Raw genomic sequence first — 57356 nt, 5'->3', positions numbered from 1 at the left:
GGCGGGGAACTTTGAAAAAGAAATCGGTCATTTTTGCGGCTATAACCATAGTCCTGATCCTGGCCGCCAATCTGCCCCTTGCCTGGGGATATTTCTCCACCTATACCGAGGCTCGGGGCGGGGTTCGCATACAACCCAAAAAGATTGAAACGGAGATAGAGGAGCCGGACATATCAGACTGGACCAAGCACGTGGTAATTACTAATTCCGAGGACGGCACTTCGGTCTATATCCGCGCTAAGGCTTTCTGCGGCAGCGAGTACAACCTGACATATGAGGGGGATCACTGGAAACCAGGGGCTGACGGCTTCTATTACTATGACGGTATTTTGGAACCTGGCATGGAGACTCCAGAGTTGTTGGTCAAAATAAACAACCACCCCGAGGAGGAAGACGGCCAAGAATTCAACGTAGTGGTTATTTATGAGAGCACGCCGGTCCGTTATGACGAAAACGGAAATCCCTATGCTAACTGGAGTCAGACGCTCCGGGCCAGAGAAAGGGGCGCTGAGTAATGGATAAAAAACGCAGGATAAAAGGGAGGACTATAGGAAACCTCTGCCTATTCGTTGCGGCAGCGCTGCTGCTGGTTGGCGGCAGTATTGGCAGCGCCAGGGCCGCGCTGACTTATTTTTCCCAGACATATACCTCCCGTATACAGACTCAGAAGATCGGCGTTACACTTCTGGAAAACGGCAATTCCATAGCCTGGAGGAACTTTGACAAGAAGTCTGCAGACGATATCTGGGACATAAACGATGTACCCATAGACGAGCGGCTTTTTAGGGGGATGCTGGGAGAGGACGAGAGCTTTGTGATGGGCAAGGCCTATAAAGAGGAGTTGGCTGTGCGCAACAGCGGTACCATCGACCAGTATGTGCGGGTGAATGTCTACCGCTATTGGGTGAAGGTGGATGAAAACGGCAGCGAGACCAAACTGCAAGACCGGTCGCCGGACCTTATAGATTTGAACCTGGTGAATCAAGAGCATTGGATCAGGGATGGAAAGGCGGACACATCGGAAAGGCACACTCTCTATTATGACAGCATTCTGACCGCAGGGGAGACGACTCCGATTTTCAGCGATACTCTCACGGTGGATGGACTGGCCGCGGACCATGTAACCCATGACATAACCAAACGTGACGGTTATACAGTAATAACCACCACATACGATTATGACGGTGTGGAATTCCGGCTGGAGATAGAAGTCAACGCTGTGCAGACTCATAATGCTGAAGGGGCAATATGGAGCAGCTGGGGCCGAAAGGTAAAGGTATCCTCCGACCAGAAGCTGAGCCTTGTAGACGACGGTTAAGGGGAGGCGCCTATGAGACAAAGAATTAAGAGAATTTTTGCATACCTTCTTGCGTCGGTCCTAGCACTATGCGGCCCGGCTGCATTGGCGGTTACCTATGAAGGTGGCTCTGACTGGCAGGTAACCTTTACTGACACGCTTGAGTCAAATTTTGAGCCTGCGGATATGGCCACAAATATGAGTGATGTGATAGGAAAGCTTCAGGCAGGAGACAGCGCCATATTTACCATAAAGCTTGTGAACACGAACTCCAAGTCTACGGATTGGTATATGCGCAATGAGGTCATAGCGTCTATGGAGGACAATAACTCTGTGGCGGAAGGCGGGGCATATTCCTATAAGCTTACCTATAAGGATAAGAACGGCAAGGAGAAGGTCTTTTTCGACAGTGACGCGGTAGGCGGCGAGAATACTGGCGAGGCCGGAGAGGGGCTCCACGGAGCCACAGGCGCGCTGAAGGACTATTTCTATCTTGACACTCTGGCAACAAACCAGTCGGGTGTGGTTACTCTTAGGGTTGCCCTTGATGAGGAGTCCATCAACAACGTGTACCAGGACTCTCTGGCTGATTTGCAGATGCAGTTTGCGGTGGAGCTTTCCACAGACAATACCCGGAACAACAACCGCACCCAAGTGGTGCGCACAGGGGACGACACAGACCTGCTGCCGCTATATGCGGCCATGGCTGTCAGCGGCATTGTGTTGTTGGTGCTGGGAGTATACAGTATGAAAAAGGACAAGAAGAGAGGGGGATGAAAAATGGAACTGCTTAGACGGCTTATGAGCCTGATGTCCGCGCTTGCTGTTCTTCTTGTACTTGCTGTTCCCCAGGCGGCTGGAGAAGGGTATACCTATACTGTGCGCATTTACGCCGGGCAGCAGGGGACCATGGTAGGTTCCGGCGGCAACGGCGGAAGTATATCCGATAATGGGAATATGCTGATATGTGAAAATGTTCCATATGGGAAACAGATCATATTCCATAATAATATGGTTTCACTGAACAATGGAAGTAAGTATTACGTAAAGGGTATCCGTGAGAGCGGGAAGGGTACGGACGAGGTGTCCGAAACCGGCGGCAGCGAGCGCGTGGCGGCCTTTACGGTGGACAGGGACCAGGACTATGTGGTGGCCTATGGCGTGCTTACAAACCCGGTGGAGTATACCGTCAGATATCAGACTGCCGACGGCCGTGAGCTGGCCCCCAGCGAGACCTATTACGGCAATATAGGCGATCGGCCGGTCATTGCCTATCAATATATTGAGGGATACCAGCCGCAGGCGTATAATCTTACTAAGACCCTTTCTAAGGATCAGGCGGAGAATGTGTTTACCTTTATCTATTCGCCGCTGCCGGAGAACACGGTGTATACAAATACGACCACTACCGTGGTTTCCGGGACTACGCCAACTACTCCTCCTGATAATACCAGCAGCACGAGCGAAGAAAGCTCGGCTGCGGAGGAGGATAATACTGAAAGCTCCGCCGTGTCCGCAGTGCCTGAACCGACCTCACCTCCTGAGGAGAATATACTTGATAACGATGTACCTCAAGCCGGACCGCCTAAGGACAAAATTGACCTGGATGACAATCTTGTACCCATGGCCAATTTTGAGGAAGGCGTGGAAAAGCTTAACTCTGATGGAAAGATGCTCTGGAACCACCTCCCACTTGCGGCGAAGATAGCAGGAGGCGTAGCCATGCTGGGCGGTTTCTCAGTTGCCCTTTGGTTTCTTATCTTTCGCAGGAGAAGGAAGGAGGAGCAATGAGAAGACTTGCTGCTGCCCTGTGTAATATCTTCGGCATATTGATATTGGCGGCAGTTATATGCTCCAGTCTACTGCTTACATTGCCAAAGATATTCGGGTATGAGATATATAATGTTGTCAGCGGGAGTATGGAGCCGGAAATATCTGTTGGAAGCCTGATACTTGTGGCTCCGGTCCAGCCGGAGTCAATTATTGAGGGTGATATTATTGCCTTTGAAAGTTCGGATTCAGTAGTGACACATCGCGTTGTTGAGAACAAAAAGCTGGAGGGTGAGCTTGTAACGAAAGGTGACGCAAATGAAAAAGAGGATATAAAACCTGTACCATATGCTGGGGTGATTGGCAGGGTGGAGCGGCATGTGCCTTATATGGGGGAATATATGGTCATTTACACTACTAATATAGGTAAAGTATATATGATATGCTTCGCAGCCTGTGGGGCTATGCTGAACCTCCTTGCAGGACGTATCAGGGACAGAGGAAAAAAAGATGGAAAGGGTTGTGAATGGGAAAAAGAGTCAGAGCAATTATAATGATATTGGCGCTGCTGGTCTTCCTTGGTTCCGGCGTTGCGGTGTTTGCTATTCGCAGGACATATAAGGCCAGCAGGCAGAGCTATGCTGACGCCGCTTCGGCATATACTCAGAAGACCGATATAGATGATAATATCACAACTTCAAATATGGATGAGGCCGAGGATAATTCGGCAGCTTCTGACATTGATGATGCCGGGCCACCTATCATAGTGGACTTTGAGCGTCTGCAAGGGGATAACCCGCAGGTAGTAGCGTGGCTGTATTGTCCTGGCACGACTATTGATTACCCTGTTATCCAGGGCGTCGACAATGAATTTTACCTGCATCATTCTTATACAGGTGCTGAAGATCAGAGTGGCGCTATATTCGTAGACTCACAGTGCAGTCCCGGGTTCACCGACTCTAATTCCATAATCTACGGACATAGTATGAAGGACGGCTCTATGTTTGGCGGGTTGGAGGCATGGGAGGATCAAGATTATTTTGACTCCCATCCTGTGATATGGCTGCTGACGCCGCAGGAAAATTATAAGGTGAGGCTGTTCAGCGGCTACACCACTTCAGCTTACTCAAATACATATACTATCTTTCGTGGGCCTGGCAGCGATTTTTCTGCCTATCTCGCCGAGTGTCTGGCCCAGTCTGATTTTATCACTGAAGACAGGCCAAGTGATGACAGCCGGTGCGTGGTGCTTTCTACCTGCGCTTATGATTTTGATGAGGCAAGATATGTGCTGCACGGTAGACTGGAACAGGTAGGTACGCAGTAGTGGGAGGCGTTTCATGGTACGAATGAAAAAGCTTTTGTACGCCATGCTCGCGTTGCTGTGCCTAGGGGGGTGCATGGTGGCCCATACGGATATGCCTTTGGAGGATACTCCCTCCTCGTCTGTCACTGAAACCGAACAGAGTGTGCCGGATAAGCAGCAAGCTCCTGATTCGCAGGAATTTACTCCATACCAGGCCCCGGAGTTTGCCAGGGCTGATTTTGACCATGCTTCTGCACAAGGGGAAAACGGGGTACTGATAGATCTAACGGGGATCAGCATGGGGTATGTTGCTGTGTCGGCTGAAAGCGACGTTCGTATGAAATTCCGTGTAGAGATGGGTGAACAGATTTACGACTATGACCTGCCTTCAGACGGTACGCCTGCGGTCTATCCATTACAGTGCGGGAATGGCAGCTATATTTTCCGTGCGCTTGCAAATACCGTGGGCACAAAATATGCCGAAGCATATTGCGTGGAGACTCAGGTAAGGTTGAAGGATGATTTTCAGCCGTTTCTTCGTCCAAGCCAGTATGCAGACTATGATGAGGATTCCATATGCGTGGAGGTTGCCGCCGAGCTAGCGTCACAGCAGCCGGATGCTCTGGGTGTTGTGGAGGCTGTATTCGAATATATTTGTGAACATGTTACCTATGACAAGGAAAAGGCCACCCATGTAAAAAGGGGATACCTGCCGTCTCCTGACGAGACCTTGTCCACCGGCAAGGGAATATGCTTTGACTATGCCAGTCTGGTAGCCGCAATGCTTCGCAGCCAGGGTATACCCACTAAGATAGTCTTTGGCTATGTTCAACCCAATGATCTCTATCATGCATGGAATATGTTTTATACTGAGGAGAGCGGGTGGGTGACGGTTGGCTATGAGGTCGAGTCAAATAGCTGGAGCCGTCTGGACATGACCTTCTCAGCTAATGGCGCAGGTTCAGAATTTATCGGAGATGGGACCAACTATACTGACGTGTATTTTTATTGAAAGCTGGTGGCGTTATGGGAAAAAAGAGGGGGAAACTGCTGGATGCTCTGGGGGTCAGCGCTTTCTGCGAGAGCATGGCCCTGATGACCCAATCGGGCATACAGCCGGACGAGGCGGTGGAGCTGCTGCGGCAGAGCGACGGCAAGGGCGGCGTTTTAGACTATGCTCTATCCGCTATGCAGGCAGAGCTGAATCTGGGGCATAAGCTGGCTGATGCAATGGAGACTTGTGGCGCGTTCCCTTCCTATGCCGTGAAGATGATCGCAGTCGGCGAGGAGTCCGGCCGCTTGGAGGCGGTGTTGTTCCGCTTAAGCAGATATTATCTGAATGAGGAAACCATGGAGGATAAGCTGCGCAGCGCCGTTACATATCCGGCGGTGATGTTGGTTATGATAATCGCGGTGCTGGCCCTTATGCTGACCATGGTCCTTCCAGCATTTACACGGGTCTATGAACGTACGACGGGCAGCCTTGCGGTTTCCTCCTACAGCTATATCAGCTGGGCATACGGTTTCTGCTGGGTGGCTTTGGGTGTAATGCTTCTGCTGGCCATGTCACTGCTGATAGGAAGGCTGGTTTGGAGAAGCAAGCGCCGTCCCGCGCTTGAGGGGCTACTCGAAAAGGTACCGCTATGTGGAGAAATACTGCGTGAGTTGGGATTATACAGGTTTATGGGTGCGTACACTACATATTTGTCCAGCGGAACTTTACAAGATGTGGCAATGGAAGAGAGCATTAAGATGACAAGATGTAGGTCGGTTGAAAAAAAATTGCTGCGCTGTATGTCACATCTAGAAGCCGGACACAGTTTTGCCCACGCAGCATATGACGAGGGACTATTCGAGCCGGTTTATGGCCGTATGCTGCTTGCCGGAGAGCGCAGCGGAAGATCTGAGCTGGTGCTGTGGCGGCTGACAGACCTCTTAGAGGAGCATTGTACCACCCTGACGGACCGGCTTGTCGGCATTGTGGATCCTTTGCTTTCAGGGGTTTTGCTGTTGACAGTGGGGGCGTCCCTGCTCAGCGTTATGCTCCCTTTGCTGGGCATAATGAATTCCATAGGTTAGAGGGTGCGGCCGTTGTATACTGATAAAAAGCGAAAACTATGGCCTTGGGTTATCGCGGCCATATTGACCGCCGTCCTCTTGGTCTATGGTTTTTGGCTGTTTGCCGGGGGCTCTCGGCGCAATGCAAAAGAGGAGGGAGCAACTGCACTTAAAGCCGTGATACAGAACTGTGCTCAACAGTGCTATGTGGTGGAGGGTGTTTACCCGCCGGAACTCTCATATATGGAGGATAACTACGGTTTGCGGGTCAATCGAGAGGATTATTATGTAACATATGAGGTGTTTGCTTCTAATCTGCCGCCTAAAGTGACGGTGGTCAGTAAACCCTAAGGTGTGGGGGCGGTCGTATTGAGAAAGAATAGTTTACCTGTGATGTTTTCCACGCTGGCGGTGGAGGGCATGTTTCTTTTGGGCTTTTTGTTCCTGGCCATGTTTGGAGCGGGAATCTACCGCGGAACAGTTGAGGTTCAGGAGGATAATGGGCGCAGCCGTCTGCTGTTGAGCTACTTTTCCACCTGTGCGAAGAACGCTGATACAGAAGACGCAGTTACTCTGTACGAAGATACTGCCGGACAGGTATTAAGCTTTGCGGACATAGAGAGCGGCTATGCTGTGAGGGTTTATCAGCAGGGCGGAAAACTGTTGGAGGACTATGCCCTTTCCGGTTCGCCGCTGGCCCCTGGAAGCGCTACAGTCATTGGTAAGACGGATATTTTTCGGGTTGATAAGGTGGGTAAGCGTACCTTTCGGGTTATAACAGACGAGGGTAACGTGGCTTTCACCCTGAGAGCGGGGGCAGAGTATGAGGGATAAGCATAGAATTACGGTGTTTTATATAGAAATGCTTCTGCTGGTGGCTGTATTTACCGGCGTTATCCTTGTCCTTTCCAATGTGTTCGCCACAGCTAAGGAGCAGAGCTCTAATGCCAAGTCACTTAACGGCGCGGTTCAGCTTGCTGAAAATGCGGCGGAAATAGTCGGAGGGACTGACGACCACAGCGAAATGGTGGATTTGTTGGGGGGAGACAACAATGCGGCATGTCACCTGGAGTCCCAAAAGCTGCTTGCAAGGTATAACGGCGATATGGAACCGGACCCAGACGGAGGATTTTTAGTTGTGATAACCTGGGAGGACATAGAAGGACTGACAAACTATGATATCACTGTGACTTGGCGGGAGGATCCGATTTACGAGCTGGAAACCTCAGTATTCTATGAATGAAAGAGAGAGCCTTATGAAACAGATACATGTGCGGCTTGGTCCATTAGCTTTATTATTGACGGTAATAGTGATCTGCATGACCGTACTGGGGCTGCTGGCTTTGACTACCGCAAGAGGGGACCTGAGTATGGCTCGGAGATATGCGGAAGCGGTGGATACCAGGTATTCACTGGAGGCAAAGGGGCAAGCTTTTTTGTGGGAGACGGCTAAGGATCCCGGAGCGTTGAACCAGTTGGAAAGGGACAAAAACGGCACGTTCTGGAGAATACTGTCTGAAAACGGTATGAGCCTGCGGATAGGCTTGGCCGGGAAAGGAAGAGGTTTCCGTGTGGTAAGCTGGCAATTCACACAGGAAAGTTGGGAGCCAAAAGAGGATATAGGCGGTCTCTGGAACGGAGGCTGAGCTTGCGGATAGTTTTACTCTATATGTGAAAGGACAGGTCATCAAGATGGATATCCAGAATGTTTTGCGCCAGGCGGCAGAGTGGAATGCCTCGGATGTTTTCCTAGTGGCCGGACTGCCGGTAACACTAAAGTGCAAGGGGCACCAGCAAAGGCTGACGGAGGGCATACTTATGCCGGAGCATACCCAGGCGCTGATAGACCAGATTTACCGTTTCATTGGGCGCGACCAGACGAGAATCGCCCAGGGAAAAGATGACGATTTCTCCTTTGCTGTGCGCGGCATGGGTCGGTTTAGGGTAAACGTATTCAGACAGCGCGGCTCTATGGCGGCGGTGATAAGGCTTATACAATTCGGCCTGCCTGACCCCGCCTTGCTGGGCATACCTGAGGAGGTGCTGTCCCTTACGGAAAATCAGAAGGGTTTGGTGCTGGTCACAGGGGCTGTGGGCACAGGGAAATCCACTACGCTTGCCTGTATGATACAGCGGATAAATCAGAGCAGGGACTGCCATATTATCACGATGGAGGATCCTATAGAGTATGTCTACCGTCATGAGCGGTCTATCGTTACCCAGCGGGAAATATCCATCGACGCGATCAGTTACCCTGCGGCGCTGCGCTCCGCACTGCGGGAAAGCCCGGACGTTATACTGCTGGGAGAGATGCGGGACTATGACACTATATCCGCGGCTATAACGGCCACAGAAACCGGGCTGCTGCTGTTCAGCACCCTTCATACCAGCAGCGCGGCCAACACTATCACCAGGATAATCGACGTGTTTCCGGCCGGCCAGCAGCAACAGGTAAAAATACAGCTGGCACAGCTTCTCAAGGGAGTGGTATGCCAGCAGCTAATACCTGACATAGAGGGCAGGCTTATCCCGGTGTTTGAAATTATGAAGACAAATAACGCGATTCAGAATATGATACGAGAGGATAAGCTTCACCAGCTGGATTCAGTGATGATGTCTGGCGCCAGCGAGGGTATGTGCACTATGGACGGCAGCCTTTTGAAGCTCTACCAGCAGGGACGGATTACCAGAGAAACAGCCATGGTATACTGTATGAATTATGAAGTTATGGCAAAGCGTCTGGGAGTCTAGCGCAATCCCTCTCAATCATATAAAACTGTCCCCGCCGAAGCGCCCGAAAGCTTTGGCGGGGACAGTTTTGTTTTCCAAGATAATTTATTTTAGGAAAAATGCAATACATATAAGTACATGGCTGTTGTTTTTATAAAAAAACCATATTTTTGATAAAATATTCTTGACTTCCCTTGCGCTATATGATATACTTACAATAACAACAAAGAACGGCCGATTTTATTACCTGTTTTTTTACAACAGATACAAATCTGGTGTTTTTTGCCACAGTACAACCAGTGGCCACTGTGGAGTACATATTGTCCGCTCCGGCGCGTTTCTATGTGTCGGATATAAACACAAGGCAAGCTACAAGCTTGCGCAATGCAACATTGAAAGGATGTAATAAAAATGACAAAGAAAGTAATTTCCCTACTCATGGCCCTTATGCTCGCTTTCAGCGTGATTTCAATCTCGGCTTATGCCGAGGGGGACGAGGGCATCGAACCCTATGGCGTGGTAACCAAATGCTTCAATTGTGGTGCTGCGGTTTCCAATCCTACTTATGGCTCCTGGAACGAAAATGGAACCGTCTATACAGGCTGTGGTAAGACGAGCGAGTTGCATGCGCACTTTAAATCATGGCGGGTCACAGGATGGCAGTGCCACAGCTGCGGAGCATGGACAGAAACAAAAAGAGTGACAGTAACGGATAACTGCTCTATCATGAAATCGTAATTCTTTCCTGTATTTATCCGCTAATAAGTAGCGGATTGCATAACAATAGACTTGGGAAACTAAGTCTATTGTTATCGTTTATTTCAAGCGTGATAAAATAATATGGAGAATTGTTTATGAAAAGAATTTATGTGTTATTTGCTGTCTTTTGCTTATTAACTTTATTGGTTCCAATGACAGGTTGTAAAAAAAATAAAAATCTTGAATCGGAGGGCGTTTCATCTTATGTCTCCGAAGAAAGTGCCGCCAATGAGGAAGATACCTCCCCGCTGCGTGTTCTTATTGATTTAGAATATGGAAGCGATGTATATGTAAGGCTCCAGGACGAGCTTGAGAACTATGACAAGGAATATGTCCGCGGAAAATGGGAGGGTATCAGCCTTCAGGCCAAGATAGAGGACATGGGTGGGCCGTCCTCTGTTGAGATTGAGATAGCCCCTATTAGGGAGAACGAGCGGGACGTATATTTGACCAGCCTGCGCACGGAAATGATGTCCGGCGGCGGCCCGGATGTCTTTGTGTGCAGGGGCGGCACAGGATTTCACGAAAAGGAAACAAACGGCAAAATAAGCTTTGGCGAATGGATAGAGTCCGAGCCGCTGTTCAAATTTCCCCAGCAGGCCATGAAAAGAAATATGTTCCTTGCGCTGGAGGATTACATCAAAAAGGCCCAGTTCATGGAGTGGGAGAAGCTGACTCCGGTGGTGATGGACGCGGGGAAAACGGAGAAAGGACAGTTTTTGCTGCCAATGACGTACACAGTCGCAACCACAGCCTTTCGGGAGTCCGATGTTGAGCATACGCCGTCGAGGGATATGAAATGGGAGGATATGCTCTCCGATGGGCCGCATATGCCCCTCGCGGCAATCGCGGAAGTAGAACTCATAGGGAATGGGCTGGCGCCATTTGCCGACTACGAGCACGACAAGCTGGCCGTATCGGAGGAGGAGATGCTCCGATACTATGGTGTGAAGCTTGATAATCGTAAGAAATATAATGAGGAAAGCGGTGTTCCCTACATCGGGTTTGATTTGAAGGTCATGCATGAATATGATTTGAGTATTTATGACGAAAGCTTCAACAAAGATGACCCCATTACATTGGTTCCGCTTTATTCTCGTAATGGCGGATATATGGCAACCGTTACAAGCTTTGCGGGGATAAACGCAAACACAAAACACCCGGACGAGGCTTTTTGGGTCGTGGACTATCTGCTGGGGGAGGAATGTCAGAGGTCTATCCTGTATACGTTCATGACCACAAATCAAGCCGTGCCTACTCTGGAGGGGCTTATGACAAGTGGAAAGGCTGTTTCCACTGGGTTCGAAGATGATAACGGAAAGCCGAAAGGAAAAATGCCTGATAACCTCTATGAGCAGTTCTGTGCTGTTAGGGACAATATAAGCTTTGCTGATTTTGCCACGCCTTTGGATCGTGAATTTCAGAAGCTCTACTTTGATTTACTTGAGCCGTCCACAAAATCCCGGGAGGATGTTATCCATGACGCTTATATGAGAATGAGTATGGAACTTGCTGAAAGCTGACATTTTGAATTTTTACGCCCCCTGGTTTACCAGGGGGCTATTTTAATGGGAAGTCCGCATATTTCACAGCCGGCCGCATACATATTTGGTAAGAAAGTTAAAGGAGAGGATGCTGTATGCAGGCCCATATCAAGACCGCGCCCTATGAATATTTCGACCCCATATTTGACGGCCGTTACGAAACGCCGCTGGACACCGAATACAACCTGCCAGACTACTGCACTGATATCCAGAAGATATTGAAGTGCCGGGCCGTTCCCGAGGTTTCGTCGTACATGATCGCGGGGGACACTCTGACCTGCGACGGAGTGTGCGATATCCGTGTGCTATACCTGGATGGCAAAGGGGACTCTGTCCGCTGCTGTGAGTTCACCAAGGATTTCACCGCCAGCATAAAACTAAAGGCTGCAGAGGAGAAGGCTGTTGCCTGTGTAGAGGCCTCTATGGCCCATCTTACTTGCCGGGCGGTCAGCGCGCGGAGGATAGACCTGCACGCTGCGGTCACTCTGAACGTGCTGGCGGTGGTGCAAAAAAAGGAACTTATCACCTGCAGTCTGGACGACGAAACCATTGAAAAGCGCGGGGAGACCTTTTCCGCACATCAGGCAGTTAACGCGGTATGCCATCAATTCACCCTTGAGGACACTCTGCCGGTAAAAAACGGCAAGCCTCCTATAGAGACTATTCTGCACCGGGAAGTATCCTGCCGCATCATTGAAAACAGACTTTCTGACGAGCGGCTGACGGTAAACGGAAGCGCGGATATTTCCCTTTTATATACCTCGGCCGTTGACAGCGGTACAGAGAAGCTTTCCGCTTCTGTGGATTTCAGTCAGATAATCGAATGTGCCGGGGCCGACGAGGAGTGTATCTGCGACCTGCGAATCATCGCCGGAGAGAGCGGCATACAACCCAGAGAAGATGATGTAGGGGAGTATACCAGCATAAGCGTAATGATAAAGGTATTCCTTATGGCTTTCCTGTATAAGCCCTGCGAAGTAGGTATTATTAACGACGCCTATTCCGTTAAGGCTCCGCTGGAGCTGCGTTACGCCCAGAACGCCTTTACAAAGATACATGGGACATCCTCGGAGGTACTTAAAAAGAAATGCAGCCTTACTGTCACTGATGACGAGATACAGAAGGTACTGGATATTTGGTGCGAGCATGACACGGTTCAAACGGTTTGTGAGAAGGGGAAACTCAATTATCGGGTGAAATACAATATATGTATGCTGTATGTGAACGCCCAGGGACGCATCCTATATATCGAGAAGCAGTTTGATCAAAGCTTCACCACCGACCTTGATAACCAGCTTGCAAAAAGGGCTGACACTACCTGGCACACAGGCTTATGGGAGTATCGCATTGCCGACAAGAGCACTGTAGAGGTCTCTGTCGAAACCACCGTTAGCTCGGTGCTGTTAAGCCTGGACAACGTAAAATACCTGACTTCGGCAACAGTTGATGAGGGCGCCCCGGGCTTTGATATACGGCCAAGGTTTCTTATCTACTATGCTGCCAGCGGAGAGAAGCTTTGGGACATTGCCAAAAACCATCGGGCCTTGCTCAGCGATGTCAGGGCACAGAACGAGCTGTTTGAGGACACAGTGCCAGAGTCCCGCCCCATCATAATCTGCAACAGATAAGAGGAGACCATAGATATGGAAGATTTCAACGTATATAAGGATATCCAGGACCGCACAAACGGCGAAATTTACATCGGCGTTGTGGGCCCTGTGCGCACAGGCAAATCCACCTTTATCAAGAAATTTATGGACACGGTAGTAATTCCCAATATCCCTGACGGACTTCAGCGGGAACGGGCGGTGGATGAGCTGCCTCAGTCCTCTGCCGGCCGCACCATCATGACTACCGAGCCAAAGTTTATCCCTGAACAGGCGGTCTCGGTGCAGATAGACGATGACGCCATGTTTAATGTGCGTATGATTGACTGTGTAGGCTATATTGTCCCCAGCGCTATCGGCTACATAGAGGAGGACCAGCCGCGTATGGTGCGCACGCCATGGTTTGATGAGCCCATCCCCTTCAATATGGCGGCGGAGATCGGCACCAAGAAGGTCATAACGGAGCACTCTACCATTGGGCTCGTGATAACCACAGACGGCAGTATAAGCGATATCCCCAGGGAGGAATATGAGGAGGCGGAGGAACGGGTTATAGACGAGCTGAACCAGACCAACAGGCCCTTTGTCATGCTGCTCAACTGTGTTGACCCGGGCGACCCTAACAGCCGCGCTTTGGCCGCCCGCCTTTCCGGTAAATATTCTGTGCCGGTATTGCCGGTCAACTGTATCGATATCACTGAACAAGGTATAAAGGAGATAATCGCTAATCTATTATACCAGTTCCCTGTACGTGAAGTGGAGCTTTCCGTGCCCGGATGGGTAGCCTCTTTGGGTTCTGAGCACTGGCTGTATTCATCTGTTTTCGGAACCATCAAAAACTGCTGCGGCATTACCCGGATGCGGGAAGTGCGAGGTATGATGGAGAGTGTTGGAACCTGTGATTCAATCCAGGGAGTCAATGTACGGAGGATAGACCTGGGAAGCGGCTGTGCCAGCGCGGAGCTTATCTTTGACCAATCCCTGTTTTACAAGATACTCAGTGAAAAGACCGAGCTGGAGATCAAGGATGAATCTGAGCTGTTGGCACAACTAATCGAGATGACAGAAATCAAAAAGACCTTTCAAAAGCTTCGCCAGGCCTATGACGATGTGCTTGAGACCGGCTATGGCATCGTCATGCCAGAGGTAGAAGAGCTGACTCTGGAGGAGCCCCAGATTCTCAAGCAAAACGGCAAATACGGTATCCGTCTGAAAGCCACCGCACCGTCTATCCATATGCTGAGAACCCAGATAAATACGGAAATCACTCCCATCGTCGGCTCTGAGCAGCAGTCCGAGGAGTTGGTAATGTACCTTTTAAAGGAGTTCGAGGAGAACCCGGTAAAAATATGGGAATCCAATATCTTTGGCAAGTCCTTGCACTCCCTTGTAAACGAAGGTATGCATAATAAGCTGTACCGTATGCCCTCCGACGCCAGGGAAAAGGTACGCGAGACTATTGAACGCATCATAAACGATGGCTGCAGCGGCCTGATATGCATAATACTATAATGCAGGAGCAGGAGAAGCTTCGCGAGATTGAAAGCTTGGGAGAAGAAGCGGAAGACTTCCAAGAGGACGCGATGTGGGAGGAAAGCCGGAGGGAGGCAGGCAGTTGGGGCGGAATTTTACTGGTGCAAGCGGTTATTTGCGCTCTTATTGTGTTGGCGCTGATATTTTTCAAGGTATCTGATGACGGGAAATACCAGGAGATAACCCATTGGTACCGGCATGAAATGACAAACGAAATCGAACTTCCCACATTCAACCGGGCTTCGCCGGAGCCAGTCGAGTCTTCTGAACCCACTGCCACGCCGCCACCGGCTGACAGCGCCCCACCGCAGATGCTTTGATGCTGTCGTTTAGTATAGGTCCGTGCAGAATCCAGGCAGAGTTTACCTTTTTCGCGCTGATCGCCTTTTGCTGTATTTTTACTGGGGCAAAGGGCGGTCTTGCGTGCTTTGCGGCGGTGTGTATTCATGAAACAGCCCATCTTGCCGTGATGGGCGCCATGGGGGTATGGCCGGCAAAGGTGGTACTGTCTGCCCTCGGCTGCCGGATAGAGAGAAACGGCCAAAATGACTTAACGGACAGACAAAATATATGGATATCTCTGGCAGGCCCCGGAGCAAACTGGCTTTCATTTATAATAGCCTATGTGCTGGGATTTGACGGCAGCGCTTTTTGGGGAGCAAGCTTCGCCCTTGCCCTTACCCATAGCTTGCCGATAGAGCCTTTGGATGGTGGGCTTGCCTTGCGATATTTTCTTAGCGGCAAATATGCATATGAAAAGGCAGAGCAAATTTCCCGTGTGATTTCTACTATATTGCTGGTTCCACTGGCCATATTGGGTTTTTCCATATTGCTTCGTACACGGTATAACTACTCTCTTTTGGCTCTGAGTATATATTTGATGTTATATCTGGTGATGAAATGGGATTATACCCAGCCATAGTACTTGCAAAAAAATGTAAAAGAGGTTATAATAGTCAAAAAACAAGGAAAAGGGATGGCAATGTATCCAAAAGAAGTAGAAAAAGTTCTCTTAAAGGTTCAAAAACCCGGTCGTTATGTGGGCGGTGAACCGCATTCAGTGGTGAAAAAAAGGGAAGAGGTAGACGTAAGGTTTGCGTTTTGCTTTCCTGATGTCTATGAGGTGGGTATGTCCCACCTGGGAATAAAAATATTATATGGGGCCATAAACCAGGTCCCATATTTCTGGTGTGAGCGGGTGTTTGCTCCATGGATAGACATGGAACACCAGATGGTAGAAAAGAACCTCCCTCTCTATGCCCTGGAGAGTGGCGATCCTGTAAAGGGTTTTGACTTTATAGGGTTTACCCTGCAATATGAGTTGAGCTACACCAATATACTCAATATGCTAAAGCTGGGTGGCCTACCCCTGCGCAGCGATGACAGGCCGGACCTGTTTAATATCGTTGTGGCTGGCGGTCCATGCGCCTGTAACCCGGAACCGCTGGCGGACTTTTTTGACATCTTCTTTCTGGGCGACGGAGAGGAGGTTGACCTTGAGGTTATGGAGCTTTACCGTCAGTGCAAAAGAGAGGGCACAAGCAAGCAGGAGTTTCTTCGTCGGGCCGCACAAATTGAAGGGGTTTATGTTCCTTCGCTATATGATGTGGAATACAATTATGACGGAACAATTAAGAAGTATACCCCAAAAGAAGGGGCCCCCGCCACGGTATGTAAACGCGTGGTAAACGATATGGATAAAGCCTACTTCCCGGAGTCTTTCCCGGTACCGCTTGTTGAAGTTATACACGACCGAATTTCGGTGGAGGTCCTGCGAGGATGTATAAGAGGGTGCAGATTCTGTCAGGCTGGGTTCCTTTACAGACCCTTTCGTGAGAAAAGTATGGAGACCATTGACCGTCAGTGTCGCGCTCTATGCGAGTCTACCGGCTATGACGAGATTTCCCTTTCTTCACTGAGCACCAGCGATTACAGCGACCTTAACGGCCTGCTGGACTATCTGCACCGCTGGACGGAGAAAGAGAAGGTGAGTCTGTCCTTGCCATCGCTTCGTGTAGATAATTTTTCCCCGGAGCTAATGGAGCGAGTAAATTCTGTGCGAAAGAGTGGCCTGACCTTCGCGCCGGAGGCGGGCTCCCAGCGTATGCGGGACGTGATAAACAAGAATGTGACCGAGGAGGAGCTGCTTCATACAGTTAATGTGGCGTTCACCGAGGGGTGGACAAGGATAAAGCTGTACTTTATGATCGGCCTTCCAACCGAGACTTTGGAGGATGTTTTGGCTATTCTGGAGCTGGGCAAAAAGGTCGTAGACGCTTTTTATGCCAATAAGGAGAAGCCGAAGGGCAAAGCCGTTGAGGTCTCCCTCAGTGCCGCCGCCTTTGTACCAAAACCCTTCACCCCTTTCCAGTGGTTCGGCCAGGATACCATGGAGCTGCTGCGTGAAAAGCAGCGTGAATTAAAAGCCGGAAACCGCTCCAGGCGGGTAAGCGTCAGCTATCATGGGGCGGAAACCAGCTTTTTAGAGGCGGTTTTTGCCCGCGGCGACCGCAGGCTCTGTACGGTGCTGGAAAAGGCCGTTGAGCAGGGCTTCCATTTTGACAGTTGGGACGAGTGCTTTGACTTTGACCGCTGGAGGGCGCTTTTTGAGCTCTGCGGCCTGGACCCGGCTTTTTATGCTAACCGTACACGGAGCTTTAACGAGGTGCTCCCTTGGGATCACCTGGACTATGGTATCCGCAAGGAATTTTTGATCGAGGAATGTAAGCTGGCTTATGAAGGCAGGACCACGCCTAACTGTCGGGAAAAGTGCTCGGGCTGCGGGGCGGCATGTTTCAAAGGAGGGCTATGCGTTGAAAAGCGTTAGGGTATGGTTCAGCAAAACAGGACCGGCAAGGTATATCTCTCATCTGGACCTGACAAGGTGCATGGGAAGGGCCCTGAAGCTCTCGCGCCTGCCTGTCTGGTATACCGAGGGATTCAACCCCCACATATATATGACCTTCGCCATGCCCCTGTCCTTGGGTGTGAGCGGGCTGCGCGAATGTATGGATATCAGGCTGACAGAGGATACTGACCTGGCCCAGGCGGCCCAGATACTTGACGCACAGCTGCCAGAGGATATTTCAGTATTGGAAATATTCGAGCCGGAGCTGGGCTTTGACGCTGTGGCTTATGCTGAATATGAAATATCCCTGGACTCGGAGGAGCCGGAAGCTCTGGCAGATATACTGGAGGAGCTGATGGCACAAGACACGGTTATTGTGATGAAGCACGGGAAAAAAGGCGATAAGGAGTTTGATATCAAGCCCCACTTTACTTTATTGGACAAGCAGGCTGGGCATGGGTTGTTGAAAATAAAGCTTCGTGCTTCATGCAGCCAAGCAGGCAGCGTTAATCCATCTCTGCTGCTTGAGGCCTTAAAATCTTATAAAAATTTGGAGCCTTATGCGGAGATTACTCGTTCCAGACTGCTGACAAAAGATTTTTTCGATATGAAGTAAAAAACTCTTGCCTTTCACTACAAGTTGTGGTATAATGTTTTAGCATTTGAGGTTCCGCGGGTTTTCTCTTTGTAGCTTGCCCGTGGGGGTCATAGCGCGGGTTCCGCGCAGGAAGCGGGCAGTCCGCTGCCGGTGTACCGGCATGAATGCCTGAATTATATTTTTGGAGGAATATCAAATGGACGCAATCAAATTAGTTTCCCAGGATTCTCTCAAAGCAGAGGTCCCTCAGTTCAACATCGGCGACACCGTCAGGGTTGACGTGAATATCCGCGAGGGTGAGCGTGAAAGGATCCAGCAGTTCGAGGGCACTGTCATTGCCCGCAAGGGCAGCGGGGTCAGTGAGACCTTTACCGTCCGCCGCGTGTCCTACGGCGTAGGTGTAGAAAGGGTTTTTCCCTTACATTCTCCCAACGTAAAGGCTGTCCGAGTGGTGCGCTTGGGCCGCGTGCGCAGGGCTAAGCTGTACTATCTCCGCGACCGGGTGGGCAAGGCTGCCAAGGTCAAGGAACAGCTCAAGTAAAATCAATATACTATTGAGATAAGGGACATTTTGTCCCTTTTTCTATTCCTGCTTAAAGCTTTACAATAAATTTAGCGTTAGGAGGATTTGCAATGGATAATAAGGAACCGGCAGCAGAAGCAGTCCAGAAACCAAAGCAGCCTTTTCATGCATGGCTGCTGGATTGGATTGAGACCATTGTGATGGCGTTCGTTATTGTGACGGTGGTGTTCACTTTTGCGGCGCGGGTGGTCACGGTAGACGGCGCATCAATGGAGCCAAACTATTATAACGGTGACCGGGTGCTGGTAACATCTTTGGCCGGAGAAGCAGAGGCCGGCGACGTGGTTATAATAGTGCATACCTTGGAGGAGACTCTGATTAAGCGAGTCGTGGCTACGGAGGGCCAGGTGGTGGACTTTGATAATGAACTGGGCGAGCTTATAGTGGATGGACAGGTGGTAAGCGGAGAAGTATACGGCACCAGGAACGGCATTACCTTTGCGCCGGAAAATATGGACGACACCATGGATTTCCCTCAAACTGTACCGAAGGGTTGTGTCTTTGTGCTGGGAGATCATAGGGATGATTCCACTGACAGCAGGAAACTCTCAGTGGGCATGGTGGATAGGCGGAATATTCTGGGGCGTGTAGTCTTCAACCTATATCCAATGTCGAAGATTGGCCCGGTGGGGTGAGTAAATTGGAGCAAGAGAACACAAACGCGGCCCGGCAAATTCAATGGTTCCCCGGCCATATGGCGAAAACCAGGAGAAAGATAACAGAGGACTTAAAGCTGGTGGATATCGTACTGGAGTTGCTGGATGCCCGCATCCCAGCAAGCAGTTCTAATCCTGTACTACGGGAAATAATACAAAATAAGCCTAGAGTCGTAGTGCTGAATAAAAGCGATTTGGCTGACCCCAAGCAGACCATGCGCTGGATTGCAAAATACAGAGAACTAGGTCTGAGCGCAGTCCAGGTGGAGAGCAAAACGGGCAAAGGATTACCTGCGCTATACCGAGCTGTACGCGAGGAATTGAAGGAACAAATTGCAGGTTGGGAGCGCAAGGGGATGTCTGGCCGGCCGATCCGCGTGATGGTATTGGGAATACCCAACGTGGGAAAGTCGTCTATTATCAACCGTATGCTGATTGGCGGCGGCGCGGGCAGAGCAGAGGTGCGGGACAAGCCCGGTGTAACAAGGCAGAACCGATGGTTCACTATAGGCAAAGGCTTCGAGCTGCTGGACACGCCTGGGGTGCTCTGGCCAAAATTTGAAAACCCGATAGTTGGGGAACGTCTCGCCTTTACAGGCGCCGTAAAGGACGAGATACTGGACACAGAAGGATTAGCGGGAAGGCTACTGGAGGTCCTGTCGGGGCTCTATCCTCAGTCCCTGGAAAACAGGTATAAACTTAAACTTTCCAATGAACATTTGGCCGGCCATGAGCTTTTAGAATTAGTTGGCCGAAAGCGTGGTATGTTGATTTCAGGCGGAGAGATAGACACGGACCGGGCAGCAATCACGGTGCTCGACGAGTTTCGCGGCGGTAAGCTGGGAGCTATATCCTTGGAGTGGCCATGATTGACTGGTATGAGTATCAGCGGAAAGCTGAAGAAAAAGGATTTTTCGCAGTATGCGGGATCGATGAAGCCGGGCGAGGACCTTTGGCCGGACCCGTATGCGCGGCAACTGTTATCATGCCATTAGGCCTTGAGATAGATGGATTGAACGACTCAAAAAAGCTCAGTGAAGTAAAGCGGGAAGCTCTGTTTGATGTGGTAAAGGAAATGGCCCTGTCCTATGGCATTGGCTGGGCCAGCGAACAGGAGATAGACGAATATAATATATTGCAGGCCACTTTCCTTGCTATGCGCAGGGCCGTGGAGGCTATGCCTGTCTGTGCGGATTACGCTCTTGTGGACGGCAATCGTATGCCGCCGCTGGCTATTCCCGGAGAAACTATAGTTAAGGGCGATAGTAAATGTGCTTGCATTGCGGCGGCGTCTATCCTGGCAAAGGTAAGCCGGGATCGGCTGCTTAGGGAGTGGGATACACAATACCCAAAATACGGCTTCGCTAAACATAAAGGCTATGGCACCAAGGCCCACTACGAGGCTATAAATAAGTATGGCATTTTGCCTGTTCACAGAAGGAGTTTCCTCAAAAACTTAGGTGAAAAATAGATGGAAAGGTCCATATAATGGCTCAAAACACAGGCTCCGCGGGAGAAGATTACGTTGCTCGCTGGCTGGAAAAGCAGGGATTCGGTATTGAGGTGAGAAACTATCACTCTCGGTTTGGTGAAATTGACATTATTGCAAGGAACTCTCAGTATATTGTATTTGTAGAAGTTAAGACCCGGGAGAGCGGTTCTATGGTATCTGCTGTGGAAGCCGTTACCATGAATAAGCAGAGGAAAATTCTGTTAACTGCACAGTTATACCTACAGAAAAGCCCATGCGCTTTACAGCCGCGGTTTGATGTGGCGGCTGTTACTACACTGCATGGAAATCCTATGGGGTTACAATACTTTGCCAATGCATTTTGAGACTGAGAGGGAAATTTTATGCGCTATTTTGATTTGCACTGTGATACTATGACTGAATGCTGTGTCAAAGACAAACATATTGACAAGAATGATCTCCACATAGATTGCCAGCGTGCTGCTGAGTTTGACACTTATATACAGTGTTATGCAGTATGGATACCAGATAATTTACGTGGAGGCGCGGCGTTTCATCGTTTTCAGCAGGTGGCGGAACGCTTTTCTGAGGAAATTCTGCATCATGAACAGACCATGTATCAATACAGAACTTTGGAAGACTTAGCGCACAGTGATAGCAGGCACTGCGCGGTCCTCACAGTGGAAAATGCCGCAGCATTGGGCGGCAGACTGGAAAATATTGCTGAATTTGCCCGGTTTGGTGTGAAGCTGTGCAGCTTGACATGGAATGGAGAAAATGAACTGGGCCGGGGTGTACGTGCGCCGGGGAATGGCGGGATCACTCCCTTTGGACGGCAAGTGGTTAGGGAACTGGAGAAGAACCGAATCGTTGTCGACCTGTCCCATGCCAGCCCGGAACTGTTTTATGATGTGGCTTCTATATCTGAAAGACCTATTGTCGCCACCCATTCCAACGCAAAAAAAGTCTGCAGACATACAAGGAACCTTACAGACGAGCAGTTTGATATTATACGCTTGTCCGGCGGTTTGGTTGGACTTAACCTTTATAAAGGCTTTTTAAACGACGAGCCGGATAGGGCCGCTGTGACCGATGTACTGCGCCATGCAGAACACTTTTTATCCCTTGGCGGTGAAAATACGCTTGCTATCGGCGCGGATTTGGATGGCGGTGAAAAAAATGATTTTGTGGTATCAGGTTTGGAGGAGGTTCCAGAATTGATGGAGATGTTCCTTAGGCATAACTATTCGGAAATGCTTGTCGACAAGATTTTTTTTAAAAATGCAGATGACTTTTTTAAAAAGAAAGATTTATTTTGACATTGAGAGAAATATGCGCTATTATTTAGTAGTAAAATAAAGCGATAGGGTGATAAAGATGCAATATAAGAGTACCAGGAATTCTAAACTCCGATTGGACGCTTCGCAGGTGATAGCCCAGGGAATCTCTACAGAAGGCGGGCTGTTCGTGCCGGAAAGCCTGCCCAATGTCAAAATCGACCTGCCAAGACTGTCGAACCTGGACTATCAGGGTCTTGCAAAAGAGATATTTAAACTTTTTTTGACGGATTTCACAGAAGAGCAGATTAACCATTGTGTAAAAAATGCCTATGAGCCGGAAAAGTTTGGCGGCGAACCCGTAAAGCTGGTCAGCTTGAAAGGGGACTTAGGGAGCAGGCACATCTTAGAACTGTGGCACGGCCCTACATGTGCCTTTAAGGACATGGCCCTACAGGTTTTGCCACACTTCTTAACGGTTTCATTGTCAAAATCAGCAGAGAAAAAAGAAGCGGTCATTCTAGTTGCCACCTCCGGCGATACGGGCAAGGCGGCCCTGGAGGGATTCCGTGACGTGTCGGGAACCAGGGTTTTGGTATTCTATCCCCAGGCTGGGGTAAGCCCCATGCAGAAACGGCAGATGGCAACCCAGGAGGGTGGCAACGTGGGAGTCTGCGCTATAGAAGGCAACTTTGACGATGCCCAGGCCGCAGTTAAGAAGATATTTACCGACAGCAGCATTAAAGAGGTTTTGGATAAGCACGGTTTCATGTTTTCCAGCGCCAACTCAATAAATTGGGGGCGGCTGCTCCCACAGATCGTCTATTACTTTTATGCCTATTTCCAAATCTGTAAAGCTGATAAGCTTACTGTTGGCAATCCCATAAATGTGGCTGTACCTACCGGCAATTTTGGAAACATATTGGCGGCCTACTACGCCCGGGAAATGGGCCTGCCTATTAAGAAGCTGATATGTGCGTCTAATGCGAACAAGGTGCTAACGGACTTTATCAATACAGGAATATATGACCGCCGCAGGGAGTTTTATGCGACCTCCTCGCCGTCTATGGACATTCTGATCTCCAGCAATCTTGAACGCCTGTTATATGGCCTCCTCGGTGAGAACAGTGAAGTCCTTTCCAACTGGATGGAGCAGCTGTCAAGGGAGGGCCATTACAAAGTAGGGGACGATGTTCGTGAAAAGGTGCGGGAGCTTTTCTTCGGCGGCTTCTGTAATGACTCAGCTACAGCTCAAACTATCCGAAATACCTGGCGGGAGGACAACTATCTTGCCGATACACATACTGCGGTGGCTCTTGATGTATACCGGCAGTATGTCGAGTCCAGCGGAGACAGCTCTACCCCCACTGTAGTCGTTTCCACGGCCAGCCCATATAAGTTTGTAGGCAGCGTGCTAAGCGCATTAGAAACTTTGGAGAGTGGGGAGGAATTTGAGAACATTCTCCAGCTCGAATCCATAACGAATACCACGGCCCCCGCACAGTTGAAAGCTTTACAGCATAAACCTATACGTTTTGACGCAGTTATTAAAGCTTCCCAGGCTGCCGGCTATGTGTTGGAAGCCCTAGGGATAGGTGAATAAATATGTCACTTTTTGTCATCGCGGATCTACACCTGTCTCTGGGAACGGACAAGCCCATGGATGTTTTTAGAGGCTGGCAGGACTATGTACAAAGGTTGGAGGAAAACTGGAGGGCTTCTGTGGCCCCGGAGGATACTATAGTAATTGCCGGCGATATTTCCTGGGCCATGAGGCTTGAGGACTGTCAAAGGGATTTTGCTTTTATCCATTCGCTGCCAGGACAAAAACTGCTTATGAAGGGAAACCACGATTATTGGTGGAATACACGCAGTAAAATTGACAGGTTCTTGTCAGCTAACGGATTTGACACCCTTCATATCATGCACAACTGCGGATACAGAGTAGGGGACCGGGCCATCTGTGGGACCCGTGGATGGTTATACAACTCAGAGACAGAAGAAGACAGGAAAATAGTCAGCCGGGAGGCCGGACGGCTGCTGGCGTCTATGGCTGAGGCAAAGGCCTTGGGTGGACAGCTTACGGCATTTTTGCATTACCCGCCGCTGTATGGCGGCATGGAGTGTCGGGAGATTTTAGATATCTTAGTGGAAAATAAAGTGTCTGATTGCTATTTCGGGCATATCCACGGACAATACGCAGCTCAAAAAGCGCTGACCGGCAGCTATAAGGGCGTTAAAATGCACTTGATTTCCTGCGATTATGTAAATTTCAAACCGGTAAAGGTAGGGGATATCGCCGGTTAAGGGATATTCTGGGGCTGACGTCCGTAATTTCCTTAGAATATTTACGAAAAAAGTATAGATTATTGCGCGGCGTTGTGATATAATAGGCGGGATAATGAAAATCACGGCGGTAAGCGCCGGGGTATATAAAGTTTAACATGAGAGGGAAAAGAAAAATGAATTTGAAATCTTCTAACAATGTAGAGACAAACAAGCATGAGCTGCTGCTAGAAGTCACTCCCGAGGAATTGAACCAGGCCATCAACGAGGTTTATAGGCGCGAGAGCAAACGAATGAATGTGCCTGGATTCCGCAAGGGCAAGGCTCCCAGGGCATTTATTGAGAAATATTATGGTGAGGACGTTTTCTTTCAGGCAGCCGTAGATCATCTCTATAATCCTATGATGAACGCGGCTATTGAGCAGTCCGAGCTGGAGGTGGTTGGGGTAAACAGCTACAGCATTGAGAAGATCAGTAAGGAGGAGGGCATTGAGGCAAAGCTCACCGTCACCGTACAGCCTGAAGTTAAAATAGACGGCTATAAGGGTATTGAGGTCGTGAAGGAGTCTGTCGAGCCCACTGCGGAAGAGATAGATAGCGAGATCGAACGAGTCCGCCAGCGCAACTCAAGGGTAGTTACCGTTGAAGACCGCGCCGCTGAAGACGGCGATATTGTTGTAATTGATTTTGACGGATATACAGACGGCAAGCAGTTCGATGGCGGCAAAGCTGAAAATTTTGACCTGACTCTGGGCTCGGGCCAGTTTATACCCGGTTTTGAGGAGCAGGTGGTGGGCCATAATGTGGACGACGAGTTTGATGTGAAGGTGAAGTTCCCGGAGGATTACCATGCCGAGGAGCTCAAGGGTAAGGACGCTACCTTTAAAATTAAGCTTCACGAAATCAAGCACAGAGAACTGCCTGATGTGGACGATGAGTTTGTAAAAGACGTGAGCGAGTTCGATACCCTTGAGGAGTACCGTAAGGATCTGGAAAACAGCATTCGTACCCGTAAAGAGCACGCTGCTGAAACCAGCACCGAACAACAGCTCATTAAGGCGATAGTTGACAAAGTGGAGGCCGATGTTCCTCAGATGATGATTGACCGTGAGGTGGACGAGATTATCAACTCCTTCGATATGCAGCTGCGCGACCAGGGGATGAACTTGGAAACATATCTGAAGTATACTCAGGGTACGGTTGAAGCATTGCAGGAGCAGTATCGTGAGCGCGCCGAGCAGCAGGTCAAGGTGCGTCTGGGCCTTGCGAAGATCGCCGAGCAGGAGAGCCTTGAGGTTACCGACGAGGAGATAGAGGCGGAGTACAAGAAGATAGCTGACGCTTACGGTATGCCGATTGAGAATGTTAAGGCCATGGTCCGCTCCAAGGACATCTCTAAAGACGTGGCAAATCAGAAGGCAATGGATCTGGTCAAGGAGAGCACCGTCTATACCGATAAGGCCCCTGAAGATAAAGTGGCCCAGGAATAAAAATGGGCTAAACCGCTGGAGAATGGAATAAATCTTATTGTTAGGTTTCATAATAATATATGCGTCTCGTGAAAGGAGAAATCTTACACATGAGTCTAGTGCCTTATGTAGTAGAGCAGACCAATAGGGGAGAGCGCTCCTACGACATTTTTTCGCGTCTGCTTAACGACCGTATTATACTTCTGAATGAAGAAGTCAACAATGCCTCCGCAGGAGTTATTGTCGCCCAGCTCCTCTACCTTGAAGGTCAGGATCCTGATAAGGACATCGCGCTGTACATCAACAGCCCTGGCGGGGTCATCACCGACGGCATGGCAATATATGACACCATGCAGTATATCAAATGTGACGTGTCCACCATTTGTATTGGCATGGCAGCCAGCATGGGGGCCTTCCTTCTGGCGGCCGGGGCAAAGGGCAAAAGGTTCGCTCTTCCAAATAGTGAAATAATGATACATCAGCCCAGCGGTGGGGCCAAAGGCCAGGCAACGGATATCAGCATTCACGCCAACCACATTCTGCGTACCAAGAAGCGGCTTAACGAGATACTTTCCGAGCGCACCGGCCAGCCTATTGAGGTGGTGGAGCGCGACACCGAACGTGATAATTTCCTTACCGCCCAAGAAGCCCTTGAGTATGGGCTGATAGATAAAGTGATCGACAAGAGATAAACTGGAAAGGATGCGGACAAATGCCAGTGAACAATGAAAACGATATTGCCTGTTCATTTTGCGGCAAGCCTCAAATGATGGCCGGCCAGCTTATCGCCGGGGCAGGCGTATATATCTGTGATTCCTGTGTGCGGCTGTGCATGTCTATCATCAGCGACGAGGATCGTTTAAAGCGGGCCAACAGGGTCAGCGAACACGATGGAAGCGTTTTGCTCCCGAAACCTGTGGAAATCAAGAGCAAGCTGGATGAGTACGTTATTGGCCAGAATGAAGCAAAAATTGCCCTTGCGGTTGCCGTCTATAATCATTATAAGCGTATATATTTTACCGGAGACGACGGCGTAGAGCTTTCCAAGAGCAATGTATTGCTGCTGGGACCCACCGGTGTTGGTAAAACTTATCTGGCCCAGACCTTGGCAAAGCTTCTGGATGTGCCTTTTGCTATTGCTGACGCTACCACCCTGACTGAAGCCGGCTATGTAGGCGATGATGTTGAAAATATCCTTTTGCGCCTGATACAGGCTGCCGATTACGATATATTTCGTGCTGAACGCGGCATTATCTATATCGATGAAATCGACAAGATTTCCCGGAAATCTGAGAACCAGTCCATAACCCGAGATGTCAGCGGCGAAGGCGTACAGCAGGCCCTATTGAAAATCCTTGAGGGCACTACTGCCAGCGTTCCTCCTAAGGGCGGGCGTAAGCATCCCCAGCAGGAGGCCATAAACATTGACACCTCTAATATCCTGTTTATATGCGGCGGTGCTTTTGACGGTCTGGAAAAGGTCGTGCAGAAACGTATAGCGTCCAGCTCTCTTGGCTTCGGCGGTGAGGTCCATGGAAAGCGCGAGCTTGATGAAAAGAACTGGATGAAGGAGGTAACCCCTCACGATCTGGTCAAGTATGGACTTATCCCTGAACTGGTGGGACGTATCCCTGTAATATCCTCACTGGAGGCTTTGGATGAAAACGCCTTGGTCCGCATTTTGAAAGAGCCAAAAAATTCACTTATCCAGCAGTACAAAAAGCTGTTTGACCTGGATCGGGTGGATTTGGAATTTACGGAGGACGCCCTTGTGGCTGTGGCGAAAAAGACCCTGGAGAGGAAAACTGGAGCTCGGGGACTGCGCGCCATTTTGGAGGATCTCCTTATGCCCATCATGTATCAGGTTCCCAGTGATTACACAGTTGAAAAAGTTGTGATCACCAAGGGTATGGTGGAAAACAATAGCAGCCCAGAGATCGCATATAACAAGGAACGCAAACCTATGAAAATTAGGATAACCACACCAAAACGCAGAGAGCGCAGAGATTCGGCGTCATAAAATTCAAAACAGCTCGAAGGCTGCTGCCGATAAAAACCGGTTGCAGTCTTTCGCTGATTTTAGGAGAACATCATGCAAAATTTTACAGATGAAATGATAAAAATGAAAGAAAACATGACTTTGCCTATTTTGGCAATACGTGGAATGGTATTTTTCCCGGGAATGATGCTTCAGTTTGATATCACCAGGAAAAAGTCGGTGCTTGCCGCATCGGAAGCCATAGCCAAGGACCGGCTGATATTCCTTGTATCGCAGGTACATATGTCAGAGAATGAACCTGTGGGTGATGACCTTTACAAATTTGGCGTTATTGCCCGAGTAAAACAGGTGCTCCACCATACCAGTGAGGGCGCAAAGCTGCATGTAGAGGGGCTATGCAGGGGTGAAATTGTTTCGCTGGTACATGAGGACCCGTACTTGGTGGGTAACATCGTGAAATGCCCGGTGCTTACTTATAAAAAATCCTATAAGTCAGAAGCTCTTATCCGCATTATCCATGAAAAGTTTGACCAATATCTGCGCCTGTTTAAGCATGTGCCGCCTGATGTGCTATTGGGAGTCTTACAGGAGAAGGATTGCGGGCGGTTAGCGGATTATATCGCGGCCAATATCTCCATCGACTTTGAGCGCAAGCAGTACATACTGGACGAGCTGCGGCCGTTGAAGCGTATGCAGAAATTAATTGCTGTGCTCACGGAGGAAATTCAAATATTAGAGGTTGAGAATGAAATCAATCAAAAGGCTCAGGCTCAGATAGACGAGAACCAAAGGGAGTATTTCTTAAAGGAGCAGTTACGCGCCATCACCAGCGAGCTTGGGGAGGAGGATAACCCTCAACAGGAGGCCGACGAAATTAAGAGCAAGGTTTTAGCTCTTGGGCTTTCAAAGGTCTGCGAGGAAAAGCTGCTGAAGGAGTGCGACAAGCTTTACCGTATGCCATACGGTTCCCATGAGGCCAGCGTTATCCGTCTGTATTTAGACACTTGCCTGGAACTTCCATGGAAAAAATCATCAAAGGAAAAGCTTGATTTGAAACGAGCCCAACGGATTCTGGACAGGGACCACTACGGCATGACCAAGGTCAAGGAGCGCTTTATTGAGACCCTGGCGGTACGCAGTCTGGCGCCAGCACAAACCGGCCAGATCATCTGTCTGGTAGGACCTCCGGGCGTAGGAAAAACGTCGATCGCCCGCTCTATTGCCCAGGCCACAGGGCGCAAATATGCAAGGGTATCCCTGGGCGGCGTCAGTGATGAAGCGGAGATAATGGGGCACAGGAAGACCTATGTAGGCTCGATGCCCGGGCGTATCATAAACGCCATCAAGCAGGCTGGGGTCAATAACCCGCTGCTGCTTTTAGATGAGATAGACAAGCTTGGGACCAACTTTAAGGGCGACCCCGCGTCGGCGTTGCTGGAGGTGCTGGACCCTGAGCAGAATAGCGAGTTCACCGACCACTATATTGACATGCCCTTTGATTTAAGTCAGGTGCTCTTTATCACAACTGCAAATGACGCTTCCCGCATACCTGGGCCGCTGTACGACAGGATGGACATAATCGAACTGCGTAGCTATACGCTTGATGAAAAGCTCAATATAGCAATGAAGCATCTTGTACGCAAGCAGCTGGAAAAGCACGGGATTAAACCCTCACAGCTGAAATTTACAAAGACTGGTATGCGCCAGCTTATTGACGGCTATACTCGGGAAGCCGGTGTGCGTACCTTGGAGCGAAATATTGCCGCAATCTGCCGCAAGGTGGCAAAGCTTATTGTAACTGATGAGGAGTTCAAAAGTTATACTGTGCGGTCGGATAAGCTTGAGGAACTGCTGGGACCGCGCAAATACATGAAGGATACTGTGTCAAAAGAGGATCTTGTAGGCTTAGTTAACGGATTGGCCTGGACCAGCGTAGGTGGTGAACTGCTGCCCATCGAGGTTGCCGTGATGGAGGGCACGGGTAAGATCCAGCTTACAGGTTCCTTGGGCGATGTGATGAAGGAGTCCGCAAATGCGGCAATTACCTGCATCCGTACTCGTGCCGCAGATTTGGGGATATCTCCCAAGTTTTATGAGAAGTATGATATACATGTACACGCCCCGGAAGGAGCGGTACCTAAGGACGGCCCTTCAGCTGGTACTGCAATGGCAACGGCTATTACGTCGGCGCTCTGTGGAATCCCGGTTCGCCACGAGGTGGCAATGACAGGCGAAATCACTTTACAGGGCAGGGTTCTCCCCATAGGCGGGCTGCGTGAAAAGTCTATGGCAGCTTATAAAAATGGCGTTAAAACGGTTCTTATCCCAGCGGACAACCTACCTGATTTGGCAGAGATTGACCAGGTCGTAAAGGATAACGTGCAGTTTGTGCCCATCAAAAAGATTGATGCGGCACTTGAGAAGGCACTGCAATATATGCCAATACCCCTGCCACAGGAGGCTACAGTGATCCAAGCAGAGGTTGTAAAGGCGCCGCCTTCAGGCTATGCCTGCGACAGCAGCCAGCAGCAAAGGAGTTACCAGTGAATTTTCAGAATGCAGAATTTGAAATGGCCGCAGGAACAGCTGGACAGCTGCCGAAAGCCACCTTGCCGGAGATAGCCTTTTCCGGCCGTTCTAATGTGGGAAAGTCCTCGCTGCTGAACCGCCTTGTGAACCGTAAGGCTTTGGCACGCACCAGCGCTACACCTGGGAAAACGGCTACTATCAACTTTTACAGGCTTCCTGCATGTCGTTTTGTGGATTTGCCCGGTTACGGCTACGCCAGGGTGTCAAAAAGCGAGAAGAATCGTTGGGCAGAGCTTGTTAATGGTTATTTTACTCAGGAGCGGCGGTTGAGCTTAGTGTTGCAGCTAGTGGATATGCGGCACAAACCCACCGCAGATGATTTACAGATGATAGACTTTTTGCAAGCTGGCGGCTATCCGTTCGCTATAGTATGCACAAAAAGTGATAAGCTGAATAAATCGGAGACAATGGCGCAGACGAAGCTTTTTACAGAGCTTTTTTCCGGCAGGGGCATTGCTTTCTACCCCTTTTCAGCAGTAAAGGGCTCTGGTCTTGATGAAGTAAAGGCCCTGATTGAGAGGTCTATTGAGGGTTAATTTATTGGGAAAGGAATGGTTTATATCTACTCGCCATGTTTAAATATTAACGAAAACGGTCATTTGACCATAAGCGGCTGTGATACAACAGCTTTAGCAAAACAGTACGGTACGCCGATATATGTTATAAGCGAGGAGGAAGTCCGTCGTATATGTAGAAGCTACACGGAATCCTTTCAGAAATATTATAATGGCAACGGAAGGCCAATATATGCCAGTAAAGCGTTTAACTGCAAGGAGATGTGCCGTGTTGTCACCAGCGAGGGCCTGGACGTAGAGGTGGTGTCAGGCGGAGAGCTTTACACAGCGCTTCAGGCGGGAGTTTCCGGGGGACGAATACATTTCCAGGGAAATAATAAGAGCTCCAAAGAGCTGGAGCTTGCTATTGACAATGATGTTGGAGATATCGTGGTCGACAATTTTTCAGAGCTGGAGAAGCTGAATAAAATCGCAGGTGAAAAGGGGGCAATCGCTAATATTTCTTTGCGTGTGAAGCCGGGTATTGACGCCCATACCCATGAATTTATCCGTACCGGGCAGGTGGATTCCAAATTTGGTCTTGACCTGGAAAGTGGTGAAGCTTTCTCTGCCGCAAAGCGCGCACTGAAGATGGATAACGTAAAGTTGATTGGCTTGCACTGCCATATTGGCTCTCAAATTATGGAAAAAGAGCCCTTTGTCCATGCCGCAGAAGTTATGCTCGGACTGCACCACCGTATCTATAAAGAATTGGAGGTGGAGCTTGAGCAGCTAAACCTGGGCGGCGGGTTTGGTATACATTATCTTGAAACAGATGATTTTATACCATATCACGAGTATATGCAGGAGGTTTCGGCAAAAATCAGCGAAGTATGCGCGAAATATGGCATAAAGCTGCCGAGAATCTATATTGAACCCGGCCGTTCGATTGTGGGCGAAGCCGGTATCACTCTGTACACTGTGGGAAATATCAAAGAGATTCCCAATGTGCGTAATTATGTGGCCATTGACGGCGGTATGTATGAGAACCCGCGCTATGCCTTATACCAGTCGGATTATACCTGCCTTATAGCGAATAAAGCAAATAGGCCAGCGGATTATGTGGCCACTATTGCAGGTAAGTGCTGTGAGAGCGGAGATCTTATCCAAGAGCATGCTCATATCCAGAGCCCTGAAGAAGGAGATATTCTGGCGGTCCTGTCCACCGGAGCTTATAACTACTCCATGGCCTCAAACTATAATCGAAACCCACGGCCGGCCTGCATTATGGTAAGCCAAGGTGAGAGTCGTGTGATTATCCGGGGTGAAACTTATGAGGACTTGGTGCGAAACGACCTTTGATTCGGAGGAATTTTAGATGAATGAAAAATTGCAGGATGAAAATGTTGACGAGCTTTTCCGTGCCATACTTAGCCTAAAGACTGCCGATGAATGCTACCGTTTCTTTGAAGACCTTTGCACCGTGCCGGAATTGAAGGCAATGTCCCAGCGTCTTGCGGTGGCAAGGATGCTGACCCAACGGCATATTTACTCTGATATTGTGGCTGAGACCGGCGCTTCTACCGCTACCATCAGCCGTGTGGCCAGGGCCCTGAACTATGGCAGCGACGGATACCGTCTTGTATTCAGCCGTATGGGCGAAGAGAGTTGATATGGCTGGCTATTCGGCTTTCTCTCAGTATTATGACGCGCTTATGTCCGGTGTTGACTATTCCCGCCGGGCTGAGTATCTATTGGCAATTCTTGAATATCTTGGCCATAGGCCCGGACTTGCGCTTGATTTGGCCTGTGGTACGGGGTCTTTAACCTTAGAGCTTTATCGTCGGGGCGTGGATGTCTATGGCGTGGACGCTTCGGCAGAGATGCTGTCGCAAGCCAGGGAAAAGTGTATGAACGCGGGAGCTGATATTCTTTTTTTGCGGCAAAGGATGCAGGATTTGGACCTATATGGCACTGTTAATACAGTTTTCTGTACCCTTGACAGCATCAACCATTTGCAGGGCGCGGACGAAGTGCGCAGGGCATTCCAGAAAGTTTCTCTTTTTTTAGAGCCCAGTGGATATTTTGTTTTTGATATGAACACCCTGTATAAGCACGAAATGGTGCTGGGGAATCACTCCTTTGTGTACGACACCCCACAGGTGTACTGTGTGTGGCAAAATCGATTTATTGCCGGGACAGGCCGGGTTGATATAAGCTTGGACTTTTTTGAGCGCGATGGCAAAGTATACCGGCGCAGCAGGGAACATTTTTCCGAATTTGCGTATCCGATGGAGCAGGTGAAAGCCTTGCTTAGAGATGGTGGCTTTAGCAAAATACATATGTTCCAAGAGATGAGTATGGAGCCGCCGGTAAAAGACAGCCAGAGAGTGGTTATCGCAGCAGGTAAAGAAGGGTAGGGAGTAGTATGGACAGGATAATACGCACAATAACCTCTGACGGCAGCTTGATGGCCGCCGCCATTGATTCTACAGAGCTGGTATATACGGCCCAGCGGCTGCATAAGCTTACAAAGACCTCTTGTGCAGCCCTTGGCAGGCTCCTGACAGGAGCCTCGCTGATGGGCGCTATGCTGAAGGAAAAGCAAGCTACGCTTACATTGAAGGTTGCAGGGGAGGGGCCTCTGGGGAATCTTTTGGCCTTGTCCGACAGCCGTGGATATGTCCGTGGCTATGTGGACCACCCAGAGGTGGAACTGCCACCAAAGCCCAACGGCAAGCTGGATGTAGGCGGAGCGGTGGGGCATAACGGGCGGCTGGCGGTTATAAGGGATTTTGGCACCGGCGAGCCCTATTCCGGGCAGGTAGAGCTTGTCAGCGGAGAGATTGCTGAGGACCTGACCAGCTACTATGCCCAGAGCGAGCAGACGCCTACCGTCTGCGCCCTGGGCGTGCTGGTGGATAAACAGGAGGGAAGTGCTCTCCTGGCCGGCGGTATGCTTATCCAGGCGCTGCCCGGCGCGGAGGATTCTGCTCTGGACCAGCTGGAGAAGAATGTGGCAAAACTGGACTCTGTTACTACCATGCTTGCCAAAGGGTTGTCGCCGGAGGATATGTGCGCTCTGGCGCTTGAGGGGTTCAGGGTAGAAAAGCTGGACGAATTCAAAGTGGGGTATGCCTGCAACTGCAGCAAGGAGCGCTTCTCGCAGGTGCTGCTGACGCTCCCCGGAGAGGACCTTGAGACACTGCCGGTGAATGAGAAGGGGCTTGTTGAAACGGTATGTCAATACTGTAACCGCAGTTATATGTTCTCAAAGGAGGAAATACAAGAACTGGTCGAAAATTCTCGAAAAAAAGGTAAATAAATTTTGATTTTGCTATTGACAAATGGGAGCAAATAAGGTAAAATATAGTACGTCGCTGGGAGCGATATTCCGAGTGGTGAAGTTGGGGGCATAGCTCAGCTGGTTAGAGCACCTGCCTTACAAGCAGGGGGTCATAGGTTCGAGTCCTATTGTCCCCACCATAATGGATTCGAGTTGGCCCGGTAGTTCAGTTGGTTAGAACGCTAGCCTGTCACGCTAGAGGTCGACGGTTCGAGCCCGTTCCGGGTCGCCACCATAGTTCCGTAGTTCCCTTTTGGGAACTACATGGGAACTATATTTGCCTCTGTAGCTCAGTTGGTAGAGCAGGGGACTGAAAATCCCCGTGTCATTGGTTCGATTCCGATCGGAGGCACCATTTGCGGGCGTAGCTCATCTGGTAGAGCGCCACCTTGCCAAGGTGGAGGTAGCGAGTTCGAGCCTCGTCGTCCGCTCCAGGAAGGAGAAAAGACGCAACCTGTCGGTAGCGTCTTTTCTCAAAAATGGTGACATAGCCAAGTGGTAAGGCAAAGGTCTGCAAAACCTTCATTCCCCGGTTCAAATCCGGGTGTCACCTCCAAAAGTGCTGTGGCTTTGATGTTCCACAGCACTTATTTTTTGTAGAAGGGAGATGACCAGCCATGCAGTTGGAAACAGAAAGGCTTATCCTGCGGGAGATGGTCCCCGGGGACTTTGACGCGCTCTACCGAATCTTCTCGGACCCCGAGACCATGCAGCATTATCCCAAGCCCTTTGATGAGGCCAAGGTACATAGCTGGATAGACTGGAACCGGGAGAACTATCAGGTATTCGGCTTTGGGCTATGGGCGGTGGTGCTCAAGAAGACCGGCGAGGTTATCGGTGACTGCGGTATTACCATGCAGAATATCGGCGGCAAGATCAAGCCCGAAATCGGCTATCATATCCGCAGGGATCTCTGGCGCAGGGGTTATGCAAAGGAGGCTGCTGGTATATGCCAGGACTGGGTATTTGAACATACGACCTTTGGGGCTCTCTACTCCTACATGAAATATACAAATATTGGTTCATATTCCACTGCTATTGCTAACGGTATGCGGCTGGTGGAGCAATTTGAGGACGATGCTAACACAGTCACCAAAGTGTACGGAATTACACGAGACGAGTGGCTAGAGATGAAAAAATAGGAGGGTGAGAGCGACGAAGTGGGGCATACCTACACTGATAGAAGCGCCGGACCCAGAGGAGTCTGCAAAGCTATGCAGAAAGCTGGGCTTTAGCTTTGTGGAGTTGAACATGAACCTGCCGGAGTACCAACATATAGATGTGCCGCTGCTGCGGTCGGTTATGGATAGCTATGGCGTGTATTTTACCATACACCTGGACGAAAACATGGATATGTGCGGCTTCAATTCCAGGGTCGCAGACGCTTATATGCAGACTCTGCTGGATGCGATACGCTCCGCAAGAGAGCTGAATGTTCCGGTGCTTAATATGCATCTCTCTAAGGGTGTGTACTTCACCCTACCACACAAAAAGACGTACCTCTATGACATGAACCGCGAGCATTTTTTAGGGCGAGTCCGGGAAACTATTGCTATGTGCGAGGAGGCCGCCGGAGGAGAAGTGACAATCTGCATCGAGAATACAGGGATTTATGCGCTGTCCTTCATACAGGAGGCTGTGGAACTGTTCCTGCAAAGTCCCTTGTTCGGCCTGACCTTTGATATTGGTCACGATCACAGTGCCGAAGGGGTAGACAAGCCGCTCCTTCTGAAGCATAAGGATAGGCTTCGGCACTTCCACATACATGACGCATTGGGCAGGAAAAATCACATGGTGTTGGGCACAGGGGAGTTGGATCTGCCCTGGTATATAGCGCTGGCCGAACAAAATAGCTGTCGCGCTGTGTTGGAGGTAAAAACTGCCCAGGCGCTTCGGGAGTCGGCGGAGTGGCTAAGAGAACGCCAGTTTATCTGAATGAAAAAAGGCCAGTCAGGTGTAATTTCACACTGAACTGGCCTTTTGATTTGTGCTATAGGCTCTCCGCCAGCTTCATGGCATATCTCACTGAAGCCATAGCGTCCGCTCCATAGAAATCCGCGCCGATCATGTCCGCGTATTCCTGGGTAAGCACCGCGCCGCCTACCATTATCTTCACTGTAGGGGTCTCTCGGTGCAGCAGATCAATGGTTTCCTTCATATTCGCCACAGTAGTAGTCATCAATGCGCTGAGCCCCACCAGCCCGGCATTTTCCCTTTTTACCGCGTCCACTACCATCTCTGGCATCACGTCCTTCCCGAGGTCTATCACATGAAAGCCATAATTTTCTAATAACACTTTCACAATATTTTTCCCGATATCGTGTACATCTCCCTTTACAGTAGCTATCACGATAGTTAATTTACTCTGTTCTGACGCTTGGCCGTCCATATGGAACTTTATGACCTCAAAGGCCGCTTTCGCTGCATCGGCACTCATGAGCAGTTGGGGCAGAAAAAGGGTCTTTGCCTCAAACTGCTGTCCTACCGTATCCAAGGCAGGTACTATTTCTCTGTTAATGATTTCCAGTCCTGTCATTGTTTTTATCAGTTTTTCTGCCACATAACCCGCTTTATCCTTTAGCCCTTTTTCTATTGCTTCACGCAAGGGCAGTTCTTGGCTGGAGGCTGTGGCAGTAGTAACGGGCTCCGTTTTTGCGTATGCGTCAATATACGCCCTGCAGCCCTCATCATATCCAGACAGTGCGCAGAAGGAACGATACGCACGCATCATGCTATGGGACAGGGGATTCATAATCGCTGCGTTCAGACCAGCCTGAAGGGCCATCAGGAAGAAAGCCGAGGTGACATTTTCCCGCTGAGGAAGCCCGAAAGAGACGTTCGATACGCCCAGTGAGGTGTATACCCCCAGTTCCCGGCGTATACGAGAGAGCGCGTCGAGAGTTACAAGAGCGGCGTCCTGCCCGGCGCTGACCGCCATTGTGAGGGGGTCGATAATAATGTCCCGCTTGTCTATGCCATATTCCTTGGCAGTTTCCACAATAAGCCTGGCGGCCTCCACGCGTCCCTGCGCCGTTTCAGGGATGCCATTCTCAGTTATAGTAAGCCCAATTACTACACCGCCGTACTTTTTCACAAGGGGGAAAATTGCCCGCATTGAGGACTGCTTTGCCGTAACAGAGTTTACCAGCGGCTTGCCGTTGTATACGCGCATAGCGCTTGCCATAGTTTCTGGGTCAGATGTGTCGATTTGAAGGGGCAGAGGGGAGAGGGATTGCAGTTCCGTAACAACCTTGCACATCATAGCTTGTTCGTCAATTTCCGGCAGGCCCACATTTACGTCCAGGAGGTGGGCTCCGGCCTCCTGCTGCGCTATCCCTTCACCTAAAATATAGGGGAGATCATTGTCTCTTAGGGCTTGCTTGAACCTGGACTTACCCGTGGGATTTATTCGTTCACCAATAATGATGGGCTCTCGGCCAAATTCTACGACCTTACAGCCAGAGGTGACTATTGTGGAGGATACCTCCGGCAGAGGCTGGCATGAAAGCCCTTTACAGAGCTTAACGGTTTGGCGCAGATGCTCTGGAGTCGTGCCGCAGCATCCGCCGATTACCCACGCCCCTGCCAGGACGATTTCTTTCATACATGAGGAAAATTCCTCCGGGCCAACATCAAAAAATGTGTGACCGTCTCGTTCTCTGGGCAGACCAGCATTGGGATTTACCACCAAGGGGAGGGAAGTAAGGGAACGCAGCTCCTTAATTAGAGCAAGCATCTGCTTTGGCCCAAGGCCGCAGTTCATGCCAATAGCGTCCGCTCCTAATCCCTCCAAAACAGCCGCCACCGCCTTAATATCCCCGCCTGTGAGCAGTTTGCCGCTCTCGTCAAAGGTGGTGGTCACAAACACAGGCAGTGAAGTCGCTTCCTTTACACCAAGGAGCGCGGCTTTGACTTCATAAAGATCATTCATCGTCTCAATCAGCACACAATCCGCGCCGGCATCAGCGCCTGCACTGGCCATCTGTGCGAAAGCATTTACTGCCTCTTCAAAGGCCAAGTCGCCCATGGGAAAGAGAAGTTTTCCGCTGGGGCCAATATCCAGTGCTACCACGCCATGCCCGACTTGTTCCACGGCCTGATGCGCGAGTCTCACGCCAGCAGCTATTACTTCTTCTGGCTCTACTCCATTCTCCTGGCATTTGAAGGGGTTGGCACCGAAGGTGTTGGCGCTGATGATGTCAACACCAGCCTCCAGATAAGAGATGTGTACACTTAGTACGTCTTTAGGATGCAGTAGGTTCCATAGTTCAGGGGCTTCTCCCGCAGCCAATCCCTTTTCTTGTAGAATAGTACCCATTGCACCGTCAAAAAACAGCGGTTTACGCCCCAACCTTGTCATTATGTCATTCATTTATCCGTTTTTCCTTTCTGAAGGGACAATTTTTTGTCGTACACGTCATGCACTTGTTGATGTGACACTGAGTTGGGTCATTTGAAACACCAATCACAGCAGTAATAGATTTGAAGGGGACCATCAAAAAGCTATCCGTAAGCGAAACGCCTATATTTTTCGATATCTGGAGTGCGTCAAACAGAAACCTCTGGCAGCTTAACTGAAAATCACCATACCCTGGGCTGTATCGTGGGCGTAGATATAGGTTATGCTGGGCGGCATACATTTCCAACTCCTGCTGAGCATAGTCCGCGCAATATTCTGTATAAGCCGCCGCAGTAGCTTGTACTACAGGAAGCATATGAAGCTCTGTTAAGCTATAACGCTTCACAAGTGAATCCACCCCAATGCCAAGGGTACATGCAAAGAGAAAACCCTCACTGCAGCCGTTTAAATGCGCTGAAAGGTCCCGGCTCTTAATATCAGTACCCGCAAGGTTTACGGTACCTTTTTCCATATTCACAGCTATATCGATGTGCCTGGACACGTGCCTTGGCCGCGATGCAGCTATTACTTCCTTTTCAGCCCGGTCAATAAGGGTGTCAAGCGTACCATCGTCCGTTTGTATACTCATGTATCTCAATATTTCATTATGCTCCAGCATATCCCTTCACCTTATTATATGGCTCAAATTGCCCAGTATCTTCTCAGCGGTGTTTGGTCGGTTCATAGTATACAAGTGGATATGCTTTACACCGTTTGCAATCAAATCTATTATCTGGTCGGTGGCATAGGCGATACCCGCTTGCTCCATAGACAGCGGGTCGCTGGCAAATTTATCCGCGATTGCCAGGAAACGCGCAGGCATGTTGGCCCCAGAGAGTTCTGCTGAACGTTTTACCTGTCTGGCATTGATAATGGGCATGATTCCAGGTACTATGGGCACAGTGATACCAGCGGCTAAAGCCTGATAAAGAAATTTATAGAATAAATTATTGTCAAAAAACATCTGCGTTGTGAGAAAATCAACGCCAGCGTCCACTTTTTCTTTAAGATGGAAAATATCCTCCTGCTTGTGGGCACATTCTATATGCCCTTCAGGGTAGCACGCCGCCCCAATACAGAAATCCCCGTATGCATGGATATCCTTGATAAGCTCAATAGCATAATTGTAATATGCGTGCCCCGTGAAGTCTTTGGGCTTGTCGCCACGCAACGCCATAATATTACATATCCCGTTTGCCTTAAACTCTGCAAGCTGTGTTTGGATTTGTTCTGGCGTAGAATCTATACAGGTTAAATGTGCCAAAGCTGTGGTTTGACATTTGTTTTGGATGTACGACGCAACCTCCACGGTCTTTTTTGAAGTGCTGCCTCCGGCGCCATAAGTAACGCTAATGTAATCCGCACCAAGCCTACTGATACGGTCCACCACATCAAATACTTCGGTAAAGTCTGCATCTTTTTTGGGGGGGAAGATTTCGCAAGAAAAATTCACATTACCACGATTGAAAAGTTCTTTAATTTTCATATTCTTCAGCCTCTGAAATTTTTTCTTTTATTATATCACAATTTTGAAGTTTTGAAAAGAGCATACTCCACTCAATATCGGCATATAAGTCAAGTAGTTTTCTGCAATTAAAGGAGAGTTTATATGAAAAGAAAACTCGGCTTTACAGCATTATTTGCCGCTTCAATTATTCTTTTCGTCATGCAGACTATGCAGGCCTTTGGAATTGTGTCTTTCCATGCCGACTTCTTTAAAAAGAAGGGGACCGTCATTGTAGACGCAGGACACGGAGGCGAAGACGGCGGTGCTGTAGCGGTAAACGGTGCACTTGAGAAAGATATCAATCTGGCCATTGCTTTGGAGTTAGAAAAAAACTTAAAGCAAAACAATTTTGACGTTATAATGATTCGAAGCAGTGACGTCTCAGTGGGGGACCAGAGTCTCTCTACAATTGCCGAGCGCAAACGATCCGATACAAAATCCAGACTGCGTACAGTTGAAGAAGCTGGGGAATGCCTCCTAATTAGCATACACCAAAACCATTTTTCTGAAGGCAAGTATAGTGGGGCACAAATATTCTATTCCGGAAACCGACCGGAAAGTGCGGAATTGGCGGAGTGTATTCGGCAGAATATTGTAGATAACCTGCAGCCGGAGAATAAGAGGGAAAATAAACAGGCCGACGGCAACATATATCTTTTGAAAAACTGCCAAGTTCCAGCGGTTTTGGTAGAGTGCGGTTTCCTGTCTAATAAAGCAGAGACAGAGAAGCTATGCACGGAAAGCTATCAAAAAGAAATGGCCGCTGCTATTTATAATGGGCTGATCGATTATCTCCAAAATAACACCGAAGCCGTCTTGGCAAATTAACAGTTTTGTGATATAATTAGGCCATTACAAAAAAAGGAGAAGGCAAATGGCCGGGAAAATAAAGCTGGTATATCAATGCACCCAATGTGGTTTTGAATCACCAAAGTGGGCCGGAAAATGCCCGGGCTGCGGGGAATGGAACACTATGCTGGAAGCAGCTAAAGAGCCGGTTTCGTCTCAGCGCACAGCAGTTGTGAGAAGTTTGGGTAATGTTTCACGACCCATGCCTATAAGCGATATCAGTACCACCGACGAGCACCGTTATACCACAGGGCTGAGCGAATTGGATCGCGTACTGGGCGGCGGCATTGTAAAAGGTTCTCTGGTCCTTATAGGCGGCGATCCAGGTATAGGGAAGTCCACAATGTTGCTGCAAATTTGCGAGTACCTGGGTCAGGGTCTGCGTATCATGTATGTCTCAGGAGAGGAATCCGCCAGACAGATCAAGCTGCGTGCCACACGTTTAGGCGTACAAAGCCCCAATTTATTGGTACTCACCGAAACAGACGTACAGTACGTAGTGGAGCAGATCAGAAGCGAAAGACCAGATTTAGTGATGGTGGATTCTATTCAGACCATGAACCATACAGAATTGACCTCCTCGCCGGGCAGCGTCACCCAGGTGCGGGAGTGCACAAACACAATGATGCGCTGTGCCAAAACCCTGGATATCCCGGTTATTATTGTGGGTCATGTTAATAAGGACGGGGCCATTGCCGGCCCAAAGGTGCTTGAGCATATTGTGGATGCCGTTCTTCTGTTTGAGGGCGACCGGCAGATGACCTACCGTATTTTGCGGGCTGTGAAGAACCGATATGGTTCTACCAATGAAATTGGCGTATTTGATATGGGGGACCACGGTTTACAGCAGGTGGAAAACCCCTCGCTGGCCATGCTATCAGGCCGGCCCAAGGATTCCTCGGGTACCTGTGTCACTGCAGTTATGGAGGGTACCCGGCCGCTGCTGGCTGAGATACAGGGATTGGCGACAACTTCAGGTTTCGGTACCCCCAGACGCATGTCCACAGGGTTTGACCATAACAGGCTGGCGCTTATACTAGCTGTTCTGGAGAAACGCGCCGGATATTATTTTTCAAATTTAGATACATATATCAATGTCGTCGGTGGCCTTCGCCTTGATGAGCCTGCCGTAGATTTGGCTATAGCATTAGCCCTGATATCCAGCTTGAAGGACACTCCCATAAGGGAGGACACAGTGGTTTTTGGAGAGATTGGGCTGGCCGGGGAATTGCGCAGCATCAGCCATAGTGACCTGCGTATCAGCGAAGCAGGAAGATTAGGCTTTGCCCGGTGTATACTTCCGTATCATGGGCTGAAAAACCTGGCAGGGAAGACCTATGACGGCATTGAAGTTATAGGTGCTAAGAATATCCGTCAGGCTTTTGAAGCCGCCACATGAGTGGGAGCAAGCTGCTTGGACGACTGCCTGATAAGAATGCACGTCTTGTGCTGGTATCGGGAGAGTACCCGGAATTGGCGGAAAGCTTACGGTATATTGGAATATGTACTATTACTACGGCATCGTACAAACGTTTACCTGGGCCGGTTCAATGGCACCCGGATATGCAGGCGTGTATTATTGGAGACAGAGTAATTGTTTTAAAGGGTGGCGGTTTACATAATTTGTTAGCAGGTTATAATATATCCGCGTTTGAAACTGCAAGGTTACCGAAGTCTGCCTATCCCGGCGACGTTTTGTGCAACGTGCTTGCGTGGGACAAATTTATTGTGGGCAACTCAAAAACAGCTGATACAGTGGTACAACAGGCCGCACAGAACATCAAGTCCACATGGATAGACGTGAAACAGGGCTATGCGGCATGTACAGTGGCTTTAGTCGATGAACAGTCAGCTATCACTGCCGACGAGGGAGTTGCCGATCAGTTGGAGCGGTATGGCTTGAAGGTGCTAAGGATAAGACCTGGTGACATTAGGCTTCCAGGCTATTCCTATGGCTTCATTGGGGGATGCTGCGGCAAACTGGCACCCGATATGATGGCATTTACGGGTAAGCTGGACAAGCACCGTGACGGCACACGCATTAAAGCTTTTTTGGGCGACCGCGGCGTAAGGGCGCTTGAGTTGCTAGAGGGCGAATTGCTGGATGTTGGCGGGCTGATTGCGCTGAACTAAAACTTTGTTCGAAAAAGGAGGATATATTTGGATGAAAAATCCCTGGAACGATACTCAAAAGCAGATAGATAAAAAACCATAGATGATTATACAAAATGAAGATTTTGTATAATTGAGGGGAGGCAAAAAGCGTCATAATGGGCTTTTCAATCAAGAATGAAATGTCAGGCATCGTACAGCAATATGCCATGTATTTACGAAACATCAAGGGTTTATCCGCAAAAACGGTGGATAATTATTGTATGGATTTAAGGACATTTTTTAGGTTCCTAAAGCATGACCGCGGCCTGGTTCCAAAATCAATGCAGCTCAATGAAATCACTGTGCAGGACATTGACTTGGAATTTATCCGCAGTATTACAACTAACGACGTCTTCGAGTTTATGAACTATGTGGCCGACGAGCGTAGCAATATGAGCTCCACCCGCCAGCGGAAGTCCTCTTCATTAAAGTCATTTTTTAACTATCTAACAGTTCACGAAAAACTGTTGACTGAAAATCCAACGGAAAACCTTACTCCGCCAAAGTCCAAGAAGGCTTTGCCCCACTTTTTGTCTCTCGAACAAAGTATCGAACTATTGAACGCTGTAGACGGTCCCGACCAGGAGCGTGACCGATGTATGTTGACGCTGTTCCTTAATTGTGGTATGCGGCTGTCGGAACTGGTGGGCATCAATATAAGTGATGTCTTACGAAATAATAATACCCTGCGCATTTTGGGGAAAGGAAATAAAGAACGTATTGTTTATCTGAACCAGGCGTGCCTGGAGGCTATAAACAGTTATTTGGCAGTTAGGCCAAAAGACGGCGTTATAGATAGAAGCGCACTGTTTCTTAGCAGCCGCAAGCAGCGCATAAGCCCCAAGACAGTGCAGTTTATTGTAAAAAAATATCTGGCCAAAATCGGCTTAGGAGGTCCAGGCTACTCCGTCCATAAACTGCGCCATACCGCTGCAACTTTGATGTACCGATATGGAGATGTAGATATCCGGGTGTTACAAGATATCCTGGGACATGAGAATTTGGGTACCACTGAGATATACACTCATACCTCCGACCGGCAGATGGAAGCAGCAGTCAACTCAAATCCACTTGCTAACATGAGTCTCCCTAAACCGCAGAAGCAAAAAAAGGACGAATCTAGCAAAACATAAAAATAAGAAACCCGAAGAGATCCTCCTCCCCGGGTTTCTTATTTTTTATGAAGCTTATTGTTCTTGCTGACTATCCTTCATCTCAGACTTTTTCATCAGGCGGCCGTTTACATAGACATATTTATCCCCATCATCGTCGTCTCCCTCCTCTGCCGGCTGTGAAAACAGGCCGGGAAATTCCTCCTCTACAGAGCCGGCAGGCTCTTTCTGTTCGCCGTTCTCTATACGTTTTGCCGCTTGGATCATATAGCGGTCAATAATCGGATAAACAGCGAAGCTAATAAGATATGATATAAACGAGAAGATGATAAACACCAGTAGTAATACATATACAAGTAGTGTTATGTTGAGCAGCGGGATATTTAAAAAGGCAAACAGCATGGCTCCAAGTATAATAGTAACCAGGATATTCCTCCCAAAGCCGGCCACGGTGAAAATCAACGCATTTTTATATGCGTGTGTGAACTTCAGATCAAAGGTTACAAACATAATCGGAAGATAATACTGTGCAAACAGGAACACTATGGCTACCATAACACACATCCACAAGGGGATATAGTACATCCAGTTGGAAACAGCCATGCTGTAATAATACAGGAGAGCAAAGCTCAGCAGAGTGAATACAGCATAGCAAACCAAACCGTTGAGAAGGAAGTATTTCCAATTACCTTTAACAGCATCCCAAAAATCAGACCATACAAAGGCGTGTTCCTCTCTGGCAAAATTCCTGGTTACAAATGTCAGGCCAGCAATAAATGGCGATAACAGTATCAGTGGTATTGGCACAACGAATGAGGCCCAGCCGTCAATCTGAAACATACCCGATATACTCACAATAAAATGTGTTGGCACCAAGTAAAGGGCTACCATCAAGATACAGACAGCGATAGTCGGGATCATGAAAATAAGATTCAACTGTACAAGCTTAGAAAACTTCCTTGCGAGGATCTCAAAAAAACGTATAGGTGCGGCTTTAGGGGGCTCATCTTTGCTTACGCCCGGTCCTGGCTTGTCATAATTTCCAAATCCGAAAAGGCCCAAAATAACATCTCCTAACTTAGTTATATATTTATTTATCCCAATTTTGCCTTGGGATGGCAGTCATGATAAACCTGGCGCACATGGTTGTCCAACAGCTGCACATATACTTGTGTGGAGGAAATATCAGCATGCCCCATCATAGTCTGAATATCCTTAACCGAAGCGCCGTTTTCCAACAGATGCAATGCAAAGGAGTGGCGAATTGTGTGCGGTGTGATTTCCTTGGTTATGCCGGCTTCTACAGCGTAGCTTTTGACAATTTTCCAGAAGCCTTGGCGGGTGAGCCTCCCGCCGTTTAAGTTAACGAAGAGGGCGTTACCGCCCTCCGGCCCGGCTATCAGGCCGCGCATACGGAAGATATAGTCAGAAACGGATACAACCGCCGAGGGATATACCGGAATAGTGCGCACCCCTTTGTTTCCCCGGCAATAGAGCACGCCTGAACGCAGATTTATATCCTCCACATTCAAATTAATCAGTTCAGATGCCCGAATCCCAGTGGCATAGAGCAGTTCAAGCATGGCTTTATCCCGGCAGCCTTTGGGTTCAGTGATGTCTGGCTGTGCCAAAAGCAATTCAATTTCGTCGCCTTGAAGCACCTGTGGGAGCTTTTTCTCCGCTTTCCCTACACGAATACTCTTCGCAGGGTTCTGATCCACAAGATTTTTATATATGAGAAATTTGTAGAAGCAGCGCACAGAAGCTAAGTTTCGGGAAATTGTGGTTGTAGAACGGTTCATACTTTGAAGATAATCTACAAATCCCTGTATATCCCTCTCGTCGGCTTCCAAGGGCGTGATATCAATGCGCGACAGATAGGATAGATAATTCATAGTATCCCGCAGATAGGACTCCCTTGTGTTTATAGAATTTGGTTTCTCTTTCGACAAGAACTCGCTAAACATTGAATAAAAATCTTGCATTGCTCTTAACACCTTCCTCATCCATAGATCAAACCCGACAAATACTGATTAGAACAAAACGTATAACGCGGCCAGCAAACTGCCAGCAAAAGCCAACGGCACAGAAAAACATAGAAAATATACGAAATCCTTTAAATAAAGCCGAAAATCAACGGTCTCCTGTGGCTGTGAAAATCCCGCTCTTGCAAGGCTTTTAGAGAATACCAAGGCCCGGGTGGAAAATAGGGTCAACAGGAGCGACGTGGCCGCCCATATCGGAGTAAAACATAACGCAGAGCCCCCAAGCTTTGAAATATTACCATCAGCTAACAGAAAAAGCGCAGCTACCGAAATAGTAACTCCTTTGTAGAACATAAGTACCGGTATGCCAACGGCACCAAAAGTTGTTGCTCCCAACAGGAATATGGCAATCAAAAAAATCATGAGGTTTAGGAGTATATCGGAAAAGCATTGAAAAAAACCTAAATCTATAGTTGGAACGGCCGAAAAGAACAGCGGTAATATACTGCGATTGTCTGTCAACCCAATAAACTTTACAGCCATTGTGCCGGCCATAACACCAAAGACTAGGCTGCCAAATATCATTAAGAAGGCTGGACAAGTGGAAAATCGTTTTAAGAATTGCAAATTAAATAGGGATTCCTCTCTTTTCATTATGCTGCCCCTTCCTTTTACGGCGGAAAATATACCTCGTACTAGTATAACTATGTGCAGGGACGGAAAATTATTCAAAATTTATTTGCAACCTGAGTTTACATACTTTTAAGCATGTGTAAAACTCTTTCAAACCCCTTTACCTTCAAAATGTTGAAAGCAGAAACCACAAAGTGCCTTTTCTGCCAATTTCTCCTATGTCTAATACTATAATACAAACTTAGAGATTTTGCAATAGGGAAAATGCATAAATTTTTATTTTTTAAGTAAACCGGGTTGCTTTATGTAAATGCAATTATGTAAATCGATGTATATATGAGAAAGCGTATTATGGTAACAGTCCAAAATCTTGGATGGATAAAAATGCACGCATCTATAAAATGCGCTTCATCTATACATGCTATACCAAACACCGGCTAAAGATACATTTTAGATTGGAGAACTTTTTCTCAAAATAATATGTTAAGCTAATCGGCCTTACACACATAGTCGCCTAAAAGCGTGTAATGTAAATTGCTTTACACTCTCCCTCCCCTACCGTCACGAAGATTAATAGTAAAATAAAACAGGCATATGATGAGCAATCATATGCCTGTTTTTATTTTAAATTACTTTTTACTATTCAGTTCGCCTGATCTCATCGGCAATCATTGGCAAATCCCATATTGTGACCTTGCCGTCGTCATTCATATCCATAGCCATAAATTGGACGTCTGTCTCTGCGTATACTGCATTTACAATATATAGTGATGCAAAAGTAATGTCCGACTTTCTTACTCTGCCGTCACCGTCACAATCGCCTCGAATTATAACTGATATTTTCTCTGAGTTGCCGTCACTTAATGGGATTTGTATTTTCATCCCGGTCTTTAGTAATGAGTCAAATACAGGTTTGTCCTCCTGCGTAAAGGCTTCAATACTCTGCGGCCAGTAAATCTTTCTAAGATCTGCCACTCTTGCACCTGATAACATAGCAACATATTTTCCATTATCTCCAATCAGTTCTTTGAATTGTATCTCCTCTATGAGCTTCCCTACCTCGTCATTCTTGTCAGAAGGCAGTGGGGTTGGTGTTGGTTCCTCAGGTTCACTGCTTCCATCATCAGGGTCTGGCGTACTTGTACTCTCAGGCTCAGGGGTTGGGGTAGCGTCCAGACCAGTGTCTGGGGAGGGGCTGACGGTGGGCTCCTCGCTTTCGCCAGGGGCAGGCGTAGGTGTGGGGGTAGGTGTCGGATCGGTTTCTTCCCCGGAATTTGGCTCTTTAAATGTAAGCTGTTCCAGGTAAATCTGGCTATCCTTTTCTGTAACTATGTATTCCTCAATTATCCCCAATATCCTTCCCTCAGCCTTTGCAGTTCCTGTCTCCTGAATATCTTCTCCTGACCAATCAAACTTGTGAATTGTACCAGAGCTATCCGCGGCTATTATATACTCGTCTGTTCCAAAGCAAGCGTCGGGATCCACACTGCCAATATCCAGGTTAAATGTTTCAGTCACACTGTCCTTAATCCTTATTAGCAAACCATTTCTATCAATGTATACATCCTCTCCCACCAATTTCTCAGGGCAGGGAACATCTGGATACTCCTGACAACTGTCAAATGCATTACCTTTCCAGCGCCGGAGGACCCCGTCAGCATATGCGTAAATCCACCCACCCTGAGTGGAACCAAGAAAACTGACCCCGCTCAACAGAATAGTGTCTTCTGGCTCTAACATTGCTTCACAGGACCGCAAATTCCCCTCCGTAGAAAGTATGTACATTGTATATGTGTTCTTCCCCACATTGGCAAAAGCCAGCTTATCACCTTCGCTTGGCGCAAATTCAAAGAGACTGTATTCGTCATATTTAAGTTTTTCATCAATTAAATAGAGGTTAATGTCCAACTCGCTCTCTAAACATTCCGCTATCCCAAGAGTGCCGCCGTCAAGGAAAAAGGTATAGCCACTCTCCGCTATGTTTTCCGCCTTTGTCAGCATACTGTCAGGACTGGAAATATCTTTATAATATGCGCATAATTTACCCGAACCTTCCAGAAGCATAACAAGATTATTGTTGTGTATTCCCATCAGCCGAAGTTCCATGTTAGTCTTGTCATTTATTCCCGCAGCAAGTAATAGGCAGAGTATAAAAGCAGCAGTAAACAGGAAAACAATACGTAGCTTTTTCATAGGGGTCCATTTTTTAGTGTTTTTCTTAACCATAATACTGCCTCCAGAATATATATCGTCGCTCCTTGACAGGTCACCTCCAAATTATATACAATTTTGACTTAATAATCAAGATTAAATATATCTAAGAATGAATATTATCTAACCAAATGCAAAAGCAGAGATCTCCTAATACAGAGTGCTCTGCTTTTGCAATTATAAATATATTCTATTGTAGGATAGAGATGGCCTCTCCTATGGTTTTCTCCATTGCCTCTTTGCCGTACTTGTCCACCTCGGCCTTGTTCTTCTCACCGTGAGTCAGACAGCCTGCGCCGCCTATGCAGCCGCCTACACATGCCATGCCCTCGATGAAGTTGCCAGCTAAAGCATTCTTCGACTTCTTCAACAGGGCCATACGGCAGGCTTCAATGCCATCGCAGGGCACCGCCTTCAAATCGAACTCTATCCCCTGCTCCTTCATGGCCTGGGCCACAGCGTCGGACACACCGCCGGAGCGGGCGAATATGCGCCCATAGTAGGAGGCGTTATCCAGCACGTCCTCTTCAAGGGTAGTGATGTCCATATCCAGGCTGTCAAACAGGGCTTGAAGTTCCTCAAAGGTGAGCACCGCATCAATAAGTGGACGCACCCGTTCCTGCCGCGCCTCGGCCTTTTTGGCTGTGCATGGGCCGATGAACACCACCTTGCCGGTGGGGTCGGTCTTCTTCAAGTATTCTGCCAAAGCCGCCATTGGCGACAAATTGTGGGATATGTTTTCCTTGAGCTCCGGGAAGGCCGATTTGACATATGACACAAAGGCCGGACAGCAGGAGCTTGTCAAAAAGCCCTTTTCGGCCAGCTCCCTGGACTCGCTCATGGCCACCATGTCGGCGCCCAAAGCTGCCTCTATGACGGTAAAGAAGCCCATCTTTTTGAGCCCTGTGATAACCTGTCCCAGATTCGCATAAACAAACTGGCTGGAGATAGATGGGGCTACAACTGCGTAGACCTTGTATTTCTTATTGCCCTCGCTCTTTTTCAGCATGTCGATAACGTTAAGCATAAAGGACTTGTCAGTTACCGCTCCGAAGGGGCACTGATATACACAGGCTCCGCACTGAATGCACTTCTCATCGTCTATAGCGGCAGCGTTGTTCTCGTTGATGGAGATGGCCTTCACCTTGCACGCCACCTGACAGGGACGCTTGCGGTCCACTATGGCCGAGTACGGGCAGACCTTGGCGCACTGGCCGCACTCCACACACTTGGACTTATCAATATGGGCCACATGGTTGTGGTCGAAGGAGATAGCCCCCCGGCGGCAGACGTCCTCACAGCGGTGGGCAAGACAGCCCCGGCAGGAGTCCGTCACCTCATACCCGGCGGCCGGACACTCGTCGCAGGCTATGTCAATAACCTCAATTATATTAGGATTGTCCGCATGGCCGCCCATGGCCATTTTGACGCGCTCGGCCAGAATGGCGCGCTCCTTATAGACGCAGCAGCGCATGGTAGGCTCCTTGCCGGGGACAATTATCTTGGGTATGTCCATCATACCCTCCAGAAGCTTGTCGGCCCATGCCATCCGGGCAGTTTCCCGGAGGACTTTGTATTTTAGGTACTGTACCTTGGTGTCAAACCTTTTCAGTTGATTTGGCTGATTCACTTGTCGCCCTCCTTAAAAATAGCTTACCTTTACCCTCTTGCCCATCTGCCTGAGACACTCTACCAGTTCCTCGGCAAGACTCATCTTAATGCTGAAGGTTATGGGCAGGTCAGGGTTCTGGTGGGCGGGGTTTATGGCCCGTCCCACAAAGAAGTTGATGTCTGTGGCCTCCTCAAACAGGAACCGGCTTATTAAAGCCGCTCCATCCCGTTTCATGCCCCAATCCTCATACCTGTCGTTATCCTTCAGGTAGTCCTTGGCGTACTCCAGTACCCTGGCTATGGTGATAACGCCCTCGGTAACCAAGTCAACCCCCTCTATCTCAGCGGTGGGCGGCAAGTCGGAGCCCTCAAAGTTCAAGCTGGGCTTTAGAGGCTTTCTCAGAAACTGGGACGCTATGGTGGAGGTGGTTCCACCGCAGATTATATGCTTGCCCTCCTTTGAGAAGAACAAGCTCATCATGCGATCGCAGTCATCCCGGTTCGAAGGCGGACCGAACAGCAGATTCATTGGCTCACGCTTGCGGATACGCACTACGCAGGAGGTCACGTCATCCTTGGGCTCTCCCCCATACAGCTTATAGCACTCCTCCACCAGCATTGTTGAGAGAGTCTTAGCGGTGTAGCCTGCCAGGATAATGGTCTCCATAAAGCTGGTGATATCCTCAATGGCCCATCCGAAGTTGTACTCTATCCCGATACCCGCATGTGGGCAGCCGTCGCTCATGGCAATAAAAGCGTCGTTCTCCCTAAGAGGTATGGAGGACTTGAATATCTGCTTGCCCCCTATGTTCATCTCGGTCTTGGGATAGTCATAGTTCACCCCATCCCGAAGCAGTATAACGTGTGGGTTATCGTACTGTATCAGTTCGGCGGTCTGGTTATTTAGCAGATGTATTATTGTAAATGTGGAGTAGGCCACGCCGTGCTCAGAACTCACCGGCAGCGTCGCTGCCACCGCAGAAACGCACTCCTCAAGGGGCATTCCAGCTGCCATCATGGTGGAGATTATCTTTGATGTAAGCGTGGAGAGGATGCTGGCCTTCACGCCGCTGCCAAGACCGTCCGCCAGCACCACAACGGTGGAGTTGTCACCCTGTTCGATAATGTCCACATGGTCGCCGCAGAGCTGTTCACCATAGTGGTTTATACTCTTGTATCCGATATCGGCACAAAGATCATTCATCGGTTATCGACTCCTTCAGCTTTGTCAGGGCTATCTTGGTCTCGGCAGCCGTCTCGCCCAGCAGGCTTGCAATATCCTGAACGATGCGCATTTGTTTCTCAACAACCTTGTCTGCGACCTCCACTGTCTGACGGCTGATGTCCTCCTTCTTCTCCCGCTCCAACTGCTCGTCGGTGATATCGCGCATGATGCCGATAAGCAAGTGCAGGTCGCGGTCGTAAACCACCGACTGCTCAACGTAGCACTTGTATTCGGCAAGATATACCTTTTCGTCACGCACATCTCGCTTGGTGTTCAGCACGTTCAGGAACACTGTGGGGTCAAGTATCCTTACCACCGGCTCGCCCAGCACGTCAGAGGCGGAGCGTATATTCATTATCTTTCTGGCTTTGTTATTTATCTGCTGCACCTCCAGGTCTTCGTTGAGCACAATAAGACCGTTGGGGGTGTTGTTGACTATGGCGTCGGAGAAGCCCTCGGCCTTATCCTTCAGGAAGGGCAGGCACATGGATATCTCCGCCTTGCCCTGGCAGACAGCGATGGCCTTCTCCCGGCAGGTGTTATAGCCGCAGGACCCACAGTTGAGCTCCTGGGACGGCTTGAACTTACCCATCTGCCTGAGGGCGGTATTGATTTCTGCCTCGGTGGGCATACGGTTCTGCATCTCAAGATAGGCAAACCGCTTACGCATGGACTTAGGCTCGGGCTGCCTGACCTCGAAATCACGCTCTCCAGCGTAGCCGGACACAGCCACATAGTCCCTGACCGGCGAATGTCTCTCCATAACAGGGCCGCCGACGCAGCTGCCAGTGCAGATGGACATCTCGATAAAGCAGTTATGCAGCTTGCCGTCTATGATATCCTTCAGAGCGGCTATGCAGTTTTCAGCTCCGTCCAAAGCCAAGTACGCGTATCCGGGAGCATTCAGCTCCATGGTCTTCAAAATGCCGCCTGTGGTCGGGAAAAACCTTGCGCGGCTGCACTCCTCGGAATCCATCTCCTGCTCCAGCTCCACACCTGCTGAGTCCAGCCACTGGCTCAACTCCTCAAAGGTGAGCACGCTGTCTATGATGCCCTCGTACTGGCCCGCCTCGTCCTTTTTGGCGACGCAGGGGCCGATGAACACCGTCTTAGCGTTGGGTATACGGCGTTTGATGTCCTTGCAGTGGGCCATCATGGGTGAATCTATGTCCGCCAGGAACTCCAGGGCAACGGGAAAATGCTTCTGTATAAGCAGGTTTACCGAATGGCAGCAGGAACTTATAAGCACATCCCGCTTGTCCTCCCTAAGCATACGCTCGTACTCGCTCTTGACCATGGTGGCGCCAAGAGCTGTCTCCTCTACGTCGAAAAAGCCCAGCTGTTTGAGGGCTTTTTTCATGGCCCCAATGCCAACGCCAGGAAAGTTGGCAATAAAAGAGGGCGCCAAGCTGACGATTACAGGGTCACCGCTCTGCATAAGTACCTTTACCTTCTCAGTCTCGTCCACTATCTCCTTGGCGTTCTGTGGGCACACCACGAAGCACTGGCCGCACAGTATACACTCGTCGCTGATGATATGGGCCTGGCTGCCGGAAAAGCGTATGGCTTTCACAGGGCAGTGGCGGATACATTTGTAGCAGTTCTTACAGTTGGATTTTTTTAACCGCAAACAGTCCGGCATATTCCCAGTCTCCTTTCGGTTATGATTATCTTAGACCTTGGCCTTGATATTGTTGTTAAAGAACTCCTCGGTGGTCTCTGGAGAAACGGAGTAGAACTGGTCGTCTACCGTAACGCATACCCCCTGCTGGCACTTTCCCATGCAGAAGGTGCCGCCCAGGTCCACCTTTTCCTTCAGGCCGTTGTCGGCAACAAGCTGCTGAAGCTGCTCGACCACCTGGCGGGACCCCTTTATGTGGCAGGAACTACCGATACATACTGTAACTTTCATGACTTTGACCTCCTAAAAAATATTGTTGGAACTGTGTCTATATTCTAACATTTTTCTATGAATTTTGCAATGAAAAAATCTGTATATATGCATAATTGTTATCGATACCTATTTATCGATAATTTAAGACAGAAAACAGGCTATTTTGCTCAAAATCCAAAGTATCCCCAGCCTATTGCTTTTTCCTGGCAAATGGCGTATAATAATTGCATTGACAACTATTTTCAATTCGGGAGTGGGAAAATTGCAGTTTATTAACGCCGAAAAGATTTGTAAGGGGATGGAACTAGGCGAGGTCCCGCCAAATGGAAAGATAATCCGGGACGCTGTGAATGTAGCCTGGCCCTCGGTGCTGGAATCGTTCTTCGTGTGTCTTGCCGGAATGGTGGACACCATCATGGTGGGTTCCCTGGGTTCCTTTGCCATCGCCGCGGTGGGGCTTACCACCCAGCCCAAGTTTCTGGGGCTGGCAGTATTTCTATCAATGAACGTGGCGGTTTCCGCCCTGGTGGCCCGGCGCAAGGGTGCTGGTGACCGGGAAAGCGCTAACCGCATTGTGCGTATGGCGCTGCTTATTACTATCGGCCTGACTGTAATTATAAGCTCTGCTTTCGTGGCGTTTGCCGGCCCCATAATAAAGATGGTCGGCTCCCAGCCCGACACCCATGAGTATGCCGTAGAGTACCTGCAAATTATTATGGGCGGTCTGGGCTTTTCCACCATATCCCTTATGCTCAACGCTGCCCAACGCGGCGCAGGAAATACCAGAATAGCCATGCTGACAAATGTAATATCCAACACAGTCAACGTAATTTTCAATTACTTACTGATAGGCGGCAACTTCGGTTTCCCAGCCATGGGCGTGCGCGGGGCTGCGTTGGCCACGGTCATTGGCACAGTTTGTGCCTGCGCCCTCAGTATCGCGTCGGTACTTAGGAAAGACGGTTTCATCAACCTGCGCTCAGTAAAGGGGTGGATAGCCGACCGTATGAGCGTACACTCCCTGCTTAACGTAGGCTCCAGCGCTTTTGTTGAGCAGATATGCCTGCGCATCGGCTTCCTTCTGTTCTCCATGACTGTGGCGCACCTGGGCACCACTCAGATGGCCGCCCACCAGATTGGCATGAACCTTATGAGCATGTCCTTCTCCTTCGGCGATGGCCTTTCTGTGGCCTCCGTCACGCTCATCGGCCAGAGCTTGGGCCGCAAGCGCCCGGATATGGCAAAAATCTACGGAAATGTATGTCAGAAGATTGGGCTTATGTGCGCCTGCCTTGTGTCCGCCGTATACTTCCTCTTTGGCAAGCAGATATTTGCCCTGTTCTCCCAGGAGCCGGTCATTCTGGACTATGGCATCCAGATAATGCGCATACTCAGCGTTATTCTCTTCTTCCAGATAGAGCAGGTGGTGCTGTTCGGCTGTCTGCGCGGGGCCGGGGATACAAAGTTCACCGCCTTGGTGTCACTGATAAGCGTCACCTTCATCCGTCCCGGCATGAGCTGGCTGCTCTGCTACCCGCTGGCTATCGGACTTATCGGCGCGTGGCTGGGCACCTTCTGCGACCAGGTGCTGAGGTTTGTTCTCACCTTCCTACGGTTCCGCAAGGGCCAGTGGACCAAGATACGTCTGTAAAATATACGGAGAGGCAGTTGATTTTATGTCAGGCTGGAACGCACAGCAATACTTAAAGTTTAAAAAGGAGCGCACTCAGCCCGCCATCGATTTGGCGGCACGAATAGAATATGATGCACCGGCAAAAGCCCTTGACGTGGGCTGCGGCCCCGGGAACAGCACCGCCGTACTGAAAGCCCGGTTCCCCGGTGCAAACGTCACCGGCGCGGACTATTCCGGGAATATGGTGGAGACGGCCAGAAAGGACTATCCCGAGCTCGAGTTTATCAAATGTGATATAAGCGCGGAGCTGGACAGCCTTCCCCACGATTATGACATTGTATTTTCTAACGCCTGTCTCCAATGGGTGCCCGACCACCCCTCCCTGCTGCCCCGGCTCATGGGCCTTCTGAAGCCAGGTGGTCTCCTGGCGGTGCAGATACCTATGAACTACCAGGAGCCTATACACAAGATAATTGAAGCTACTGTAGCTCAAAGCCCCTGGACGGAGCTGATACCGTATATGCGGCTGTTCTATACGCTGAGCCAGGAGCAATATTTTGATATCCTCTCTGAGGTTTCCACGGACTTCACGCTCTGGCAGACCACCTACCTGCACCGTATGCCCTCCCATCAGGCTATAATGGACTGGTACAGCTCCACCGGGCTGCGGCCATATCTTGACGCAGCGGTAAGTGAAGCGGCCAGAGATGGATTCTATCAGGAGGTGTTCTCTCAAGTCAGAGAACAGTATCCTATACAGAAGAAGGGAGAGATTATATTCCGTTTCCCGCGTTTCTTCTTTATAGCTCAAAAATAGAAAAGCTCCGGGGCACTTCTGCGGTGTCCCGGGGCTCTCTGTTTAGTCGCCAAACAAATCTTTCAGCTTTGAGAAAAAGGTCTTGCGTTTCTGATAATTTTTATCGTCAGTATTATTGTCCAACTCAGCTAAAATCTCCTTCTGGCGTTTGTTGAGGTTTTTGGGCACCTCAACTGTGACCTGCACATACTGGTCTCCCTTGGACCGGGAGCGCAGGCTTTGTATACCCTTGCCCTTCAGCCGGAACACATCGCCCGGCTGTGTGCCCTCATGCACATGGTAACTGACTTTGCCATCCAGTGTTGGGACCTCTACATCTGCGCCGAGGGCCGCCTGGGTAAAGGTTATGGGCATCTCGCACCAAACGTCATTGCCACGGCGCTTATAAATTGGGTGGGGCCGCACACTGATATATACATGCAGGTCTCCGTTGGGCCCGCCGTTCGCGCCGGCGTTGCCGTGGCCGCTTACATTCAGCACCTGTTCGTCGTCAATACCGGCTGGCACTGTCACCTCTATGGTCTTCCGCCGGCGCACCCTTCCCTTTCCGTCACAGGTATGGCAGATTTTTTCAATAAGCTTGCCTGTGCCGTGGCATCGGTCGCAGGACTGGGTGGACTGCACCACCCCAAAGGGTGTGCGCTGGCTTACCCGCACCTGGCCGGTACCGTTGCAGTTGGGGCAGGTCTTTGGCGTGGTGCCGGCCTCCGCGCCGGTGCCGTGACAGTCGGAGCAAGTCTCAATCTGCTGATACTCCACGTTCTTTTTACAGCCCTTGGCGGCCTCCTCAAAGTCGATGGCCAGGTTGGCCTGGGCATCGGAGCCCTGCCGGGGTGCATTAGGGTTGGCCCGGCGGGAGCTACCTCCGAACCCACCGCCGAAGAAGCTGTCGAATATATCCGTGAAGTCGAAGCCCGCGCCCTGGAAGGGATTGCCTCCCCCGGCACCGCCGCCGAAGTTGGGGTCCACCCCGGCGTGCCCGAACTGGTCGTATCTGGCCCGCTTATCGCTGTCAGAAAGCACTTCATAGGCTTCGTTGACCTCCTTGAACTTGGCCTCGGCGTTTTTGTCCCCGGGGTTCAGATCGGGGTGGTACTGCTTTGCCA

58 protein-coding genes and 5 tRNA genes (1 of these 63 cut by a window edge) are annotated in these 57356 nt (G+C 49.4%); 51 read left to right on the top strand and 12 right to left on the bottom strand.

The window, feature by feature from the left end; all coding sequences use genetic code 11:
• The first annotated feature begins 11 nt into the window (after positions 1 to 11).
• From ADH66_RS09180 to ADH66_RS08960, 45 genes are all read left to right on the top strand, one after another.
• A complete protein-coding gene (locus tag ADH66_RS09180) occupies positions 12 to 515 on the top strand; it encodes a hypothetical protein (RefSeq protein ID WP_066541482.1) in 504 nt (167 codons plus the stop codon).
• On the top strand, positions 515 to 1318 hold the full coding sequence (locus ADH66_RS09175; protein ID WP_066541484.1) for a hypothetical protein: 804 nt from the start codon (positions 515 to 517) through the stop codon (positions 1316 to 1318). The genes ADH66_RS09180 and ADH66_RS09175 overlap by 1 nt, the downstream gene beginning before the upstream one ends.
• A gap of 12 nt (positions 1319 to 1330) precedes the next feature.
• Positions 1331 to 2074: a hypothetical protein gene (locus ADH66_RS09170; RefSeq protein ID WP_066541486.1), complete on the top strand. Its 744-nt coding sequence runs from the start codon at positions 1331 to 1333 to the stop codon at positions 2072 to 2074.
• A 3-nt stretch (positions 2075 to 2077) separates the two neighbouring features.
• Complete coding sequence (locus ADH66_RS09165; RefSeq protein WP_066541489.1) at positions 2078 to 3088, top strand: MucBP domain-containing protein; 1011 nt, start codon at positions 2078 to 2080, stop codon at positions 3086 to 3088.
• Positions 3085 to 3621: a signal peptidase I gene (locus ADH66_RS09160; protein ID WP_066541500.1), complete on the top strand. Its 537-nt coding sequence runs from the start codon at positions 3085 to 3087 to the stop codon at positions 3619 to 3621. Before ADH66_RS09165 ends, ADH66_RS09160 begins: the two co-directional genes overlap by 4 nt.
• A gap of 5 nt (positions 3622 to 3626) precedes the next feature.
• On the top strand, positions 3627 to 4394 hold the full coding sequence (gene srtB / locus ADH66_RS09155) for a class B sortase (protein WP_207653061.1): 768 nt from the start codon (positions 3627 to 3629) through the stop codon (positions 4392 to 4394).
• 13 nt (positions 4395 to 4407) lie between these two features.
• Complete coding sequence (locus tag ADH66_RS09150; RefSeq protein ID WP_066541502.1) at positions 4408 to 5385, top strand: transglutaminase-like domain-containing protein; 978 nt, start codon at positions 4408 to 4410, stop codon at positions 5383 to 5385.
• 14 nt (positions 5386 to 5399) lie between these two features.
• The gene (locus ADH66_RS09145; RefSeq protein ID WP_066541503.1) at positions 5400 to 6452 is read left to right on the top strand and encodes a type II secretion system F family protein; all 1053 of its coding nucleotides are present in this window, start codon (positions 5400 to 5402) and stop codon (positions 6450 to 6452) included.
• Between the two features lie 156 nt (positions 6453 to 6608).
• Positions 6609 to 6782: a hypothetical protein gene (locus ADH66_RS20620; protein ID WP_207653060.1), complete on the top strand. Its 174-nt coding sequence runs from the start codon at positions 6609 to 6611 to the stop codon at positions 6780 to 6782.
• An 18-nt stretch (positions 6783 to 6800) separates the two neighbouring features.
• The gene (locus ADH66_RS09135) at positions 6801 to 7265 is read left to right on the top strand and encodes a DUF4860 domain-containing protein (protein ID WP_157130725.1); all 465 of its coding nucleotides are present in this window, start codon (positions 6801 to 6803) and stop codon (positions 7263 to 7265) included.
• Positions 7255 to 7674, top strand: a complete 420-nt coding sequence (locus ADH66_RS09130; RefSeq protein WP_066541509.1) for a hypothetical protein — start codon at positions 7255 to 7257, stop codon at positions 7672 to 7674. The genes ADH66_RS09135 and ADH66_RS09130 overlap by 11 nt, the downstream gene beginning before the upstream one ends.
• 13 nt (positions 7675 to 7687) lie before the next feature.
• On the top strand, positions 7688 to 8077 hold the full coding sequence (locus ADH66_RS09125; RefSeq protein ID WP_157130726.1) for a hypothetical protein: 390 nt from the start codon (positions 7688 to 7690) through the stop codon (positions 8075 to 8077).
• Positions 8078 to 8102: 25 nt separating this feature from the next.
• Positions 8103 to 9182: a type IV pilus twitching motility protein PilT gene (locus ADH66_RS09120; protein WP_407922916.1), complete on the top strand. Its 1080-nt coding sequence runs from the start codon at positions 8103 to 8105 to the stop codon at positions 9180 to 9182.
• Between the two features lie 390 nt (positions 9183 to 9572).
• On the top strand, positions 9573 to 9899 hold the full coding sequence (locus tag ADH66_RS09115) for a hypothetical protein (RefSeq protein WP_066541514.1): 327 nt from the start codon (positions 9573 to 9575) through the stop codon (positions 9897 to 9899).
• A 173-nt stretch (positions 9900 to 10072) separates the two neighbouring features.
• Positions 10073 to 11443 carry a type 2 periplasmic-binding domain-containing protein gene (locus ADH66_RS09110; RefSeq protein ID WP_157767203.1) on the top strand — a complete coding sequence of 457 codons (1371 nt, stop codon included), beginning with the start codon at positions 10073 to 10075 and terminating at the stop codon, positions 11441 to 11443.
• A 116-nt stretch (positions 11444 to 11559) separates the two neighbouring features.
• Positions 11560 to 13092 carry a DUF3794 domain-containing protein gene (locus tag ADH66_RS09105; protein ID WP_066541518.1) on the top strand — a complete coding sequence of 511 codons (1533 nt, stop codon included), beginning with the start codon at positions 11560 to 11562 and terminating at the stop codon, positions 13090 to 13092.
• A gap of 15 nt (positions 13093 to 13107) precedes the next feature.
• Positions 13108 to 14583: a stage IV sporulation protein A gene (gene spoIVA, locus ADH66_RS09100; RefSeq protein WP_066541519.1), complete on the top strand. Its 1476-nt coding sequence runs from the start codon at positions 13108 to 13110 to the stop codon at positions 14581 to 14583.
• A complete protein-coding gene (locus ADH66_RS09095; protein ID WP_157130727.1) occupies positions 14583 to 14924 on the top strand; it encodes a hypothetical protein in 342 nt (113 codons plus the stop codon). Before spoIVA ends, ADH66_RS09095 begins: the two co-directional genes overlap by 1 nt.
• Positions 14921 to 15526, top strand: coding sequence for a zinc metalloprotease (locus ADH66_RS09090; RefSeq protein ID WP_207653059.1), 606 nt, complete (start codon positions 14921 to 14923; stop codon positions 15524 to 15526). The genes ADH66_RS09095 and ADH66_RS09090 overlap by 4 nt, the downstream gene beginning before the upstream one ends.
• A 60-nt stretch (positions 15527 to 15586) precedes the next feature.
• Positions 15587 to 17431 carry a TIGR03960 family B12-binding radical SAM protein gene (locus ADH66_RS09085; protein ID WP_066533341.1) on the top strand — a complete coding sequence of 615 codons (1845 nt, stop codon included), beginning with the start codon at positions 15587 to 15589 and terminating at the stop codon, positions 17429 to 17431.
• Positions 17418 to 18068 (top strand): TIGR03936 family radical SAM-associated protein, encoded by a 651-nt coding sequence (locus ADH66_RS09080; protein ID WP_066533343.1) that lies wholly within the window; start codon positions 17418 to 17420, stop codon positions 18066 to 18068. Before ADH66_RS09085 ends, ADH66_RS09080 begins: the two co-directional genes overlap by 14 nt.
• A gap of 178 nt (positions 18069 to 18246) precedes the next feature.
• Positions 18247 to 18591 carry a 50S ribosomal protein L19 gene (gene rplS / locus ADH66_RS09075; RefSeq protein WP_066533345.1) on the top strand — a complete coding sequence of 115 codons (345 nt, stop codon included), beginning with the start codon at positions 18247 to 18249 and terminating at the stop codon, positions 18589 to 18591.
• Positions 18592 to 18683: 92 nt separating this feature from the next.
• Complete coding sequence (lepB, locus tag ADH66_RS09070; protein ID WP_066533347.1) at positions 18684 to 19268, top strand: signal peptidase I; 585 nt, start codon at positions 18684 to 18686, stop codon at positions 19266 to 19268.
• 59 nt (positions 19269 to 19327) lie between these two features.
• Positions 19328 to 20158: a ribosome biogenesis GTPase YlqF gene (ylqF, locus tag ADH66_RS09065; RefSeq protein ID WP_066541522.1), complete on the top strand. Its 831-nt coding sequence runs from the start codon at positions 19328 to 19330 to the stop codon at positions 20156 to 20158.
• Positions 20155 to 20760, top strand: coding sequence for a ribonuclease HII (locus tag ADH66_RS09060; RefSeq protein WP_066533350.1), 606 nt, complete (start codon positions 20155 to 20157; stop codon positions 20758 to 20760). Before ylqF ends, ADH66_RS09060 begins: the two co-directional genes overlap by 4 nt.
• A 17-nt stretch (positions 20761 to 20777) precedes the next feature.
• A complete protein-coding gene (locus ADH66_RS09055) occupies positions 20778 to 21125 on the top strand; it encodes a YraN family protein (protein ID WP_066533351.1) in 348 nt (115 codons plus the stop codon).
• Between the two features lie 18 nt (positions 21126 to 21143).
• A complete protein-coding gene (locus tag ADH66_RS09050) occupies positions 21144 to 22079 on the top strand; it encodes a dipeptidase (protein ID WP_066533353.1) in 936 nt (311 codons plus the stop codon).
• A 58-nt stretch (positions 22080 to 22137) separates the two neighbouring features.
• A complete protein-coding gene (gene thrC, locus ADH66_RS09045) occupies positions 22138 to 23640 on the top strand; it encodes a threonine synthase (RefSeq protein ID WP_066533356.1) in 1503 nt (500 codons plus the stop codon).
• Positions 23641 to 23642: 2 nt separating this feature from the next.
• Positions 23643 to 24344: a metallophosphoesterase gene (locus ADH66_RS09040; RefSeq protein ID WP_066533358.1), complete on the top strand. Its 702-nt coding sequence runs from the start codon at positions 23643 to 23645 to the stop codon at positions 24342 to 24344.
• Between the two features lie 161 nt (positions 24345 to 24505).
• The gene (gene tig, locus ADH66_RS09035) at positions 24506 to 25813 is read left to right on the top strand and encodes a trigger factor (RefSeq protein ID WP_207653058.1); all 1308 of its coding nucleotides are present in this window, start codon (positions 24506 to 24508) and stop codon (positions 25811 to 25813) included.
• Positions 25814 to 25902: 89 nt separating this feature from the next.
• The gene (gene clpP, locus ADH66_RS09030) at positions 25903 to 26484 is read left to right on the top strand and encodes an ATP-dependent Clp endopeptidase proteolytic subunit ClpP (protein ID WP_066533363.1); all 582 of its coding nucleotides are present in this window, start codon (positions 25903 to 25905) and stop codon (positions 26482 to 26484) included.
• A gap of 20 nt (positions 26485 to 26504) precedes the next feature.
• On the top strand, positions 26505 to 27812 hold the full coding sequence (clpX, locus tag ADH66_RS09025) for an ATP-dependent Clp protease ATP-binding subunit ClpX (RefSeq protein WP_066533365.1): 1308 nt from the start codon (positions 26505 to 26507) through the stop codon (positions 27810 to 27812).
• Between the two features lie 72 nt (positions 27813 to 27884).
• Entirely contained in the window at positions 27885 to 30338 is a 2454-nt protein-coding gene (gene lon / locus ADH66_RS09020) for an endopeptidase La (RefSeq protein ID WP_243425129.1), read from the top strand.
• A complete protein-coding gene (gene yihA / locus ADH66_RS09015) occupies positions 30335 to 30916 on the top strand; it encodes a ribosome biogenesis GTP-binding protein YihA/YsxC (protein ID WP_066533367.1) in 582 nt (193 codons plus the stop codon). Before lon ends, yihA begins: the two co-directional genes overlap by 4 nt.
• A gap of 15 nt (positions 30917 to 30931) precedes the next feature.
• Positions 30932 to 32236, top strand: coding sequence for a diaminopimelate decarboxylase (gene lysA, locus ADH66_RS09010; RefSeq protein WP_066533368.1), 1305 nt, complete (start codon positions 30932 to 30934; stop codon positions 32234 to 32236).
• A 16-nt stretch (positions 32237 to 32252) separates the two neighbouring features.
• On the top strand, positions 32253 to 32546 hold the full coding sequence (locus ADH66_RS09005) for a YerC/YecD family TrpR-related protein (protein ID WP_066533369.1): 294 nt from the start codon (positions 32253 to 32255) through the stop codon (positions 32544 to 32546).
• Position 32547: 1 nt separating this feature from the next.
• The gene (locus ADH66_RS09000; protein ID WP_066533371.1) at positions 32548 to 33294 is read left to right on the top strand and encodes a class I SAM-dependent DNA methyltransferase; all 747 of its coding nucleotides are present in this window, start codon (positions 32548 to 32550) and stop codon (positions 33292 to 33294) included.
• Positions 33295 to 33302: 8 nt separating this feature from the next.
• The gene (gene hslO, locus ADH66_RS08995; protein WP_066533372.1) at positions 33303 to 34199 is read left to right on the top strand and encodes an Hsp33 family molecular chaperone HslO; all 897 of its coding nucleotides are present in this window, start codon (positions 33303 to 33305) and stop codon (positions 34197 to 34199) included.
• Between the two features lie 84 nt (positions 34200 to 34283).
• Positions 34284 to 34360 (top strand) — tRNA-Val (locus tag ADH66_RS08990).
• A 15-nt stretch (positions 34361 to 34375) separates the two neighbouring features.
• Positions 34376 to 34452 (top strand) — tRNA-Asp (locus ADH66_RS08985).
• A 47-nt stretch (positions 34453 to 34499) separates the two neighbouring features.
• Positions 34500 to 34575 (top strand) — tRNA-Phe (locus ADH66_RS08980).
• 3 nt (positions 34576 to 34578) lie between these two features.
• A tRNA-Gly gene (locus ADH66_RS08975) sits at positions 34579 to 34654 on the top strand.
• 47 nt (positions 34655 to 34701) lie between these two features.
• Positions 34702 to 34776, top strand: a tRNA-Cys gene (locus ADH66_RS08970).
• 61 nt (positions 34777 to 34837) lie between these two features.
• The gene (locus ADH66_RS08965) at positions 34838 to 35362 is read left to right on the top strand and encodes a GNAT family N-acetyltransferase (protein WP_066533374.1); all 525 of its coding nucleotides are present in this window, start codon (positions 34838 to 34840) and stop codon (positions 35360 to 35362) included.
• Positions 35363 to 35366: 4 nt separating this feature from the next.
• On the top strand, positions 35367 to 36155 hold the full coding sequence (locus ADH66_RS08960; protein ID WP_066533377.1) for a sugar phosphate isomerase/epimerase family protein: 789 nt from the start codon (positions 35367 to 35369) through the stop codon (positions 36153 to 36155).
• Between the two features lie 55 nt (positions 36156 to 36210).
• Here the strand turns inward: ADH66_RS08960 and ADH66_RS08955 are convergent, their stop codons facing one another.
• Genes ADH66_RS08955 through metF form a run of 3 tightly spaced genes read right to left on the bottom strand, consistent with a single transcriptional unit; the run spans position 36211 to position 40105 of the window.
• On the bottom strand, positions 36211 to 38592 hold the full coding sequence (locus ADH66_RS08955; RefSeq protein ID WP_066533380.1) for a homocysteine S-methyltransferase family protein: 2382 nt from the start codon (positions 38590 to 38592) through the stop codon (positions 36211 to 36213).
• A complete protein-coding gene (locus ADH66_RS08950) occupies positions 38585 to 39238 on the bottom strand; it encodes a vitamin B12 dependent-methionine synthase activation domain-containing protein (RefSeq protein ID WP_066533382.1) in 654 nt (217 codons plus the stop codon). Before ADH66_RS08950 ends, ADH66_RS08955 begins: the two co-directional genes overlap by 8 nt.
• 6 nt (positions 39239 to 39244) lie before the next feature.
• Positions 39245 to 40105, bottom strand: coding sequence for a methylenetetrahydrofolate reductase [NAD(P)H] (gene metF / locus ADH66_RS08945; RefSeq protein WP_066533384.1), 861 nt, complete (start codon positions 40103 to 40105; stop codon positions 39245 to 39247).
• A gap of 123 nt (positions 40106 to 40228) precedes the next feature.
• On the opposite strand from metF, the gene ADH66_RS08940 reads away from it, so the two are divergent.
• From ADH66_RS08940 to ADH66_RS08925, 4 genes are all read left to right on the top strand, one after another.
• The gene (locus ADH66_RS08940) at positions 40229 to 40954 is read left to right on the top strand and encodes an N-acetylmuramoyl-L-alanine amidase (protein ID WP_066533386.1); all 726 of its coding nucleotides are present in this window, start codon (positions 40229 to 40231) and stop codon (positions 40952 to 40954) included.
• Between the two features lie 46 nt (positions 40955 to 41000).
• Positions 41001 to 42374, top strand: coding sequence for a DNA repair protein RadA (radA, locus tag ADH66_RS08935; protein ID WP_066533387.1), 1374 nt, complete (start codon positions 41001 to 41003; stop codon positions 42372 to 42374).
• Positions 42371 to 43108: a DUF6873 family GME fold protein gene (locus ADH66_RS08930; protein ID WP_066533390.1), complete on the top strand. Its 738-nt coding sequence runs from the start codon at positions 42371 to 42373 to the stop codon at positions 43106 to 43108. Before radA ends, ADH66_RS08930 begins: the two co-directional genes overlap by 4 nt.
• 161 nt (positions 43109 to 43269) lie before the next feature.
• The gene (locus tag ADH66_RS08925; protein WP_236757222.1) at positions 43270 to 44262 is read left to right on the top strand and encodes a tyrosine recombinase XerC; all 993 of its coding nucleotides are present in this window, start codon (positions 43270 to 43272) and stop codon (positions 44260 to 44262) included.
• 54 nt (positions 44263 to 44316) lie between these two features.
• On the opposite strand, the gene ADH66_RS08920 is transcribed toward ADH66_RS08925, so the two are convergent.
• From ADH66_RS08920 to ADH66_RS08885, 8 genes are all read right to left on the bottom strand, one after another.
• Complete coding sequence (locus tag ADH66_RS08920) at positions 44317 to 45303, bottom strand: DUF624 domain-containing protein (RefSeq protein WP_066533393.1); 987 nt, start codon at positions 45301 to 45303, stop codon at positions 44317 to 44319.
• A gap of 32 nt (positions 45304 to 45335) precedes the next feature.
• Positions 45336 to 46226: a tyrosine recombinase gene (locus tag ADH66_RS08915; RefSeq protein WP_066533395.1), complete on the bottom strand. Its 891-nt coding sequence runs from the start codon at positions 46224 to 46226 to the stop codon at positions 45336 to 45338.
• Positions 46227 to 46274: 48 nt separating this feature from the next.
• Positions 46275 to 46880, bottom strand: coding sequence for a hypothetical protein (locus ADH66_RS08910; protein ID WP_066533397.1), 606 nt, complete (start codon positions 46878 to 46880; stop codon positions 46275 to 46277).
• Positions 46881 to 47498: 618 nt separating this feature from the next.
• Positions 47499 to 49085: a dockerin type I domain-containing protein gene (locus ADH66_RS08905; protein WP_066533398.1), complete on the bottom strand. Its 1587-nt coding sequence runs from the start codon at positions 49083 to 49085 to the stop codon at positions 47499 to 47501.
• A gap of 175 nt (positions 49086 to 49260) precedes the next feature.
• Positions 49261 to 50700, bottom strand: coding sequence for a 4Fe-4S dicluster domain-containing protein (locus tag ADH66_RS08900; protein WP_407922915.1), 1440 nt, complete (start codon positions 50698 to 50700; stop codon positions 49261 to 49263).
• A gap of 12 nt (positions 50701 to 50712) precedes the next feature.
• Positions 50713 to 51885, bottom strand: coding sequence for a SpoIIE family protein phosphatase (locus tag ADH66_RS08895; protein WP_066533401.1), 1173 nt, complete (start codon positions 51883 to 51885; stop codon positions 50713 to 50715).
• A complete protein-coding gene (locus ADH66_RS08890; protein ID WP_066533402.1) occupies positions 51878 to 53548 on the bottom strand; it encodes a [Fe-Fe] hydrogenase large subunit C-terminal domain-containing protein in 1671 nt (556 codons plus the stop codon). The genes ADH66_RS08895 and ADH66_RS08890 overlap by 8 nt, the downstream gene beginning before the upstream one ends.
• Before the next feature lie 30 nt (positions 53549 to 53578).
• On the bottom strand, positions 53579 to 53818 hold the full coding sequence (locus ADH66_RS08885) for a (2Fe-2S) ferredoxin domain-containing protein (RefSeq protein WP_066533404.1): 240 nt from the start codon (positions 53816 to 53818) through the stop codon (positions 53579 to 53581).
• A 280-nt stretch (positions 53819 to 54098) separates the two neighbouring features.
• On the opposite strand from ADH66_RS08885, the gene ADH66_RS08880 reads away from it, so the two are divergent.
• A complete protein-coding gene (locus ADH66_RS08880) occupies positions 54099 to 55451 on the top strand; it encodes an MATE family efflux transporter (RefSeq protein WP_066541528.1) in 1353 nt (450 codons plus the stop codon).
• 25 nt (positions 55452 to 55476) lie between these two features.
• Positions 55477 to 56250, top strand: a complete 774-nt coding sequence (locus tag ADH66_RS08875; RefSeq protein WP_066533406.1) for a methyltransferase domain-containing protein — start codon at positions 55477 to 55479, stop codon at positions 56248 to 56250.
• Positions 56251 to 56292: 42 nt separating this feature from the next.
• Here the strand turns inward: ADH66_RS08875 and dnaJ are convergent, their stop codons facing one another.
• Positions 56293 to 57356: the 3' portion of a molecular chaperone DnaJ gene (gene dnaJ / locus ADH66_RS08870; RefSeq protein ID WP_066533407.1), read on the bottom strand. The gene runs 85 nt beyond the window's last position; only the last 1064 of its 1149 coding nucleotides appear in the window; its start codon lies beyond the right edge, outside the window — the gene reads right to left on this strand; its stop codon occupies positions 56293 to 56295.

The organism is Acutalibacter muris, from assembly GCF_002201475.1.
Lineage (GTDB): Bacteria > Bacillota > Clostridia > Oscillospirales > Acutalibacteraceae > Acutalibacter > Acutalibacter muris.
This window is presented reverse-complemented; position numbering and strand designations above follow the sequence as displayed.

Excerpts from the sequence above, each read along its gene's own strand:
- ADH66_RS09175 (WP_066541484.1), top strand. The coding sequence starts at position 515 with ATGGATAAAAAACGCAGGATAAAAGGGAGGACTATAGGAAACCTCTGC.
- ADH66_RS09170 (WP_066541486.1), top strand. The coding sequence starts at position 1,331 with ATGAGACAAAGAATTAAGAGAATTTTTGCATACCTTCTTGCGTCGGTC.
- ADH66_RS09165 (WP_066541489.1), top strand. The coding sequence starts at position 2,078 with ATGGAACTGCTTAGACGGCTTATGAGCCTGATGTCCGCGCTTGCTGTT.
- ADH66_RS09160 (WP_066541500.1), top strand. The coding sequence starts at position 3,085 with ATGAGAAGACTTGCTGCTGCCCTGTGTAATATCTTCGGCATATTGATA.
- ADH66_RS09150 (WP_066541502.1), top strand. The coding sequence starts at position 4,408 with ATGGTACGAATGAAAAAGCTTTTGTACGCCATGCTCGCGTTGCTGTGC.
- ADH66_RS09145 (WP_066541503.1), top strand. The coding sequence starts at position 5,400 with ATGGGAAAAAAGAGGGGGAAACTGCTGGATGCTCTGGGGGTCAGCGCT.
- ADH66_RS09130 (WP_066541509.1), top strand. The coding sequence starts at position 7,255 with ATGAGGGATAAGCATAGAATTACGGTGTTTTATATAGAAATGCTTCTG.
- ADH66_RS09125 (WP_157130726.1), top strand. The coding sequence starts at position 7,688 with ATGAAACAGATACATGTGCGGCTTGGTCCATTAGCTTTATTATTGACG.
- ADH66_RS09115 (WP_066541514.1), top strand. The coding sequence starts at position 9,573 with ATGACAAAGAAAGTAATTTCCCTACTCATGGCCCTTATGCTCGCTTTC.
- ADH66_RS09110 (WP_157767203.1), top strand. The coding sequence starts at position 10,073 with ATGACAGGTTGTAAAAAAAATAAAAATCTTGAATCGGAGGGCGTTTCA.
- ADH66_RS09105 (WP_066541518.1), top strand. The coding sequence starts at position 11,560 with ATGCAGGCCCATATCAAGACCGCGCCCTATGAATATTTCGACCCCATA.
- spoIVA (WP_066541519.1), top strand. The coding sequence starts at position 13,108 with ATGGAAGATTTCAACGTATATAAGGATATCCAGGACCGCACAAACGGC.
- ADH66_RS09095 (WP_157130727.1), top strand. The coding sequence starts at position 14,583 with ATGCAGGAGCAGGAGAAGCTTCGCGAGATTGAAAGCTTGGGAGAAGAA.
- ADH66_RS09085 (WP_066533341.1), top strand. The coding sequence starts at position 15,587 with ATGTATCCAAAAGAAGTAGAAAAAGTTCTCTTAAAGGTTCAAAAACCC.
- rplS (WP_066533345.1), top strand. The coding sequence starts at position 18,247 with ATGGACGCAATCAAATTAGTTTCCCAGGATTCTCTCAAAGCAGAGGTC.
- lepB (WP_066533347.1), top strand. The coding sequence starts at position 18,684 with ATGGATAATAAGGAACCGGCAGCAGAAGCAGTCCAGAAACCAAAGCAG.
- ylqF (WP_066541522.1), top strand. The coding sequence starts at position 19,328 with ATGGCGAAAACCAGGAGAAAGATAACAGAGGACTTAAAGCTGGTGGAT.
- ADH66_RS09060 (WP_066533350.1), top strand. The coding sequence starts at position 20,155 with ATGATTGACTGGTATGAGTATCAGCGGAAAGCTGAAGAAAAAGGATTT.
- ADH66_RS09055 (WP_066533351.1), top strand. The coding sequence starts at position 20,778 with ATGGCTCAAAACACAGGCTCCGCGGGAGAAGATTACGTTGCTCGCTGG.
- ADH66_RS09050 (WP_066533353.1), top strand. The coding sequence starts at position 21,144 with ATGCGCTATTTTGATTTGCACTGTGATACTATGACTGAATGCTGTGTC.
- thrC (WP_066533356.1), top strand. The coding sequence starts at position 22,138 with ATGCAATATAAGAGTACCAGGAATTCTAAACTCCGATTGGACGCTTCG.
- ADH66_RS09040 (WP_066533358.1), top strand. The coding sequence starts at position 23,643 with ATGTCACTTTTTGTCATCGCGGATCTACACCTGTCTCTGGGAACGGAC.
- clpP (WP_066533363.1), top strand. The coding sequence starts at position 25,903 with ATGAGTCTAGTGCCTTATGTAGTAGAGCAGACCAATAGGGGAGAGCGC.
- clpX (WP_066533365.1), top strand. The coding sequence starts at position 26,505 with ATGCCAGTGAACAATGAAAACGATATTGCCTGTTCATTTTGCGGCAAG.
- lon (WP_243425129.1), top strand. The coding sequence starts at position 27,885 with ATGCAAAATTTTACAGATGAAATGATAAAAATGAAAGAAAACATGACT.
- lysA (WP_066533368.1), top strand. The coding sequence starts at position 30,932 with ATGGTTTATATCTACTCGCCATGTTTAAATATTAACGAAAACGGTCAT.
- ADH66_RS09005 (WP_066533369.1), top strand. The coding sequence starts at position 32,253 with ATGAATGAAAAATTGCAGGATGAAAATGTTGACGAGCTTTTCCGTGCC.
- ADH66_RS09000 (WP_066533371.1), top strand. The coding sequence starts at position 32,548 with ATGGCTGGCTATTCGGCTTTCTCTCAGTATTATGACGCGCTTATGTCC.
- hslO (WP_066533372.1), top strand. The coding sequence starts at position 33,303 with ATGGACAGGATAATACGCACAATAACCTCTGACGGCAGCTTGATGGCC.
- ADH66_RS08965 (WP_066533374.1), top strand. The coding sequence starts at position 34,838 with ATGCAGTTGGAAACAGAAAGGCTTATCCTGCGGGAGATGGTCCCCGGG.
- ADH66_RS08955 (WP_066533380.1), bottom strand. The coding sequence starts at position 38,592 with ATGAATGACATAATGACAAGGTTGGGGCGTAAACCGCTGTTTTTTGAC.
- ADH66_RS08950 (WP_066533382.1), bottom strand. The coding sequence starts at position 39,238 with ATGCTGGAGCATAATGAAATATTGAGATACATGAGTATACAAACGGAC.
- metF (WP_066533384.1), bottom strand. The coding sequence starts at position 40,105 with ATGAAAATTAAAGAACTTTTCAATCGTGGTAATGTGAATTTTTCTTGC.
- ADH66_RS08940 (WP_066533386.1), top strand. The coding sequence starts at position 40,229 with ATGAAAAGAAAACTCGGCTTTACAGCATTATTTGCCGCTTCAATTATT.
- radA (WP_066533387.1), top strand. The coding sequence starts at position 41,001 with ATGGCCGGGAAAATAAAGCTGGTATATCAATGCACCCAATGTGGTTTT.
- ADH66_RS08930 (WP_066533390.1), top strand. The coding sequence starts at position 42,371 with ATGAGTGGGAGCAAGCTGCTTGGACGACTGCCTGATAAGAATGCACGT.
- ADH66_RS08925 (WP_236757222.1), top strand. The coding sequence starts at position 43,270 with ATGTCAGGCATCGTACAGCAATATGCCATGTATTTACGAAACATCAAG.
- ADH66_RS08915 (WP_066533395.1), bottom strand. The coding sequence starts at position 46,226 with ATGCAAGATTTTTATTCAATGTTTAGCGAGTTCTTGTCGAAAGAGAAA.
- ADH66_RS08910 (WP_066533397.1), bottom strand. The coding sequence starts at position 46,880 with ATGAAAAGAGAGGAATCCCTATTTAATTTGCAATTCTTAAAACGATTT.
- ADH66_RS08905 (WP_066533398.1), bottom strand. The coding sequence starts at position 49,085 with ATGGTTAAGAAAAACACTAAAAAATGGACCCCTATGAAAAAGCTACGT.
- ADH66_RS08895 (WP_066533401.1), bottom strand. The coding sequence starts at position 51,885 with ATGAATGATCTTTGTGCCGATATCGGATACAAGAGTATAAACCACTAT.
- ADH66_RS08890 (WP_066533402.1), bottom strand. The coding sequence starts at position 53,548 with ATGCCGGACTGTTTGCGGTTAAAAAAATCCAACTGTAAGAACTGCTAC.
- ADH66_RS08885 (WP_066533404.1), bottom strand. The coding sequence starts at position 53,818 with ATGAAAGTTACAGTATGTATCGGTAGTTCCTGCCACATAAAGGGGTCC.
- ADH66_RS08880 (WP_066541528.1), top strand. The coding sequence starts at position 54,099 with ATGGAACTAGGCGAGGTCCCGCCAAATGGAAAGATAATCCGGGACGCT.
- ADH66_RS08875 (WP_066533406.1), top strand. The coding sequence starts at position 55,477 with ATGTCAGGCTGGAACGCACAGCAATACTTAAAGTTTAAAAAGGAGCGC.